The organism is Sphingomonas sp. (assembly GCF_031372575.1).
Taxonomy (GTDB): domain Bacteria; phylum Pseudomonadota; class Alphaproteobacteria; order Sphingomonadales; family Sphingomonadaceae; genus Sphingomicrobium.
Genome location: NZ_JANMLM010000070.1, coordinates 1 through 54,178, shown reverse-complemented (window position 1 = coordinate 54,178; position 54,178 = coordinate 1). Strand labels below are relative to the sequence as shown.

Genomic DNA, 54,178 nt, shown 5'->3' with positions numbered 1-54,178 from the left:
AGCTCGCGCCCGAGGCACCAAGCAACGCCGCAAAGCTCGCGCTCGAATTGGTCGCCAGACTGGTCTCGTCAACCGTGATCGTCGGCTCGCTGCCGCTCGACGAACCAAGGCTCGGTCCATCATCCTTGAACACCAGGTTCTGTCCGATATCCAACGATGCGGACGCCGTGTCGCCATCCCTGTCGGTGATCGTCGCGACCAATCGCACCAGATTATCGGCGCTGAGCGTTGCCGGCTGATCGGGTCCGGTGTCCGGCAAATGCTGGATCGCCCGAATTTGATCAAGTGTCACTGATCCATTGGAATCCACAACAACCGTGAAGACCAGCGCATTCGTCAACGCCGTACGGCCTTCGACCGTCGTCCCGTTCAAGACCAGATTGATCGCCTCGCCCGTCGCCACATCGACCAGCCCTGAGGGACCGGCAGTCACGCTGAGCGCATACGTCGTGCTGCCGAGGCCGTCGGCACCGGCAAGCGCAGTGAACTGGCCAGCAAAACTCGATGATGTGTTAGCCGCTAGGTTCGTTTCATCGACCGTCAGGACAGGCTCGACGCGCTCGCCCGTGGCAAGACCGATCGAGGGACCATCGTCAAACACCCGGATACGATCGCCGATCGGTACCGATCCACTCGCGGAATCGCCATCAAAGTCGGTCAGTGTAACGGTTGCATTTACGAGCCCTGTCAGGGTGATCGGGGTCGAAGTATCGTTGAGCGCGTCGGCGTTTGAGCCGTCGGTCACATGATCGAGCGCGACCGACTGCGTGTAGGTCACGGTGCCATTGGAATTAATGACCAGCACAAATGCAGTCAGGCCAGCGCCATAAGTACCAGTGATCGTGGTGGCGTTGGTTTGTGTGAGGGTAATCGCCTGATGGCCGTCCGAGGTGAACAGGCCGCTAGCGAGGCTGCTGACACCGCCCGTCAGAGTCAGGCCGTAAACGGTCGAGCCCGACGTCGCGGGGCCGTCGGCGCCAAACGCACCGGTCAGCGAGATAATCGCGCCGGCACTAGTTGCGGCGAGCGGAAATCCGGGAATTGCGGCCGTGGTCTCATCGACCGTGATGCCCGACGCGGCAGCGGCGGCGCTGGCGCTAGGCGAATCGTCTTCGAAGGTGACCGTGATGCTTCCGGCCGCGGCCAGATCGCCATCGGAAACACTAACCGGAACGACGATCGAAGTTGTATTCTCGCCCGCGCCCGACGGATGATCGATCGGTCGCAGCAGCGTGACGGTGTAAGCGCCCCCATCGGTGATCGAGATGGTCACCACGGTGTTCGGGCCAGCCGAACCGGTCAGCAAGTGGCCATCGGGGCTTACCACCCAGGTCAGCGCGACGCCGCCCGAGGTAAGGCCCGCCGGCGGTGCCCCGAGACCAACGGTTAGCGGATCGCCATCGGGATCCGAAACGGAAATACTGCCCGAGACAACTGACAGGTTGGTCGTGTCTTGCGGTGGGCCGGGATTGGTGTCCGGAATCCCGTTGGGCAAACCTTCTTCGGAGACCGCAATAGCCGAGCTGACGATCAGCGGGGCATTATTTTCTTCTTCGATAAACTGTCCGACGTCCTCAAACTCGGGCGGTGTGTAGAAAAGCTCGGTCGGGGGCAGCAGGTCGCCTAGCGGAACGCCCGGATCGAGCGGGCCAACCGGAACCGCAAAATTGCCGCCACTGCTTTGCTGGTCCGAGGCGAAATCGCCGGCCGCTGGGCTAGGCTCGGAGCCGATCAGCAGCGCCGCAAGGTTGGACGCAGGGACCTCAACTCCGCCAAGCACGAGCTGCGGGACGAATATCGCGCCATCGACGATGACCATGATCGATCCGTCGGGCAGGGTTACAATCAGGTCGCGCCCGACGATGCGGATGTCACTGAGTTCAACGCCCGCGGGCAGCGTAACAACGCCATCCGCGCCGGGAACGACGCGCGTGCCCTCGGTTGCAAGCTTGGGCAAATCACCAATGTTGATGACGAGCCGAGCGGTATCGGTCGCTCCTGCCTTGTTGGCCAGCGTGTAGTGGAAAGTGTCGGACACACCGGCGGGCGTTCCGGCGTCGCGATCATAACTGTAATTACCGCGAGCATCGATGCTCAGCGTGCCATATTGGCCGGCGACCGAAAGCTTGCCCCCGGAGAAGCTGCTGTCGCTTCCGCCAGCGCCGTCGATGGCGGTAATCCTGCCTGATCCGTTTTCGACCATATCGAGCCCGGTCGAGCCGGTGATTGTGCCGGTTCCGGAAATCACATTGCCGGTGGCGGAGCCATAATCGCGTGCGGCGAGATGATCTGCGTCATTGCGCGCATCGACCTGGCCCGATCCCGTCTGGGAAGAATCTTCGTATCGCATAGCTCACCTTCGCCCCTGCCGCGCATGACCAGAAGGTCGGCACGGCTGATTGTGATTTCCCGAGAATGAAGCGCGGTCGCGTTAAACCATTACGGTTAACGTCGGCACCCTCCACCCGCTGTCAGTGATCTAACAAGCACATGAGACGAGGGGAATTGCAAGTTGCAGCTTATCGATCGAGCGCTGAACCCGAGATCGAACATGACTCTTTATCAAGTCAAAATTGTTAACGCTTGCTGTTACTTGTTACCTTGTACTGAAACTGCTTTGCGGTGAAGATGAGATTGTATTTTGATTAGATAATATAGATCATCAGAAGTCATGATTTTAAGATGCAAAAAATCTTACAATTTGTTGGCAAGTTAATTTCTGTTAACTTTTTGATCGTGCCTATCGAGCCATTAACAACTGGAGTCGCGACGATTCATCGCAGAGTCGTCACGCATTTTCGTTGCCTCCAAATGCATTCAAAAAAGCCCGCGCGCAGTCTCGAATCGGGACGAAATCATGGGTTGCCGCCCGCCCGGATGCACCGAATCACGCAGATTTCGAGAATCCGCGCTGCGAGTCGCAGGGGACTTTTTCGCGTCCAAACCAGACACTTCTGGTTGCCTATTCAAGTAAATATCGAACCGGGGGATTGAGTGGCGGGCCCGCGCGGCGCTACGCCCGCACGATGAAGATTGCTTGCATCGGAGCAGGGCCGGCAGGGCTCTATTTCGCCATCTCGATGAAATTGCGCGACTCGCGCCACGACGTCCGCGTGTTAGAGCGAAATGCGCGCGGCGTGACCTTCGGCTGGGGGGTCGTCTTTTCCGACCAGACGGTCGACAATCTCCAGGCCAACGACCCGGTGTCGGCCGCGAGCATCAGCGATCGCTTTGCACATTGGGACGACATCGACGTGCACATTGGTGGCGAATGCCATCGCTCCAAGGGACATGGCTTTATCGGCATCGGACGCAAGCAATTGCTCGACCTGCTGTCTAGGCGCGCTGAGGAGCTCGGGGTAGAGATCATCTACGATCACGATTGCGATCCCGACCCTTCGGCGTGGGCCGACTATGACCTCGTCATTGCCGCTGATGGTATCAACAGCCGCCTGCGCGATGCTCGTTCAGACGCGTTCGGGGTCGAGATCGATGAGCGTGCCAACAAATTCATCTGGCTCGGAACGCCCAAATGCTTCGATGCCTTCACTTTCGCGTTCGAGCAGACCGAGGCGGGGTGGATCTGGGCTCACGCCTATCGTTTTGCCGACGATTGCTCGACCTTTATCGTTGAATGCTCGCCGGCGACTTGGGCAGGCCTTGGGTTCGATACGATGGACCAGGCCGCAGTCATTGCCCGCTGCGAGGCAATCTTCACGCATTATCTTGATGGCCAGCCCTTGCTTAGCAATGCCGCGCATTTGCAGGGGGCTGCGGCGTGGCTCAACTTCCGCCGGGTCCACTGCAAGCAATGGAGCGACGGCAAAGTCATCCTGATCGGCGATGCCGCGCACACCGCGCATTTTTCAATCGGATCGGGCACCAAGCTGGCCTTAGAGGATGCGATCAAGCTGGCCGAGGTGCTCAACCGACCCGGTCTTCCAATCGGCAAGGCGCTTGAGGAATATCAGGCCGAGCGAAGCCTTGAGGTACTCAAACTGCAGAATAGCGCGCGCAATTCGACCGAATGGTTCGAGACTCTCGATCGCTATCTCGACTTCGAGCCGTGGCAATTCGCGTATTCGCTAATGACCCGCAGCCAGCGGATCAGCCACGAAAATCTGCGGGTTCGCGACTCCGAATGGCTCGGCCAAGTCGAACGCCATTTCTGGGAACGCGCGACGGGTAAAGCCAGGTCCGCGCCACCCATGTTTGCCCCATTCGCCTTACGCGACATGCACATTGAAAACCGCATCGTGGTTTCGCCAATGGCGACTTATTCGGCGGCTGACGGCACCCCCGGTGATTTCCATCTGGTGCATTACGGCGCTCGGGCTATGGGCGGCGCTGGGTTGCTGTTCACCGAGATGACCTGCGTATCGCCCGAGGGACGAATCACCCCGGGATGCACCGGCATGTGGTCGCAAGAGCATGTTGCGGGGTGGCGGCGGATTACCGACTTCGCCCATGCCAACGGCAAGGCCAAGATGTGCCTCCAGCTTGGCCATTCGGGTGCCAAGGGATCGACCCAACTTGGCTGGGAGACGATGGATGCGCCGCTGTCCGAGCGCAACTGGCCACTGGTCGCAGCGAGCGACGTGGCGTGGAGCAAGGGCAATGCTGCCCCCCGCGCCCTGACCCGCGTCGAAATGGACGCGATCCGCGATCAGTTCGTCGTCTCGACGCGGATGGCGATCGAGGCCGGGTTTGACATGATCGAGCTCCACGCCGCGCATGGTTATTTGCTATCGAGCTTCATCACCCCGCTGCAGAACAAACGCACCGACGACTATGGCGGAAGCCTCGCCAACCGTCTGCGCTACCCGCTCGAGATATTCGCCGCGATGCGCGCGGTGTGGCCGTCTGATCGCCCGATGTCGGTACGTATCTCTGCCACGGACTGGGCCGGCGATGATGGCGTGACGCCCGACGAGGCGGTCGACATTGCGCGCGCATTTGCCGAGGCCGGGGCCGATTTGATCGACGTTTCCGCCGGTCAGACCTGGGCCGATGCACAGCCGGTCTATGGCCGCATGTTCCAGACGCCATTTTCCGACAAGATTCGTAATGAGGCCAAACTGGCGACGATGGCGGTTGGCAATATCACCGACCCCGATCAGGCCAATTCCATCTTGGCGTCGGGCCGCGCCGATCTGGTCGCCCTTGCCCGGCCGCATTTGGTCGACCCGTCGTGGACCTTGCGCGCGGCAGCGGCGCAGCAATATCGCGATGTGTTCATCCCCCCGCCCTATCTCAACGGCATGACACAATTGGCGCGCACGTTGCAGCGCGACGCCGAGGTAGCAGCGGCTTCGCTCAAGCGTTAGCAACCCGCCGGGGACGACAAGCGTTGCACAGCGGAGAATGCAAAGCGGCTATCTTCAAATCGATCCGGGCGACCGCGCCAAGGCTGCGGGCGCGGCGCTGGTGGTTCATGTGTTGCTTGGCACCGCCTTGCTGACGGGCCTTGCGCTGCATTTCGACCGGCGGCACGAGACCGGCCTCGTGACATTTGACGTACCGCTTCCGCCTGCACCGCAACCGGCCGAAACGCGCTCGCAACTGCCAGTAAAGGCCAAACCTGCCCCAGCCGGCAAGAAAGCCATGCCGAGCCCAATCGTTGCGCCGCCCGCAAGACTTCCGGCCGAAAGAACAGTCGCCGCTGCGCCCAGCGCTGGGATAGGTGCCGCTTCGAGTGCTGGTGCTGAAACCGGCGGGTCGGGAACAGGCGCTGGTGGGTCGGATAATGGCAATGGCGCAGGTGCGGGCATGGTCGGGGCGCGGCTGCTGAGCGGCGCGCTGAACCGCAGTGACTATCGCCAAATTGCCGCTCTGGGATCGTCGCGAGGCAGTGCGGAGCTGCTGTTGCTGGTCAACACGTTCGGCCGCGTGGAGCGGTGCCGGACGGTCGCCTCAAGCGGCAATCCGCAGGTCGACGGAACGCTATGTCAATTACTCTCCGACCGCGCCCGCTTCGCTCCGGCGCGCTCAGCGGACGGCGGTCTGTTCTATCAAGACGTGCATTATTTCCCGCGCTGGGGGCATTGATCAGCGCGTTGCGACAACCCGAAGCGGCGCAAGCGCGGCCATCGCCGCCTGGTCACGATTGTAAACATCGGGAAGATAAGCCACGCCCCCGTCGCTCGGTACAGCAGTCAGATAGGTCAAATACACCGCAACCGGATCGGGCAAGTCGACGCGTTGCTCGGGCTTGACCGACGTCGTAAATGGCGACGCGCCATTGAACAACCAGCGCGCCAGCCGCGGTGCATCCTCGAGCCGAACGCAGCCGCCGCTGAACATCCGCGTTTCTTCGCCCAGAAGCGCCTTGTCCGGCGTGTCGTGAAGGTAAATGCCCTGTGCGTTGGGAAACATGAACTTCATCTTGCCCATTGCATTGCTCGGCCCGGGCAGTTGGCGGATGCGGACTTCCTTCGTGCCTGCCGCGACTGCTGCCCAATCGACCGTATCCGGGTTGACGACTTTTGCATCCTCGTCCCAGGTCGACAGCGTTTGGTAGCCCTTTAGCTTGAGATAAGCTTTACCGTCCTTGATCACGTTCGGCGCGATCCGCTCCGCCGCGAGATCGGGCGGCACATTCCAATAGGGATTGAGCGAGGCGAAACGAATCTTCGCCGCCATCACCGGCGTCGGATTGATCGGCTTGCCGACCACCACGCGCATCGTGTCGACCGCCCGGCCATCCTCGTACATCGTCAATTGCGCAGCACTTGCGTTGACGATGATGGTCCGGCCGCGGCCTGCCGGAAGCGCCCGGGCGCGTTCGAGATTAAGCGCGAGCAGTTTGCGGTTTTCGCCTCCGGACAGGATCGCATTACGAAGCCCCGCATAAATCGGATTCATCCAGCGCATCTCTGCCAGATAGGCTTCGAGCGAGGGTGCGGAAGCGGCTTCGTCGAGCAATAGGCGCGGAAACTCAGCTGACGGGCGAAGCTCGGGATCGACCCAGACCACGTCTGCATTTTTCAGCCGACGAACGTCACGAACATAGTCCACAAATGCCTGGCTGAGCAGCATGTCTGCGCGCAGTATGTCCCGGTAATTTCCATATTGAAGCTGGCGAAGCGCTTGATCGAGCGAGCGCCAGCGCTGATCGTCGCGTGTCAGGCCGTCAGCTTCGACGCTGTTCAACAAATCCATCAGGATCTGCGCTTCATCGCCGCCACTGGCGAGCCACAATGGTTGCCCGCCGCGAGCCGCATAGAATGAGTCGACCGTCTGGTCTTCCGGCGAGGCGGCAACGCGCGTTTCGGCGGCGGCGACGTGCGGGATGCCGATTAGTGCGAGGCACAAGCAGAGGCGCGCCGGGCGGAAAAACCGTCCGACGCGCCAATTTAGTAGGGCCAATGGCCTGACGATGTTAGCCGCGCTCGCCAGTGCGGCTGGTCGGCTGGCTCATCGGCGGCGGAACATTGTTGCTCGGCGCGCCCTGATAATATTGGCCATTGTACATATAGCCATCGACGCGGCCATCACGATCCTGATCGGCCCAGATCGCGCCGGCCAAGCCACCGACTACCGCACCCGCAATCGCGCCTTCGAGGAGACTAACGCCCGGGATGAGTGCCCCGGCCGCTGCGCCGAGGACGGCACCACCGACAACTCCGGTGCCGACGCGGCCAAGAGTCGAATCCCAACCCGACGGACGACCTTGATAATATTGGCCATTCTGCGAATAGCCATCGGCGTAACCGTCATTATTGCTGTCCGACCAGACCGCGCCGGCAAGACCACCGATTGCGGCCCCGACCACAGCGCCTTCGATCGGCGAAATGCCACCGACAACCGCGCCAACGCCGGCACCGCCGACGGCGCCGATTGCAGCACCAGTGCCAACGTCCGACATGCGAGCGTCATCCACGGTTGAGCAGGCCGAAACAGCCATCGATCCGGCCAACAAAATGGCCATCAAAGAATTACGCATAATCAATCTCCCTTGGTTTTAAGCGGCCTCAGCCCCGGGCCCTCGGCCCCGCCAGCGGCGCATGAAGTCGGTCAGAAAACGACAATCTAACTGGATCGTTCCCCGAGCAATCGGTTCTTCTTTCCAGATAGGGCGGCCAAGCCGTTGGAAAGGCTCAAAGAAGATACTTCATCTTGAGTGGTTCGAGCGGCCGACCGTTGCTCTCGAACGACGCTTCGCTAAATCGCGGCGCACGCATTTTCATCGCCGGGTTGCGCGAGAAGGCAAAACCCTCGGTCGGGATGCCAAATGTCGTGTTGAGCTTGCCATCATTGTTGGCGTCGTGGATCACCGCCACAGCATAGGTCCCGATCGGGACGGCGCGAAAGTCGTAATGCAGCGGTAACGTCGAGGCGCGGACCGTGGCGTGAATTGTCCCCGGCCCCTTGCAGTTCGGAAAACCCTTGGGCTCGCGGGTCAGGCACAAGTGCACCACGCCGCGCGAATCACGCAGCCCGACGATCTCGACTGCGATCGTCGTCGTCGCTGGCGACTGGGCGAGGGCCGACGCGGGCACAACGAGGCTCGAAGCTGCCAAGGCCGCTATCGGTAGAACAGAGGCGATCCCAAAATCGGAAATAGAGGCCATAATTGCATTTGTTCCGCTGATGATGAAGCTGGTGATGACTCGCCGTTATCAGCCACTGGCCTGCCCGGCCATGAACGAGGGATTTGGGAAACATCTCCCACCCCATGTGATTGGTGACGCCCATCACGGTCATGATGGTCAGCACCACTGCCAGCGCGGCGACGTTGATCGGGATGGTCAGGATCAGCACAGGGATGACCACCGCGCCAGTGAGCGATTCCCAAGGATGAAAACTCATCGCCGCCCAGGCGGTCGGGGGATGGCTGGCGTGGTGGACCGCATGAACCCGGCGGTAAATCGCCGGCCGGTGCATCAGGCGGTGGGTCCAGTAGAACCACGTGTCGTGGAGGATGAGGTAGGTGAAGGCCGACAATGGGAGCCACCAAAGCGGATAGAGCAGCGGTTGGGTATAGAGCTTAGTCCAGCCAAATTTATCCCACAGGAACAACAAGATACCGGCAGGCGCCCCGTATAGCGCGGCGCTTAATATCGACCATTTTATTTCCGAGCGGATCTGGGGTTCGAGTCCCCGATACAGCCCCGGCCGGACGCGCCGTGTGAGCCACGCGAAGCCGCCGCTGGTGAGCAAATAGCGCACCGCGACAATCATAGTCATCGCGACAGCCGACCAAAACATGCTGTTTCCAAGTCCCATAGTCATAGCCTTACCAGCGCGATCCCCCTAAGGCGAGCAGCGATGAGTTCGAACAAGCCCCTGATCATCGTTGGTGGAGGCCTGGCGGGATCGCTCGCCGCGCTGGCGATTGCAGCGCGGCGACCCGACGTGCCGCTGCTGCTGGTCGAGGCCGGCGACACGTTCGGCGGCAATCACACCTGGTCCTACTTCGATGGCGACGTCACCGGCGAGGAACTGGAGCTGGTCGAAGCGATGAAGCCGATCCGCTGGCCAAGCCACGCGGTGCGCTTCCCCGGCCGCAATCGGACGCTCGGCTTTGGCTATAATAGTGTCCATTCGAGCGGGCTCGACGCGCTGGTGCGCAAGCGACTGTCGCCCAGCCAGTGGAAGCTTGGCGCCGCAGTATCGGCGATTGGAGCCGACGAGATCACCCTTGCCGACGGCAGCCGGATTGCAGCGTCGGGCGTGATCGACGCGCGCGGTCCCGACGGGCCGATGCCGGGGATCGAAGTGGCGTGGCAGAAATTCGTCGGGGTCGAATATGATGCGCCGGGCCATGGCCTTGCAGCGCCGATCATCATGGATGCGACGGTCGACCAGGCCGAAGGCTATCGCTTCGTCTACAGCTTGCCGTTCAGCGCCGACCGACTGCTGGTCGAAGATACCTATTACACCGACGGCGCCGAGCTGGACGATTCGGCGGTAGTGGCCCGGATTGCGGAGTATTTCACGGCGCAGGGGTGGACCGGAACCCCCGCCCGCCAGGAAACCGGCGTGTTGCCGATCCTGCTTGGCGGCGACCCCAAGATCTTCTGGCCAGCCGCCGACCCGGTCGCGCGGCTCGGACTGAAGGGCGGATTCTTTCACGCTACCACCGGCTATTCATTACCGCAGGCAGCGGCCAACGCCATCGCTTTGTCCCAGCTCGCCAACCTAAGCGGGCCGTCGATTTCAGCTTGGACCAGGGCACGGTTTCTCGACCATTGGCGCGGTGGCAGTTTCTATCGGTTGCTTAACCGCCTGCTGTTCCGTGCCGCGCGGCCCGAGCAACGCGTCAAAGTGTTCACCCATTTCTACCGTCTCAAAGAGGTATTGGTGTCGCGCTTCTATGCTGGCAAACTGACCATGCGCGATAAATTGCGCATCCTGACGGGCAAGCCGCCTGTCCCCCTTTTCAAGGCCATCAAGGCGATGATTTCGTGAGTGAAATGTTGAACAGCGCGCCCAAGACTGCAATCGTGATCGGCGCCGGCTTCGGCGGGCTTGCGCTCGCCATCCGGCTGCAATCGGCGGGGATCAACACCACCGTCGTCGAAGCGCGCGACCGGCCGGGTGGCCGCGCCTATGTGTGGAACAAGGACGGCTACATCTTCGACGCCGGGCCAACGGTGATCACCGACCCGCCATGCCTTGAGGAATTATGGGCGCTGTCGGGCAGCAAGATGGCCGATGACGTGAAGCTGGCGCCGGTATCACCTTTCTATCGCCTGATGTGGAATGACGGGGTGGCGTTTGATTATTCGAACGACGATGTCGCGCTGGAGAAAGCGATCGCCGACCTCAACCCGGATGATGTCGCGGGCTATCACCGCTTCCTGAAATATGCCGAAGGGGTGTATCAGGAAGGCTATGTGAAGCTCGGCGCGGTGCCGTTCCTCGTCTTTGCATCGATGCTCAAGGCCGCGCCGGCGATGATGAAATATCAGGCGTGGCGATCGGTCTATTCGATGGTCTCAAAATTCGTGAAGAGCGACAAATTGCGCCAGGCCTTGTCGTTCCACACCTTGCTGGTCGGCGGCAATCCGATGAACACCAGCGCGCTTTACGCACTGATCCACAAATTGGAGCGCGACGGCGGGGTGTGGTTCGCAATGGGCGGCACCAATGCGCTGATCGACGGCATGGTGCGCCTGTTCGAGCGGCTGGGCGGGACGGTCAAGCTGAGCGAGCCGGTCGAGCAGATCACCACATTGGGCAATCGCGTGACCGGGGTCATCACCACCAAGGGCACGATTCTGGCCGATCTGGTCGCGAGCAATGGCGACGTGGTTCACAGTTACGGCCTGATCAAGGATCATCCGCGCGGCCGTCAGGGCGAGGCCAAACTCAAGAAGCGCACCTTCTCGCCGAGCCTGTTCGTGGTTCACTTCGGATTGAAGGGGACGTTTGACATTCCACATCACTCGATCCTGTTTTCGGATCGCTACGGGCCATTGCTCAAGGACATTTACAAGAATGGCGTGCTGGCAGAGGATCCCTCGCTCTACCTCCATCACCCGACCATCACCGACCCCAGCATGGCACCGCCCGGCTGCTCTGCCTTTTACGCGCTCGCGCCCGTCCCGCATCGCGGCAAGATGGATGTCGATTGGGCGATCGAGGGGCCGCGTTATCAGGAAGTGGTGCTCGACCGGATCGAGAAATTGCTGATCCCCGACATTCGCGACCGGATCGAGACGATCTTCCATTATACCCCGGCCGATTTCACCGACGATCTGGGGGCGCATCTGGGCAGCGCGTTCAGTCTTGAGCCGGTGTTGACGCAATCGGCGTATTTCCGGGTGCACAACCGCGACGATGTGCTGGATAATCTGTATTTCGTCGGTGCGGGGACTCACCCGGGCGCGGGGATTCCGGGCGTTGTCGGAAGCGCCAAGGCGACGGCGGGGCTGATCGTCTGATGACCAAATCGGCTCGGGAACGCACTGAGCTAGTCGAAGCGTCGGGAGCGATCATCGCCGAGGGCTCGAAGAGCTTCCGCAGCGCTAGCCGGTTGTTCGACCCGGTGACCCGCGAGCGATCGTGGCTGCTCTATGCCTGGTGCCGCGCATGCGACGATTTGACCGATGGCCAGACGCTTGGCCACGACGCGCAGGCACCGGCCGATCCCGCCGCCGGGCAACGCCGGATCGAGGCGCTGTCCGGGGCCGCGCTGGCGGGGGAGACGACCGGCGATACGCCATTCGACGCGCTTGGCCTCGTCGCGGGCGAAGTCGCCATCCCCAAGCGGACGATCGACGATCACCTCAAGGGTTTTGCGCTCGACGCCGAGGGGTGGATGCCGGCCGACGAGCCCGAAATGCTGGCTTATTGTTATTATGTCGCGGGTGCAGTCGGATCGATGATGGCGGCGGTGATGGGGGTCGACCCGGCCGATCGCGATACATTGAACCGCGCCAGCGATCTGGGGATCGCTTTTCAGCTGGCCAATATCGCGCGGGACATCGTCCCCGATGCCGAGCAGGGCCGGATCTACTTGCCGCGCGACTGGCTGATCGAGGCGGGGCTCAACCCCGACGATCCGCCAAGCATCGCCGCGCCGGGCGCGCGCAAGCAAGTCGCGGCAATGGCCAAAAGGCTGGTCGATCTGTCATGGGATTATCGCCGCTCGGCGCGCACCGGGGCGGCGCGATTGCCGTTCCGCGCCCGGCTGGCGGTGCTTGCGGCGGCTAATGTCTATGGGGCGATCGGCGCGCGGGTGGTGCGGCGCGGAACGCGGGCATGGGATAGCCGGACGATCGTGTCCAAGGGCGAGAAATTGCTCCATTTCTCGAGCGCGCTGGCGATGGCGGTGCTGCCCGCGCCGAAAACCCCGCGCGACAATTTGTGGACGGCGCCGGCCTAAAGTCTTGTTGAGTAAGACGGCTGACACAGTCTCTAAATCGAACGCCGCGCCGGTCCGCGCAATCTGCCTTTGCTCTGCTCGAGCTGAACCATCAACTTGTCGAGCGGAGGCGCGACCAGGAAGCCGAAGCTGATGCCGTGATGCTTGCTCTCGACCGCATGGTGAAGGCGGTGCGCCTGGACGATGCGCTTCATATAGGCCGACTTGGGGATGTAGCGGTGCGCAAGCCGACGATGGACGATGACATCGTGGAAGCCGAAATAAATCGCCCCATAGGTGGCAATCCCGGCACCGACCGCGGTCGCCCAGCCGCCCCAGCCGGCCTGAACCCCGCCATAAAGCAGGATGATCGACGGCAGAGCGAAGATCACGGCGTAAAAATCATTGAGCTCGAAATTGCCGTGGCGGACGCGATGATGGCTTTCGTGGAGGAACCAGCCGGGGCCATGCATCACCCAGCGGTGCATGACGTAGGCGAAGCCTTCCATCGCCACGACGGTGTCGAGCCAGATGAGGAGGAGCGCGAGCATGACCGCTATATAGGGGCGGAAAGGCTGTCGATCCAGTCGCGTAATTGCGCAATATTACGGGCGATGATCGCGGGGTCGCCGGCGGCGTGGGCGAGCGCGAAACTGCCCTGGAGCGACGCCATGCAGAAGTCGGCGCGGGCCTGGGCGGGGGCAGGATCGACTTGGGCGAACTGATCGGTGAGCCACGCGCGGATGAGTTCGAGCGGGCGGGCGTTGTGACTGGCGATGGCGGCGAGCGGGCAGCCGTGGTCAGTGTAGGAGAACCGGCGGTCGCAGGCACCGGAGAGGTAGGAGCGAACCCGGTCGAGCGGATCGCGCGGTTCCTCGTGGCGGGCGAGCAGGGCAATGACGCGGTCACACCAGCGAGCGATCACCGCCTCGGTCAGCGCTTCCTTCGACTGAAAATAATAATAGACGTTGCCCGGCGCCACATCGGCGTCGCGCGCCACCGTGGCGAGCGACGCGCCAATCACCCCGTCATGGTGAAATCGGACCATCGCGGCATCGATCAGCCGGTCTTTTTTGGCAGTTGCGGGGCGGCCCAATGGCAAAATCCATAATGTGAGTTGACCGACTAACTATCACCGCCTAGCGATAAGGCAACCTCCCCCCAGTCGATCGGAATCGCCGATGGCCAGTGTTGCAGTGGACGAAACCATCGACCCGCCGGTCGTCGTCGACGACGGCCCGGTGGCGGGGGACGTGGTCAAACGGCATCGATTGTCGACCCGGCTGTGGCACTGGACCAATGTCGTCACGCTGGCCGTAATGATGATGAGCGGGCTGATGATCTTCAACGCCCACCCGCGCCTTTACTGGGGCGAATATGGCGCCAACCCCGACTATGCTTGGCTGGAGATCGGGTCGACCGAGAATACCGGCTTCGTCAGCGTTGGCCCGCTGCGGATCGAGACGACCGGAATACTCGGGCGGTACAATGACGAGGCCGGTAATGTGCAGCGCCACGCCTTTCCAGGGTGGATCACGATCCCCTCGCGCTACAGCCTGGCCGATGCGCGGTTGTGGCATCTCGCTTTCGCCTGGGTGCTGGCGCTCAACCTGACGATCTACATGTTCATCAGCCTGCGCAACCGGCACTTTCGCGGCGACCTCGCCATTTCGCGCGACGAAGCGCGGCCGAGCCATGTGTGGCAGGACGTCAAAGAGCATGCCAAGCTCAAATTCCCTACCGGGGCGGCAGCGCTGAAATATAATATCCTCCAGAAATTGGCTTATTCGTCGGTGCTGTTCGTGATGCTGCCGCTGATGATCCTGACCGGGTTGACGCTGTCGCCGGCGATGGGTGCGGGATGGGGCTGGTTGCTCGACATTTTCGGCGGGCGGCAGTCGGCGCGCTCGATCCATTTCATCACCATGATCGCGCTGATCGGTTTTTTCTTCGTCCATATGGCGATGGTCGTGCTGGCCGGACCGATCAACGAACTGCGGTCGATGCTCAGTGGCTATTACAAATTGCCGGGCAAGCGCGCCGAACCCGCTATCGAGGAGATGCCGCAATGAACCGGCGCGAATTGCTTGGCGGGCTGTCGCTCGGGGCGGGCGGATTGCTGCTCAGCGGCTGCGACAAGCTCAATTCGAGCCCGGGCTTTCGCAACATATTGACCAGCGCCGAGCAGTTGCATTTGAACAGTCAGCGGATGGTCGCGGGCGGACTGGCGCGAGAGTTTCGGCCGGACCAGATGTCACCCATCTTTCGCATGAACGGCAATACGCGGCCTGGCTCGGTTGATTATATGGCCCATGCGACTAGCAATTTCGCCAATTGGCGGCTGGTGGTCGATGGGCTGGTGGCGCGGCCGCTCAACCTGTCGCTGCACGATCTTGGTGCTTTCCCCCAGCGCGCGCAAATCACCCGCCACGATTGCGTCGAAGGGTGGAGCGCGATCGGCAAATGGCAGGGCGCAATGCTCGGTGATGTGCTCAAGGCCGCCGGCCTGTCGACCCGCGCAAAATATATCGTGTTTCACTGCGCCGACGACAGCAATGGCAAGCCCTATTACGAATCGATCGACCTGTACGACGCCTTCCACCCGCAGACGATCCTGGCGTTGCTGATGAACGACCGCCGGCTGGTCATCGGCCACGGCGCGCCGATCCGCCTGCGGGTCGAGCGGCACCTGGGGTACAAGCACGCCAAGTTCGTGATGCGGATCGAAGCACGCGACCAGATCGACAATTTGTACGAAGGCAAGGGCGGTTATTGGGAAGATGCCTCCGATTACGCCTGGTATGCGGGGATTTGATGATGCGCAGGATGATCTTCGCAGGATGCGCGGCGCTCGCTGCTTGCTCGTCGGGCGATGCCGCTCCCGCGCCGCCAATCGCCGGTGACGACCTCAACCCGGTGGTGGTCGAATTATATCAGAGCCAGGGCTGCTCGTCCTGCCCGCCGGCCAATGCCAATCTGAATGCCATCGCAGGCAGGAAGGGCGTTCTCGCATTGAGTTTTGCGGTGACGTATTGGGACCAGCTTGGCTGGAAGGACCAGTTCGCGAAGCCGCAATATACCCAGCGGCAATGGGACTTCGCCAATACGAGCGGACGCGGCAATGTCGCGACGCCGCAAGTGATCGTCAACGGCAGCGGCAATATGACTGGCGCTGACAGAGCCCATTTCGCGCGCTTGCTCGCCGTCGGCGGCCCCAAGGGTGGACCCGCAATCGGTGTCGACAGCGGCGGTGTGACGATCGGCGCGCGAAAAGGCGCGAAGCCGGCTACCGTGTGGCTGGTGCGCTATGATCCGCGAACCCGCAATGTCGCGATCCGCGCCGGAGAGAATGGCGGACGCACCCTGCCCCACCGCAACATCGTTACCGAATTGCGCGTGCTCGGGCCGTGGAGCGGCGCAGCGGCGAAGTTCGCCGTGTCTTCGACGACCGACAAGACGTTGCTGAGTGCGATCCTGGTCCAGCAGGGCAAGGGCGGGCCGATCGTGGCGGCGCGCAAGCTCTGATGATTGCACTGGCGGCGGCGTTTTTCGTCACGGCATTGCTGTATGCGATCGCCGGGTTCGGCGGCGGGTCGACCTATACCGCTTTGCTGGTGCTGGCGAAGACCGACTATCGCGCGGTGCCGATCATCTCCTTGGCGTGCAATATCCTGGTGGTCAGCGTCGGCACGTGGCGGTTTGCGCGGGCCGGACATCTTGACTGGCGACGGGCGTGGCCGTTGTTCGTCACCTCGGTCCCGGCGGCATGGATCGGTGGATCGCTGCACATACCGAAGGACACTTTTGTCGACTTGCTCGCCGCGTCATTGCTGGTGGCAGGGCTGACCTTGCTGTGGGAGCCGATGTGGAAGCGCGACATCTCCCCTGAGCGGGGTATGCTCTGGGTCGAGCCGGTGGCCGGCGGTGCACTGGGATTCCTGGCCGGTGTGGTCGGGATTGGTGGCGGAATTTTCCTCGCGCCCTTGCTTTATGTGTTGCGCTGGGACGCGCCGAAGCGGATTGCAGCGACATGTGCGGCATTCATCCTGGTCAATTCGATCTCCGGGCTTGCAGGGCAGGCGAGCAAGGGGCTGGCCGCCACCGGGGCGGTGTTGAGTGACCATGCATTGCTATTCCCCGCGGTGGTCGTCGGCGGGATCATCGGCGCGGGACTCGGCGCCACAAGACTCGCGCCGAGCTGGGTGCGGATCGTGACTGCGATGCTGATCCTGTACGTCGCGGTCCGGCTCGGGCTGGAGGCGGTGCGATGATCGGGCGGCACGCGCAAAGCATCACCTACCTCCGGCTGTCGGTGACTGACCGGTGCGACCTGCGCTGTGCGTATTGCATGCCCGAGCGAATGGAATTTCTCCCGCGTTCCGAAGTGCTTAGCATCGATGAGCTCGATCGGCTGGCGAGCCTGTTCATCAAGATGGGGATCACCAAGCTGCGGCTGACCGGTGGCGAGCCGTTGGTGCGCAAGGGCTTTACCGGGTTGATCGAGCGATTGTCGCGGCACTTTGGCAATGGGCTCGACGAATTGGTCATCACCACCAACGGGACGCGGCTGGCCGAGCATGCCGAGGCACTGGCGCGGCACGGGGTCAAGCGGATCAACGTGTCGATCGATAGCTTGGACCCCGCGACCTACGCACGGATCACGCGCGGCGGCGATATTGCCAAAGTAATCGCCGGAGTCGACGCGGCGATCGCAGCGGGGATCAAGGTCAAGCTGAACACGGTCGCGCTGGCCAACGATAATCTGGAGGAAGTCGTCGCCTTGGCCGACTGGGCCCATCAGCGCGGCGCGGCGATCAGCTTTATCGAGGTGATGCCGCTGGGCGATGTCGAGGCGGAGCGGATCGACCAGCATGTACCGATGACCGAGGTGCGGCGGCGGCTGGCCGAGCGGTGGAGCCTGACCCCGCTGACGCTCAACACCGGCGGCCCGGCGCGCTATGTGCGGACCGAGGCCGGCGGAACGATCGGCTTCATCACCCCACTGAGCGACAATTTCTGCGGCAGTTGCAACCGCGTGCGGGTGACCTGCACCGGGCAGCTGTATTTGTGCCTGGGCCATGACGCCAAGACCGATCTGCGCGGGCTGTTGCGCAGCGGCGACGAGGATGCGCTGCGGGCGCGGATCGCGGGGGCGATGCGCCACAAGCCGCTGGCGCATGACTTTATGATCGCGCCGAAGATGGTCCAGGGGGTCAAGCGGCACATGTCGGTCACCGGGGGGTGAAGCTGACCTTTTTCGGGCGGCTGCGCGAGGCAGTCGGGGCTGGCGAGTTTGATTGTTTGCTTCCAGCAAATGTTGTCGACAGCCAATCGTTGCGGACATGGATTGGGGCAGATCATCCCAATTTGCTCGACCCCAAAGTGCGAATTGCATTCGACGATGTGCTGGTCGGCGATGCGGCACCGATTGCGGGGGTGGTCGAGGTCGCCTTCCTGCCGCCGGTGAGCGGGGGATGATTGCCGCCGCGCCGATCGACCCGGTCGCCTTGCTCGCGGCATTCACCGCCGGGGTCGCTGGGGCCGGGGCGATTGCGAGCTTCACCGGACTGGTGCGGAGCGACGATGGGGATGTGAGCGAACTGTGGCTCGACCATCATCCGGTGATGACCGATCAGGTGATTGCGGAAATTGCTGCAGAAGCCAGGTCGCGGTTTGAGGCCATTGTCCACATCACCCATCGCGTCGGATCGGTTGCAGCCGGCGAGCCGATCGTGTTCGTTGCTGCTGCGGCGCGGCATCGGCGGGCGGCGTTCGATGCAGTCGAGTATATGATGGACCGGCTGAAGACCGACGCGCCGTTGTGGAAACGCGAGGCGCGCGGCGATACAGCGGTCTGGATCGAGGCGCGCGATGTCGATCATCGGGACCGCGCGCGATGGGAGGAACCGCAATGAACAAGCAGGTCGGGATCGCGATCATGACCGTGTCCGATACGCGGACCAAGCTCAACGATACGTCGGGCGGCTATCTGGTTGGGGCGGTCGAGGCGGCGGGGCACCATCTGGTCGACCGAGCGATCGTGCCTGACAATATCGAGGCGATCCGGAGCGCGGCCAAGGCGTGGATCGAGCGCGACGAAATCGATGTGATCATCTCGACCGGGGGCACCGGCCTGACCGGGCGCGACGTCACCCCCGAGGCAATGCAGCCCCTGTTCGACAAGCCGATCGACGGTTTTTCAGCCGTGTTCCACCGCGTCAGTTTCGACAAGATCGGGCTGTCGACGATGCAGTCGCGGGCCTGCGCCGGAGTTGCGGGCGGAACCTTTATTTTCTGCCTGCCGGGATCGGGCGGGGCGGTACGCGACGGATGGAGCGTGATCGCGCCGCAGCTCGATGCCGCTACCAAGCCGTGCAACCTGACCGAAATCATGCCGCGATTGCTGGAGCGATAGGCTTGGCGGGGACTCATTTCGATGCCGACGGGAAGGCGCGGATGGTCGATGTGTCGGCCAAGCCGGAGACGGTGCGCGCGGCGACGGCAAGCGGCCGCGTGCGGATGGAGGCGGCGACGCTGGCGGCGGTGATCGATGGCGGGGCTGCGAAGGGCGATGTGATCGCGATTGCCGAACTGGCGGGGATCATGGCCGCCAAGCAGACCGGGACATTGATCCCCTTGTGCCACCCGATCGGGCTCGATTCGGTGACGGTCAAGATCATTGCGGATGCGGATTTGCCGGGATTGGTCGTGGTGGCCGAGACGCGCTGCACGGGTCGCACGGGCGTCGAGATGGAGGCGATGACCGCAGTGTCGGTCGCCTGCCTCACCATTTACGACATGCTCAAATCGATTGATCGGGGGATGGTCATCGAGAACGTTGAGCTGGATACGAAGTCAGGCGGGAAGTCGGGCGACTGGCGGCGCTAGAAACTTAGTGCGGTTACAAATGTTCCGGCGGCGAGCGGCCCCTGCCCGGCCGGACAGCGGAGCAGCCAGCGGGCTTGGCCCAGCGCGCATTGGGCGCCCGAATCCTGGTTGGCGAGCGGGGTAAGGCCGTCGCTGCTCAGCGTGGCGCGGGTGAAGGTTTCGCGATCATCGGTCGCGGGAAGCGGCGCGGCGAGCGGGAGGCTTAGCCACTCGATCGGCGCGGGGTCCCGCTGCCCGAGGAGGCGCGCGACGAGCGGCGCGAGCAGCAATCGCGCAGTGACCATCGCCGAGCTTGGATTGCCGGGGAGGCCCATCACCGAGGTCTCGCCGACGCGGCCGAGCCAGACGGGCTTGCCGGGTTTGATCGCCACCTTGGAGAACATCAATTCGAGCCCGAGCGGGGCGAACATCGCCTTGGCATGATCGCGCGCGCCGACCGATGCGCCGCCAGTGATGACGACCAGGTCGCAACGTGCGACGGTCGAGGCGGCAGCCGCTTCGAGCGCGGGGAGGTCGTCGCCGACCAGCTGGTGGCCGAGCATGGTCGCGCCCATCGCGGCGATCATTGCGGTCAGGCCGGGGGCGAGGCTGTCGGGGATATGATCGGCATCGAGCGCCGCGCCGACGGAGACGAGTTCGTCGCCGGTGGCGATGGTCAGGACACGCGGACGGCGGGTGACCTGGACGTGGCTTGGCCCCGCCCCGGCAGCAGCGACCAGCGCGCCGGGGGTTAGCAGATTGCCCGCCGCAACCACTTCATCGCCCGCTGCGAAATCGCTGGCGCGGTGGCGGACAAAGGAGGCTGCGGACGTCTGGTTGATGGTGATGCGGTCGCCGTCGACGGTGACATTCTCCTGGATCACCACGCGGCTCGCGCCTTGCGGGAGCGCCGCGCCGGTGAAGATCCGCACCGCCTCGCCCTGCCCGACCGACCGCGTGAAGCGCGCGCCAGCCGCTGAGGTGCCGACCAGGCGAAGCGTCGGGCCGTCGCCATCGCGGATCGCATAACCATCCATCGTCGACACCGCGCCGCGCGGCGAATCGACGGTGGCGATGATGGGGCTAGCGAGCACCCGGCCAGCGGCGTCGGCAAGCGCGACCGTCTCGCTCGCCAGCGGTTCCGCCGCGCCCCCAATGATCGCCCAAGCCTGATCGAGGGTGATCATGTCAGCGACCGGGTGGACACTTTCGTCGAACCGGGGGCAAGCGCGGCCGCAACTCGGGCGCGCTCGCCAATCGCGGCCAGGTCATAATCGCCAGCCTTGACGATCCAGCTGCCGCCGACGCAGCGGACCGAGGGGTGCGCCAGCCACGACGGCGCGCTATCGGGCGTGATCCCGCCGGTCGGGCAGAAGCGAATGTCGCCGAACGGCCCAGCCAGGGCAGCGAGCGCTTTCAGCCCGCCCGACGCTTCCGCCGGGAAGAATTTGAAGCGGTCGAGGCCCATGTCGAGCCCGCGCATGATGTCACCGGCATTGGCAATTCCGGGCAGGAACGGCACGCCGCTGGCAATTGCAGCAAGCCCGAGCGGTTCGGTCAAACCGGGGGAGACGATGAAGCGCGATCCGGCGTCGATCGCCGCCCCGAGCATCGCCTTATTGAGCACTGTTCCAGCGCCGACAATCGCGCCGGGGACGCTCGCCATCGCGCGGATCGAATCGAGCGCCTGGGGCGTCCGCAAGGTCACTTCGAGCACCGGCAGGCCCGCCGCGACCAATATTTCGGCCAGCGCTACTGGGTCGATGCTGCCGTCGAGGACCAGCACCGGAATGACCGGCGCGGCCGACATGACATGATCGATCGTCATGGATGTGCTCCGGCAAAAGCGGCGGCGGCGCCGAACAGGCCGGGCTGGGGATGGACGACGAGTTTCACGGGAATCGCCTCCATCCGCCGCTCGAACCGCCCCTTGGCGACAAACCGGCCGGAAAATCCGGATTCGGCGAAGCGGTCTTTGATTCGGTAGCCAAGGCCCCCGGCGAGCACCACGGCATTGGCACCATGCGCCAAAGCCAGGTCGCCAGCCGCCGCACCAAGGGCGAGGAAAAAGCGATCGAGCGCCGCCGCCGCAAGTGTATCCGAGCCTTCCAGGGCGGCGGTCCACAGTTCCTTGTCATCGACATCGGCGACCGCCTTGCCCTCGATTGCCGCCAGCGCGCGGTAAATGTTGGCCAGCCCAGAGCCGCAGGCGATCCGCTCGATCGACACCCGGCGGAGTGTTCGCCGAAGGAATTCCAGGATCTGATCTTCAAGCGGGTCGAGCGGCGCGAAGTCGATATGCCCGCCTTCGGTTTCGATCACATGATAACCGTGATCGACGCGCAGCAATTGGGCGACCCCCAGACCGGTGCCCGGGCCGACGATACTGGTCAGCCCACGCGGCGGAAGCGGACCAGCCGGACCGCAGACATGATCGAAACTGTCGTCGCCAAGTTGCGCCACCGCATGCGCGATCGCGCCGAAATCATTGACGATCAGGAAGTCGCGCACGCCAAGCTTCTGCTTCATCAGCGCAGGCCTGATGACCCACGGATTGTTGGTCAGCTTGAGCACGTCGCCGCCGACCGGGCCGGCAAAGGCGATGCTGATGGCGTCGGGCTCGTCCCCCGGATGGCGGTCGCAAAATTCCTGCCAGGCGAGCTGGAAACTGATGTGATCGGCGGTTTGCATGGTGATCGGTTCGGCAAGCGAAATCACCTTGCCACCATCGATCTGGGCAATGGCGAAGCGGGCGTTGGTGCCGCCAATGTCGGCCACGGCGATGGTGCGGCTCATAAGGTCCCTTCCATTCCCGCCAGCATGGCCGACCCGCCATGTTCGGCATTGTCCGCCCCATGCCGCATGAACGCAAATAATTCACGCCCGGTCCCGATCGGCGGGGGCGGCGGAGCGGCGGGCTCGCGCGCATCGAGGTCAGCGTCCACCTGCAGGATCCCGTCATGCCCGCACAGCATGATGATGTCGCCGTCACGGACCTTCGACAACGGCCCGCCGCCAAGCGCCTCCGAACAGCAATGGATCGCTGCCGGAACCTTGCCGCTGGCCCCCGACATCCGGCCATCGGTGACCAAAGCGACCTTATACCCCTTATCCTGCAACACCCCCAATGCCGGGGTCAGCTTGTGCAATTCGGGCATGCCATTGGCGCGTGGCCCCTGGAAGCGGACAACGACGATCACGTCGCGATCGAGCTCGCCAGCCTTGAACGCGACCAGCACATCGTCCTGATCCGAAAAAACCCGCGCCGGGGCCTCGATCTTCCACCGTTCCTTATCGACCGAGCTAAGCTTGAAGATCGCCCGGCCAAGGTTGCCCTTGACCAGCGCCATGCCGCCATCGGGCTGGAACGGATCGGCAGCGGGACGAAGCATGGCCAGATCACTGGATTGCGTTACCGCGTCCCACCGCAGCGCGTCCCCGTCGAGCGACGGCCGGGTGGCGAAGGCGGCGAAATCATCCGCGCCCGAGGCAAGGATATCGCCGTGCAGCAAACCCGCTTCCAGCAATGTATGGGTGACGAACTCCATCCCCCCGGCAAAATGGAAATCGTTCACATCGCCCGATCCATTGGGGTAGACCCGCGCGATCAGCGGCACCGCATTGCTCAATTCATCGAGATCCTGCCAATCGATCCTGATCCCGGCGGCGCGGGCGATGGCTGGGATGTGGATCGCATGGTTGGTCGATCCGCCGGTCGCCAGCAGCCCGACGGCGGCGTTGACGATCGACCGTTCATCTATCGCCAGCCCGAGCGGCCGGTCGCGGCGCGCAGCAAGGTCGGCGACGCGATGGACTGCAGCGCGGGTCAACGCCTGGCGCATCGGGGTGCCCGGATTGACGAACGCGCTGCCCGGAACGTGAAGCCCCATCAGCTCCATCATCATCTGGTTCGAATTGGCGGTGCCATAGAAGGTGCATGTTCCCGCACCATGATAACTGGCGGCTTCGGCAGCGAGCAATTCCTCCTTGGTCGCCTGGCCTTGCGCGAACAATTGGCGGATGCGCTGCTTTTCCTTGTTGGCGAGCCCCGACGGCATCGGCCCGGCCGGCACCAGCAAGGCCGGCAAATGGCCGAACCGCAGCGCGCCGATCAGCAGGCCGGGGACGATCTTGTCGCAAATGCCGAGCATTGCGACCCCGTCGAACATCCCGTGGCTGAGCGCGATTGCCGTCGCCATGGCGATCGAGTCGCGGCTGAACAGCGACAGGTCCATTCCATCCTGGCCTTGCGTCACCCCATCGCACATCGCCGGAACCCCGCCCGCGACCTGCGCCGTCGCGCCGACCTCCCGAGCCCAGATCTTCATCTGCTCGGGGTAACGATAATAAGGCTGGTGTGCCGACAGCATGTCGTTGAAGGCGGTGATGATCGCGATGTTCGGCCCGCGCATCCCCCGGATCGCGTCCTTGTCCTCGCCCGCCGCGGCAAAGCCATGCGCGAAATTGCCGCACGACAGGCGCGGTCGGCTGATCCCGCGATCGGCGGCGTCGGCGATCAGCGCCAGATAAGCGGCGCGCCCGGACCTCGACCGATCGATGATGCGGTCGGTGACAGCGGCAATGCGGGGATCAAGCTTGCTCATTCGCCGAGGGTCTTTCGCACGGTCTTTTCAGGCAAGCTAGTAGGCAGGCTTTGCAACGCCACATGTTTTCGACGGGATATGGCGGCGATGCCAAACTGCAGGCGCATTGCGGAATCGACTAACGCGGGTTTCAGGACTTCTCCCGGAAGGCGGCGAAGCGCTCCCCGGCCTCCGCACTGCGCGCCGTCGCGACGATCCCGGCCGCTTCCGCTTCAAGCTGGTCGGCCAGCGAGGAACGGTAGCTGCGATGGAGCAACAGTCGCGCGGTGGCCAGCGCCCCAGTCGCGCCAGCGCCAAGCGATCGGGCTAGCTTGTCGCCTTCGCTGGCAAGAGCATCATCGGCAACCATCCGCGTAGCTAGCCCCATGGCGACCGCTTCCTCGGGCCCGACGCGGCGATTGGTGAGGATCATGTCCTGCGCTCGGCGCAACCCGACCAGCCGGGGCAACAGCCATGAGGTGCCGGCGTCGGGACTGACCCCGATCGCGGTATAGGCCGAGGTGAAGTGCGACGATGACGCGGCGAGGACGATGTCGCCGAGCATCGCCAATCCCAGCCCGGCACCTGCCGCCGGCCCGTTGACGAGGCAGATCAGTGGCTTGGGCATCGTCGCCAGCCGATTGATCGCGGCGTGAAGCGAGACCGTGATGCGCGCGATCACCGCCCCGGGCTCGCCCTTGGCAAACGCAGCAATGTCGCCTCCGGCACAGAATAAGCGTCCGTTGCCGGTCAGGGTGACCACCTTGGCCGACGGATCCTCGGCCAGCCGCACCGCCGCTTCCATCAGTGCATCGGCCAGCGCAACGTCGATCGCATTGCCCTGCTCCGGGCGGTTGAGGGTCAGCCGACCAACCCCGTCTTCGACGTCGCACAGCAAATTTTGTTCGCTCATCGGGTAGATCTTTCGCCGGTCTGGACGGAGTTTATGGTGTCGCCCATGATAACGCCATGAATCAAGCGGACAGCGACCGGCGGATCGACCGCATCGAAGCCGAACTGGCGATCCGCGCGCTTGCCGCGCGTTACTGTTTCGCGATCGACGATCATGACCTCGACGCGGTCGGCGACCTGTTCACCGACGATGCCCGCGTATGGTCGCGTGACGGGGTGATGGACGCGCAAGGACGCGCCGCAATTGTCGAACAATATCGCGGGCGGTTTGCGGTGCTCGGACCATCGAACCATGTTAGCCACGATCACTGGATCCGCTTCGGCGACGACCCCGACTTGGCCACCGGACTGCTGTCGGCCCACGCCGAGCTTTATCGCAACGATACGCCGATGGTGACTGCGCTTCGTTACACCGATGAATATCGACGGGTGGGCGGGCAATGGCGGATTGCGGATCGTCAGCTGACATTCCTTTATTATGTGCCGTTGGCCGACTATCCGGGCATCCTCGGGGCGGAGGACCGGATGCGCGCTTATGCTGTCCCCGCGGCGGCGGACTATCCCGAAGGCCTGCCGGGCTGGCGCGACTATCGGCCATGATCGCCCGCCCGCCCCGCAAATTTGAGGATCTCGTCGTCGGCGAGGAGCGCACGTCCGACTGGCGCACCGTCACCACGGATGAGATCGTCGCCTTTGCCCGCGAACATGATCCGCAATGGTTTCACAGCGATGTCGAGGCCGCGAAACAGTCGGTGTTCGGCGAGGTCATCGCCAGCGGAGTCCAGCTGCTCGCCATCTGGCGTCAGTTGGATCACACCATCAACAGCGACGTGGATTTCGTCTGTGGCATCGGGTTCGACGATTATCGGATGAAGCGCGCGCTTCGTGGCGGCGACCGGGTGCGGGTCAGCTCGCGCATCCTGACGCTCACGCCATCGACCAGCCGCAGCGACCGCGGGACCGCAATCACCGCTTACGAAATGGTCAACGACGACGGCCAGACCATCCTGTCGTTCAAGTCGATCAACCTCGTTCATCGACGCGCCGGTTGATCAGCCCGGCGATCCGGCGAAGCTCGTTCGCCGCATTGTCCATCGCCGCATCGACCGTTTCGGGCAGGCCGAAAGTGGGCGCTGCACGCACCACATGGATGTCGGAAATGCCGATGAAGCGAAGCCAGGTGTCGAGGTAACGCATCTGGAAATCGAGTGCCTGTTCCTGTGCCGCGTCGGCAAAGTCGAGGGCGCCAGCCCCGATCAGCAAAGCGCTTCGCCCGGCAGCAAGACCGGTGACATTGCCCGCGGCATCGTTGGTGAACGTCATGCCCGGATGGGTGATGCAATCGATCCAATGCTTCAGCCGATAGGGCAGCCCGAAATTCCACATCGGGGTCGAGATCAGCCACAAATCATGCGCCATCGCCCGGTCCGCGACTGTGCGAAGCTCGGCCCAGCGCTGCTCCACGTCGGCCGCGACCGGTTCGCCATGGATCAGTTTGTAGCGCCCTTCGACAGTCTCGCCGTCAAGCTCGGGAAGCAATTCGCGCCACAGATCGAGCCGGGTGACCTGCGGCCGGTCGAGCGCGGCAATCGCAATCGCGGCAAGCGCGTCCGACCGCGATCGCTCGCGCGGGCTGGCGACAACATGAAGCACGCGTATCATTGTCCGTCCGGATCTACCCACAATATGCCTTCCTCGACGCCGACGGCATAGGTCGGGATCGGCTTGTCGGTCAGCGATCCGGCCGGACTACCAGTGCGCAGGTCGAACCGGATGCCGTGCAGCGGGCAGAAAATGAAACAGGCCTTCTGCTTGGCGCCCTCGAGCAATTGCTGCTGGTGGCTGCAGATGGCGCCGACCGCGAACAGCCCCATCGGCGTGCGCGCCACCAGGATCGGCTTGCCGGCCGCTTCAAAGGCGCGATTGCCATTGTCGGGTATATCGTCGAGCGGCCCGAGCATCACCCGCGCCATCGTCTAACGACGCTGGTCGAAGCGGCGGCCGAGCATCGCGCCGGCGATATTGACCTTCTGGATATCGATCGCCCCCCCGGCGATGCCCCACCCCCACGAATCGCGGAACCGCCGCTCCATCGGAAACTCTTTCGAATAGCCATAGGCGCCCATCAATTGCAGGGCATCACCGGTCACTTCGCGGGCGATGGTGTTGGCAAAACATTTGCCGAGCGAGCTGTCGAGAATGCTCGGCAGGCCGTCTTCGGCATTGGCCGCCGCGCGCCAGATCAGCAGCCGTGCTGCCTCGACCTTCATCTGCATCTCGGCGAGCTTAAGCTGGACCGCCTGGAATTCGGCCAGCTGTTTACCGAACTGCCGGCGCTCCTCGACATAGATCAGGATATCCTCCAGCGCCCCCGATGCCTGGCCGAGCGCCATCGTCGCATTGCCGCACCGCTCGAGATCGAACGCCTCCATCAACCGTTTGAAGCCGCCCGCAGGAACCACCAGATTGTCGATCGGGACGCGGCATTGATCGAAGTTGAGGTCGGCCGACGGAATGCCGCGAAAGCCCATCAGATGCTCGTTCGGGCCGAAGCTCAGCCCAGGGGCGTCCTTCTCGACCAGAACCGCGCCGATGCCTTTGGCACCGGGATCGTCGGACAATCGGCAATAGACGACATAAGCGTCGCTATGCCCGCCGCCCGAGCACCAGCGCTTGGTGCCATTGATGATGATCTGATCGCCATCGATAGTCGCGCGGGTGGTCAAATCGGTCAGCGCGCTGCCCGCGTCCGGCTCGGACATGGCGACCGCGACGATCATCTTGCCCGAGCAGACCAGCGGTACGATCCGCTGCTTCAGGCTCTCGCTGGCGAACCGCTCGACGGCACGTACCGGGCCGACCATCGATTCAAATATCGGAAAGGCGACCGCCGAACTGACCTTGGCAAATTCCTCGAGCACAATGAGGGCGTCGAGATTGCCCAGCCCCAGCCCGCCTAGCGCCTCGGGAACATTGATCCCGAGAAACCCCATTTGCCCATAACGTCGGATGAGGTCGCGCGGCGGTGGCTGGTTGTCGCGTTCGAGCGCCGCGGCAACCACAGGAAGCTCTGCCCGGGCGAAGTCGCGGGCCGCCCGACGAAGTTCTTGCTGGTCGTCGGAAAGTCGGAAATCCATGGATGCTCCGATGTTGGAAGGTACGTACAGCTTTTCACGTTGACCATAAAAAAGTCAAACATGATTGTTTTTTAGAGGTTGTGCAGCTAGCTTGTCGGCGAGCTGAAGAAGGCAGGGCCAGTGGACAGTGCAACGACCGACCGGATCCGCGATGGGATGGCCTATGAGGCATCGCGCAAGGCACCGCCCGACGGCTTTCCCGAACTCCCTGAAATTGCCGCCGGTCGCTACACCGATCCCGCCTTCCTGGCGCTTGAAAAAGAGCGTTTGTGGAAGCGCAGCTGGCTTTATGCCGGCCATGTCGATCAGCTGGCCGAACCCGGAAGCTGGTTCCTGACCCGCGCCACCGGGGCGCCGATCATCGTGCTCAAGGATTTGGACGGCGCGTTGCGCGCTTTCTATAATACGTGTCGCCATCGCGGCGGCCCTTTGGTCAAGGCCGACCAGGGCAATGATCGCGGCTTCGTCTGCGGCTATCATGGCTGGACCTACACGCTCGACGGACAATTGGTGGCGGTGCGCGACAAGCGCGACTTTGTCGGGCTCGACTTTGCTTGCCATTCCCTCATCCCGGTCGCCTGCCAGGCATTCGGGGGATGGATTTTCATCAATGAAGATGATGACGCGCCCGATCTGGTCACGTCGCTCGGCCCGCTCGCGGGCGAACTGCGGCAATTTGCGCCGGATACCTTGACCCTGGTCGACTCGCGCAGTTACGATGTCGACTGCAACGTCAAAGTGCTGCTCGACGCCTTCCTCGAAGTCTATCATTTGAAGTCGATCCACCAGAATACGGTCGACCGCTTCCTCGATCATCGCGGCACCACGATCAGCCTGTGGCCGGGTGGTCATTCGCGGATGACGACCCCCAACCGCCGCCCCGACTGGGTCGACCCGGGGACGATCGGCATGCCCGATATCCCGACCGTCACCGACATCCCGCGGTTCAATAATGTCAGCTATTATATCTTCCCCAATATCGTCATGCCGCCGTCGGCCACGGGGATGCCGATGCTGGTGTTCTGGCCCAAGACCGATCGCACCATGCGGATCGAGTGCCACTGGTTCAGCCCGCCGTTCGGGCCCGAAGGGCGAAGCGAATTGTGGGACAAGCGAATCGCCAATTTCGAGCGGATTCTCGACGAGGATTTGCAATTCGCGCCGCAAATCCAGGAATCGCTCGACAGCGCCGGCTTCACCGGGATCAAGCTGTGTTACCAGGAGCGGCGGATCTACCATTATCACGAGGAACTTGACCGCAAGATCGGTCTCAATCGGGTGCCTGCGGAATTATTGGTTGAACCCAAGCTGGCGGATTGGGTTGAGGCTTGATGAACCGCCACCCTGACCAGATTTCCCCGGCGACCAAGGCTGATGGCGAATCGCCGTTCGGCCTGACCAACGCGGAACTGGCGGTGATGCCGACGGTCTATCGCGACGACTTGCTGGCCGGACAAGTCGTGCTGATTTCCGGCGGCAGCAGCGGGATTGGCAAGGCAACCGCATTCCTCGCCGCGCGGCTTGGCGCGGAGGTCGTGATTTGCGGCCGCACAGCCGACAAGCTTGACATTGTCCGCGATTCGATCGCGTCCGCTACCGGCCGCCAGATTATGACGGTGCCAATGTCGATCCGCGAGCCCGAAGCGGTCGAGGCAATGTTCGACGCGGTGTGGGGTCGGTTCGGGAAGCTCGATTGCGTGGTCAACAATGCCGGTGGCCAATTCCCGCAGGATGCGATCGACTTCAGTCGCAAGGGCTGGCTGGCGGTGATCGATCTCAACCTCAACGGCAGTTGGTGGATGATGCAGGAGGCAGCCAAGCGCTGGCAGGACAAGGGCCAGCAGGGCGGGATCATCAACATCGTCGCCAATGTCGAGCGTGGCATGCCGCAGGCGGCGCACAGCTGTGCCGCGCGCGCCGGGGTAATCTATCTGTCGAAGACGCTGGCGACCGAATGGGCGCCGCATAATATACGCGTCAATTGCATTGCGCCGGGAACGATCGAAACCGAGGGCTTCGCGATCTACCCGCCCGAAGCGCTGGCGCGCTTCCATGAAGCTAATCCGATGAAGCGGCTTGGCAACGGCTGGGACGTGGCCGAGGGTGTGGTCTATCTGACTGCCGGGAGCGGCAATTTCGTGACCGGCGAAGTGATCACGATCGACGGCGGGATGGCGCAATGGGGCGTTGTCTGGCCCGGCGGCATGCCCGATTATTTCAAGGTGCCCGGCGGCGCCTGACTGACAGGAGCCGAAGCGATGGCGAACACCGTCCTGGAGCGCACGCCGCGCGACCAATTGTCCCCGGAGGCCGGGGCGGCCTGGGATATGCTCAACGGCCTGACCGGCGAGCCGGCGTTCATCGAGGCCATGGCCGCGGCGCCCGAACTGCTCGACCTAGTGATGAACCAATTTTACGGTCGGATCTTCTTCGGTGGCCGGGTCAATGAGCGCTACAAGCAATTGCTGCGCCTTCGACTGAGCCTCGCCCATGGCTGCCGCAGCTGTAACTTGCAGAATGTCGTCGGCACCCGCGCTGCCGGTTTTTCGGACGAAGCGATCGCCTCGATCGAGGGCGACCGGTCCAGTTTCAGCGATGCCGAACGCGATGTGCTCGACTTCGCTGACCAGATGGTGATGACCAATGGGGAGGGCCGGATGAGCGCCGATCTCCATGCCCGCCTGCGCCGCCATTTCGATGCCGCGCAGATTTGCGAGTTGGCGGTGGTCGCCGGGTTCATCGGCGGCATGGCCAAGATGGCATTTGTCCTCGAACTGGTCGAAAAAGAAGCCGTTTGCCCTCTATCGCCAGCCTGATCAGCCCGGCGCGAACACCAGCAATACATTGCCCGGCATATGGTAATATAGCCCATAGCCTGAATTGACGACGACATAGCCGCCCGCGATTGCCGCGCCCGGGCCGCTCATTCCGCCGCCCTTGCCCTCGGCCCCACTGACCGTTTTGACAGGGCGTCGGGTGTCGTACGACCAGACCACTTTACCGTTGCGCGCGTCATAAGCCCGAAATTGCCCGTCGAGATGACCGGCGAACACGACGCCGGGGATGGCGGTCACCGCCGCACTGACCCCCGGGTCGCAATTGGGCAGGCCGTTGCAATTGTTCTTGGCGATTGCGCGCCACAGGATTCGGCCATTAGCAGCGTCGATGGCGTGCAGCCCCGGACCGGCAATCCGGGCGTCATATTTGCGACCGTCATGCGTGTCGGCCATGTCGTTGATCGGGACGAACACCGACCGCCCCTCGGCCGCCATCCCGAAATGGACGCCGCCCTGGGTCCCACCATGACCGAGCCGGGTGCGCCACAGGATCTTGCCCGAATCGAGATCGAGACCATGCGCGACCCCCGACTTCTGGCCCGCGACCAGGAAACTGCGGCCGCCATCGTCGATCAGCAACGGCGACGCCGCCACATCGAGATCGGGGCCATTTTCCTTCGGGCAATTGTCATTACCGACCATGCAGCCAACGTTCCATGCGTCGCCTTTGGTCAGCGAGGTAACCCACAGTCGCTTCCCGCTCTTGGCGTCGACCGCAATCACGGCATCGCTATTCCCGTCGGCCGGCGACGAATAATTCTCGCCCGACCCGAAATAGACGCGATTGCGCTTTGGGTCATAGGTCGGGCTGTTCCACACCGGCGCGCCCGATGGTCCGAGGATGTCGGTGCCGACGGCCGTCTTGCCCTGGCTCGTGGCCGGTTGCGGCACGGTAAATGCCTGCCACCGGCGCGCGCCGGTCGCAGGATCGAGCGCGACCACCGAGCCGCGGAAGGTGCAACAGGCATATTTTGGATCGGCCGCCGCAGTCACTTCGAGCGACGATATCGGGACGAATAATAGTCCCCCGCCAAGCGTCGGTGAGCCGGTGATGGTGGCGTTGGGATGATTGTCGAGCTTGACACTCCACAGCTTGGCGCCGGTCAGCGCATCGACCGCATATGCGCGGCCCAATATATCGCCGAAGTATAGCCGTTTGGTCGCAGGGTCGGCGACGATCGCGGTGCGCACCTCGGCCGACATCCGGCTCGTCCAGCGCGTGCAGCCCGTGGCGAGGTCGAACGCATAAAGCGTGCCGTCATGGCCGCCGACAAAGATCGTACCCCAGCCGATCGATGGCTGCGACCGGGCGCGGACTGCCGCCGGATAAGCGAACGCCCATTTAAGTTTGAGCGCGGGCACCTGGGCGGCGCTCAGCCCCGCCACGGCGGCTGGCACAAACCGGCGATTGTCATGCCCCCAACCAACCTTTGCGGGCGGAGCACCGCCCGCGAGCGTCGGGCTGTCGCAGCGCGGCGGCGGCGCAGGTGGGCGATAATCGGCAAGGCTGACGCGGGCGAGATATTCGGCGATCTGCACGCGCTCGGCGGGCGCAAGCCGCGATGCCTGCTGGCTCATGATCCCGCCGTTCATGGCACCGAGGATGGCATCGGGCGACATCATTTCGAGCCAGATCGTATTTGGCGCTTTCGGCACGCCGCCTTCGTGACATCCGGCGCAATTGGCCGCGAACAGGGCCTTACCCGGATGCTTGTCGGGATCGATTGCCGTGCCGATTCGCGTCTGGAATTCGTCGCGCGACTGGACCCGCCCGTCCGCTTCCTTATTTTCCGATTTGGGGACGCTACACGATACGAGCGAGGCCATGGCGATCAGCGTTAGTCGACGCCACCAGACCGCGCCCATCATCAGCGACCGATCTTGAAACCGGCCTGTACGCCAAAGAAGCGCGGCGGCCCGAACTGGCTGTTAAGCCATAGCCCCGCCACGTTTTGAGAGGCCGTCCGATACCGTTCATCGGTCAAGTTCTGGCCGACCAATCGCACATAATATTGATCATCGGTTTCGGCCAAGGTGATCGACGCATCGACCAGGGTCCGGGCGTTGAGATACGTGTTCCCGAGCGGATCGGTGATCGACTGGGTGAACAGGTTGCGGCTCTGATAGGCGATGCTACCGTCAAGGGTCAGTTTATGTCGGCCAAGCGGCACGAGATAATTTGCCGCCAATGTCCATTGCCACTTCGGCGCGCGATCGAGTGGCGAGGATGCAAGATCATAGCCGGCATCCGGCGCGGAATATTTATCATATTTCGCGTCTTGGTATCCGAGGATCCCGCGAAGCGTCAGATTGTCCACCGGCTTGGCCGTCAGTTCGGCCTCAATGCCCTTGACCGTCGCCGACGCCGCGTTGACGAAAATCGTCACCTGGTTGGGCTGGCCATTAACCACCAGTGGCACGTTGAGCTGCTTCTGAAGGTCCGAATATTTGACATAGAAAGCGGTCAGGTTCGCGCGGAGACGGCGATCGAGAAAATCCGACTTGATCCCCGCTTCAAAGCTGCTCGCCGTTTCTGGCTTGGTGGCCTGGGCCGCCTCGCGAAAGGCGTCGAGATCCGCGCCGAACGGGGCAAACCCGCCGATCTGGTCGTTAAAGCCGCCGCCCTTATAGCCGGTGGCATGGGTCGCATAGAGGAAGATATTGTCGGCCGCCTGATAGCCTAGGCTCAACCGGTAGGTCAGCCGCTTGGTCTTGTTCTTCACTTTGATCACGCCGGCTGGGAAATTGTAGACGCTCGCATCGAGCGGCTCATCGATGTTGATACCAAAATCAAAACCACCGTTGAGCGCCGGAATGAAGGTCTGTTGGCGCCCCCGCCAAACCTTGCTGTCCCACGTCTGACGAAGACCAGCGGTCAGCGTCAGCCGATCCGTAATCTTGTAATTACCCTCGGCAAACAAGGCAGTCGATCGTGCCTTTTGCGCATTGCAGAGAATGTAGGGCGTATCGTTCCAATTCCCGAACGGCAGCGGGCCCGAGACGAGATCGAGGAAGCCGAGCAATTGCGAAACGCAAAAGTCGACCGTGTCATGCTGGTAGAACGCCCCGGCAACGAAATCGAACGGCCCCTTCAAGTTGCTGGCGAATCGAAGTTCCTGCTGGACTGTCTTGCGATCGTCGTCGCGTGAGGCGTCGAACACCGACAGCCGATCGCCGTCGGGCGCAACCGCCGTTACGCCGGCATAGGAGTTGGGCAGTCGCGACGTCTGCTTGCGCCAGCCAGTGACCGACGTCAGTTTGCCGAACTCGAAATTATAATCGATGTTGGCGTAGAGTCCGTCGACATTGATGCGCTGCTTGTCGCGCTGGAACGCGCCGTTGCGCAGCGTGATCCCGGAATTGTTGAGCGGATCGCTGCTCGGGTCGGGGTTCGTCAGCCCGAGCAAATCGGTGAGGAATGGCACCGTGCCCTCGTAAAGATTATTCTCGTTGACCGATGGCACCGTGTCGGACCGGTCGCGAAGGATTTCATACTGGAACAGTGCCCTCAAATTCTCGGTCGGTTCGAGCAATAATTTGGCGCGTGCGTTGAACACTTTTTTGCCGCCGACTCGACCGTCGTCAAGGCACCCTTGAACGCCGTCATATTTCGAGGGGACGAAACCGAAAACCGGCCCGTAGCAGGCGTTATTCTTGTAATAGCCGTCGCTCTTCTCGAAGCCGCCGACCAGCCGCAAGGCGGCAATCGGACCGAGCGGGATATTGACTGCGGCCTTGGCCGTGCGGGTGTTGAAATCGCCAAGGCTTACTTCGCCCGCAGCAAAGAACTTTTCCAGCTCCGGTCGTCTTGTGCGCACCGTGACCGCGCCGCCCGACGAGTTCTTGCCGAACAGCGTACCCTGCGGCCCGCGCAGCACTTCGACCTGTGCCACGTCGAACGTGTCGAGCAGCTGGGTTTGTACCGATGGCACCACGAAGTCATCCACCAGCACGACGACCGGTGGCTCAAAATAGACGATGATGTTGTTCTGGCCGACGCCGCGCATGGCGAAACTGGCGGCGTTGAAACCGGTAATCGTCTCGGCCGAAAAATTGGGCACGTACAGCGCGAGATCGCCGATGTTGTCAGGGCTCGCCTGCAGGATAAGGTTCTGGTCGATCACCGACACCGCGACCGGCGTACGCTGCAGCTTGGTTTCGCGCCGCGTGGCGGTGATGACGATTTCGTCGAGCCCTTGCGATGCTGGAGCAGCCGCCGCGGGCGGTTCCACTGCTGCCGGCGGTGCTTCCACCGAAGGAGCGGGAGCGACGTCCTGCGCTAGCGCGGGCGCCGAGATTGATGTTGCAAGCGCCAAAACCGCGCACGATCCTAACAAACGATGGAATGCCATCGGTATCCTCCCCTTCATCGTCACCGTGTCTTCGCACGATGTCCGCCCGAGCCCCCACGCGGGAACCATCAATCGAAGCTGACACAGGTTTTAATAACAATCAATCATGTTTGTTTTTTTCTGATTCCGATCTAGGCTGGCGACGAGCCGCCGGAACGGGTCAGATGGCCAGTCTGCACTTTGTCTTGCGGCAACGAACGCTGATTCGTGAAAAACAGTCATGCTTGTTTTTGTTAGTGCGCTAGTGTGGCTTTAAGGAGAGTCGAAATGACATTCGGATTCCGTGGCTGGGACATTCACATCGGAACGCCTCACCCATTCAACGATCGCGCACCCGAGATTGATAATGGTACCGCCCGTCCCGACCCGTCGCGCTTTTACGATCCCGCTTTCAAGGCGGCGGAGTGGGAACGGATGTGGACCAAGACCTGGCTTCTTGCTGCGGTCGCCGCCGACCTTCGCGAACCCGGCGATTTCGTCCGCTTCGACATCATGACCGAAAGCTTCATCGTCGTCCGTGACACCGACAATAAGTTCAAGGCGCATTACAATGTCTGCCCGCATCGCGGCAGCCGAATCGCGCTTTCGGAATTCGGCACAGTCGATCAATTCACCTGCCCGTTCCACAGCTGGCAATTCGCGCTCGACGGAACGAATGTGAAGATCACCGACCAAGAAACGTTCGATCCCGACGTGCTGTGTCATGGCACCGACCTGACCAGTGTGCGGTGCGAAAGCGCGGCGGGGCTCGTGTTCATCTCGATGGACCCCGATGCGCCGCCGCTTGCCGAATGGCTCGGCCCCGTCGCGGACCATATCGAATTATATGATCCGGCATCGATGAACGTGATCCATCACAAACGGTCCGAATGGGCCGCCAACTGGAAGGGTGGGGTCGATGCATTTTACGAGCTCTACCACCTCCATTCGGTCCATCCCCAAACCCAGTGCGTGATGGACGATCGAACGCAGATCGACGTCTATCCCAATGGCATGAGCCGACAGTTCGTCCCCTTCGCCCAGCCGTCACCGCGCTTCCCCGATCAGGAAACGGTCAATCCCGGTATCCAGATGATGCTCGCCGATGCCGGGATCGACCCGGCAACATTCGATGGCACCGCCAGGGACAGCCGCGCCGCGATCCAGGCTGCGAAACGCAAGCGTGCCGCCGACTACGGCCTCGACTATGACCGGTTTTCCGACACGCAATTGTCCGACAGCACGATTTACGGCATCTTTCCCAACGTCCAGATCGGCTGCCACCCCGAAGCATTGTTTATCCACCGCTTCCTGCCGCATCCGACCGATCCCGAGCGCTTTACCTATGATAACATCATCCTGTTCCGGCACCTCGATGCCCCGGGCTATCGCGCACCGGCGTGGATGGGGCTGAGCGAGGATGTCGACACCACCGGCATGATCCGGCCGGATGTCGTGCATGTGCCGCTGGGGGTAGCGCCCGAACTTGGCGAAGTCCTCGACCAGGATTCGGAACTGCTCCCGATCGTCCAGCAAGGTGCCCATTCGCGCGGCTTCAAGGGGCCGCTGTGGAGTTATCAGGAAGGGCGCCTGCGCCACTTTCACGCCGAACTCGATCGCCATCTCGGCGATGCCGTTTAGGAGCATAGTTCATGGCTTTTACCTTCCTGTCGCGCTTCCGGGTCAAGCCCGAGCGGGACGCCGAGTTCGTCGCGCTGATCCCCCAAATGGAAGCCAATGCCGCAGCTGAACCGGCGACCCTGGCGTACAAATTCTACCGTCTCGACGATCCGCACATGTTCGGCGTGTTCGAAAGTTTCGTCGACGCCGATGGCGACCAGGCACATCAGGCCAATCCCGCAAGCGCGCCGATCATCGCGCAGATGATCGAATGCATCGACGGCACTTATGTGCGCGAAATGCTGCACGACGTTACCGCATGACCAACCGGCCGCTGACCCTGGGCGCCTTGCTGCGTGACAGCGCAGCCGGGGCTAAGGACGTCGATGCTCTGGTGTTTCCAGACAGCCGCCAGTCTTACAGCGACGTGAACATCGCGGCCCGGTCATGGGCCCGCACGCTGATCGGCCTTGGCGTTCAGCCGGGCGAGCATGTCGGCATTTTGCTGACCACCCGCCCCGAATTCGTCGAACTATTGTTCGGCATCGCCATGGCCGGCGCGGTCGCCGTCCCGGTCAATGCCCGCTACCAGCCGGGCGAACTGGCCTATCTCGTCAAGGATGCCGACCTCGTCGTCCTGGCCACCACCGGCAAGGTCGCCGACAGCCTCGATTTCGCCGACCGCCTGCATCAGGCGCTGCCGTCACTAGCCGGGCAGGCCGATGCATCGGCGCTGGACCTGCCCGAGGCCCCGCGACTGCGCCAGATCATCTGCATCGACGAGCCGTGCGAGGCGGGGCTGCTGGCCAAGGCCAAAGCGTATGACCGCAGCACCGCCATCGACGAGTCGGAAATCGATCGCCGCATCGACGACATCGATCCGCAGTCGATCGGATTGATTCTCTACACCTCGGGAACGACTGCCAATCCGAAGGGCTGCCTGGTTCGCCATCGAGGAATCGTCGGTAACAGTCGCAACCTCGCCGATCGTTACGAAATGCAGCGGGGCGACCGCTTCTGGTCGCCGCTGCCGATCTTCCATATTGCCGGGATCTTGCCGTTGGTAGCGGCGATTGACCGCTGCGGCACGTACCTTACCATCCCGACCTTTGACGCCGGCGTTGCGCTGCAGATGCTCGAGCGAGAGAAAGCGACCCACGCTTATCCGTGCTTCGTGACGATCATGCAGGATTTGATCGAGCATCCGCGCTTTGCCGACACCGATTTGTCGAGCGTCCGACTGATGAACAGCAATTTCGCGGTCCAGCCGGCGTGGATCAAGGATCGCATGAGTGCGGCCATGCCCCACGCGGTCCAGGTCGGGACCTACGGCCTGACCGAAGGATCGGGGACGATCTGCACCAGCCGACCCGACGATCCCTATGAAGCGCGCACCACCCGTCTCGGCGTTCCGCTGGCCGACTGGGAAGTGAAGATCGTCGACCCGGAGACCGGCGCCGACTGCGCCACCGGCACGCAGGGAGAAATCGTTGCGCGCGGGCCGAACATGCTCGCCGGTTATTATAATGCGGCCGAGAAAACCGCTGAAAGCATTCGCGACGGCTGGCTCCATACCGGCGACATCGGTTCGTTCGATGCCGACGGCCAGATCATGTTTCATGGCCGCACCAAGGACATGCTCAAGGTCGGCGGTGAGAATGTCGCGGCGGCCGAAATCGAAGCGGCGATCCAGTCACACCCCGCCGTCAAACTGGCGCAAGTCGTTGGTGTCCCCCACCCGCGCTATGTCGAGATTCCGGCGGCGTTCGTCGAGCTCGCGCCGGGTGCAACGGCGAGTGCGGATGAATTGATTGCGCATTGCGACGGCAGGATCGCACGCTTCAAGATTCCGCATCATGTCCGCTTCGTCAGCGAATGGCCGATGTCGACCAGCAAGATCCAGAAATTCCGCCTTCGCGACCGCCTGGTTGCCGAGCTGGACCAACAGAAAGCCACTGCATGACCATTGCCCGATCGTTCATCGCCAAGCTCGTCACCAAGCCCGAAAAGCGCGACGAATTCATTGCCCTCCAGACCGAATTGAAAGCCCTCGTCGCGGCCCATGAGCCCGACGCTTTGGTCTATGAATTGCTGCAGTCGGACGATGACCCCGATGTGTTTCACTGCGTCGCGACCTTCACCGACCAAGCCGCGTTCGACCATCACATGGGGATTGATTTCCACGACCGGCTGGTGCCGCCGATCCTTGAGTGCCTGGCGTCAGAGATGGAACTCGGTTTCTACAAATCGCACGGTTGATCGATTACATCTCGCGCCAGGCGGTTTGCCCGTCCCATTCTTCGGCGGCGCGTCTGACGGCGCCGAAGAAGCGGTTGATGGTATCGCTGTCGGGCAACACTTCGACCATGAAACCGCCAGCGCCGCGCGTGTCGACATAAGTGAAATCAACATCGCCGAACCGGCCGCTCGATCCAGTGGCGAAGCCGAGGGCGTTGTAGCGCGCCGTTTCTAGCGCAACGTCGGCGACGATCACCGCGACATGGTGGAACGCCATCCCGTCCGGCGGCCCATCGGGAAACGCATCGCGATAGACTGACGGCGTGTCGTCGTGCTGCTGCACCAGCTCGATCTGGACATCGCCGGCCTGCGCCAGGGCAAGCGAGAAATCGGTCCGCTGTGGCCGGCCGCGATGGTGCGGATCGGTCAGCTGGATGTGACGGTTCATCAAAAACGGTCCGCACTGAAGCGCATGGGACAGGCGCTCGGCTGCGGCCTCGAGGTCATCGACCACCCACGCCATTTGCACGATCGAGGCGCCGGGCAGGATCACAGGCGCTCCGGATGTTCGATCAGGGCCGACAAAGCCCCCAGGAACCGCGCGCCATCGGCCCCGTCAATCGCGCGATGATCGCAACTCAGGGAAAGGTGCAGCACCGGCACGATGCGAATGGCGCCATCATCGTCGATCGGTTCGGGCCGAGCCGCACCGACCGCCAAAATGGCCCCCTGCGGCGGGTTGATGATCGCGTCGAATTGCTCGACTCCATAGGGGCCGAGGTTGGACAGGGAAAAACTGCCGCCCTCAATCTCATCCTGTCTCAATTTGCCTGCCCGCGCCCGTGCAGCAAGATCAGCGACGACCTCGCCGATCTCGGTCAACGTCATCTGCTCGGCACCACGCAGAACCGGGGTCAGCAAGCCCTTCCCGGTCGCCACCGCAATGGCGATATCGGCATTTGCAAAACGGTGCACGTCCGTTCCGTGCACCTGGATGTTGACCCCCGGCACCTCGACCAAGGCCAGCGCCACCGCCCGCACCAGATAATCGTTGACGCTAGCCACTTTGCCCGCCGCTTCGCGCAGCACAAGCAGCCGATCGGCGCGGACCCGGCGGCGCAGATAGAAATGCGGGATCTGCTGCTTGGCCTCGGTCAGGCGCCGTGCAATCGCCTTGCGCATCGGAGTCATCGCAATGACCTCGACTCCGCCAGCTTGCGGTTTCGCCCGCGCGAGCACGTCATCCTTGCAAATCCGGCCCCGTGGCCCGGTTCCGGTCAGCCCATCCAGATCGACCGCGTGACGCGCCGCCAGCCGCCGCGCCATCGGTGAGGCGAAGGCCATTCCCGGCGCCGTGACCGGATACGCCCCGACCAACGTCAATACCGCGGCCGGACGAAGCGCCTGATCAATGTCCTGGAGCATGATTCGCCCGCCCCGCCCGGTGCCGCTGACGGCGCTGACGTCAACGCCCTCCTGCTCGGCGCGGGCGCGGGCGGCGGGGCTGATCGCGACACTGTCGGGGATCGGCGCCACGCTCGGTGCGGCTTCGACCACGACCGGCGCGGTCGGTTCATCCTGGTCGGCCGCCATGCTGGCATCGGCGGGCCGGAAGGCGGCGATGAATGCATCGATCGCTGCCGCGTCGTCGCCCGCCTCGCCAAATACGGCCAGCAATGCGCCGACCGGTAGCGTCTCCCCCGCCTGTGCCAAAATCCGCACAAATCGCCCGTCGGCCTCGGCCTCAACCTCATTGGTGATCTTGTCTGTTTCGATCAGGGTCAGCACGGCACCGCGCACGAAGTCCTGCCCTTCGCTGACCATCCACCCGCCAATCATTCCCTCGGACATTTCAATGCCCCATTTAGGCATGGTGAAGGCCTTCAGCGCCACGACTACCGCCGATAGGCGAGCGTCTTGCGCACCGCCTCCTCGATCTTGCCCGGTGACGGCAGCCACGCCCGCTCCAGCTCTCGCGCGAACGGGATCGGCGTGTGCGGGCCGGTGACCATTTCAGGCGGCGCCTTCAGCGCGCCGAATGCCTTGTTCGCGACGAGCGCGGCAATGTCGGTGGCGAGGCTGCAACGCGGCGGACTTTCATCGACCACGACCAGCCGCCCCGTCTCCTCGACGCTGTCGAGAATCGCTTCTTCGTCCATCGGGCTGGTGGTTCGCAAATCAATCACGTCGCAGCCGATCCCGTCGGCGGCCAGCTTGTCGGCCGCTTTTTCGGCGAACCCGACCATGCGCCCACAGGTTACGATCGTCGCATCGCCTCCCTCACGCGTAACTCGCGCTTGCCCGAACGCCACGCGATATTGCCCGTCAGGCACCTCGCCCTTCACCCCGAACATCGCCTTATGTTCAAAGAACAATACCGGATCGTTGCCGTGCAGCGCCTCGGTCAGCAGCCCCTTGGCATCGGCCGGCGTGGCGGGCAGCGCAATCTTGAGCCCGGGCATCGCGGTCATCATCGCATAGACCGACTGGCTGTGCTGCGCCGCCGCGTTCATCCCTGCGCCATAGATCAGCCGGATCACCGCCGGGCAGCGCGTCTTGCCGCCGAACATGTAACGGAACTTGGCCATCTGGTTCCATAATTGGTCGAGGCTGACCCCGACGAAATCGGCGAACATCAGCTCCGCCACCGGGCGCTTGCCAGCCAAGGCCGCCCCCGCCGCCGCGCCAACGATCGCGCTCTCGCTGATCGGCGTGTCGATCACGCGGTCGGGGAATTTTGCCCACAGCCCGCCGGTCGCACCCCAGATGCCGCCAATCGCCTCCGGCCCGCCCGCCGTGCCCATGCCACCGACAATATCTTCGCCGAGCAGGATGATGCTCTCGTCACGCTCCATCTCGGCCATCAGGGTCGCGTTGATCGCGTCGCGGATCGACATCACCGCCATCTCAATAACTCACATAAACGTCTTCGAGGACGTCTTCGGGTTCAGGGGGCGGCGCGGCGCGGGCTTCCTCAACGCACCGGTCGATTAGGGATTGAACCTCGGCGTCGATTCGATCGAGCTCGGCAAGGTCGAACAGGGCGCGCTCGGTCACCGTTGCCCGGAACGCCTTGAGGCAATCGCGTTCTTCGCGGATCCGGTCGAGTTCTCCGACCCCGCGATAGCGCTGCGGATCGCCCTCGAAATGGCCGTAGAAACGCTCGGTGTCCAGTTCGATCGCCGCCGGTCCGCCCCCGCCCCGGACATGATCGAGCAATTCGCGCATCGCGTCGAATGTCGCGAAGAAATCGCAGCCGTCGGCGCGCCACGCCTTCATCCCGAAGGCTTCGGCGCGGCTTGCAATGTCGCGCGCTGTACCGACCGCATAGTCGGGCCCGGTATGCTCAGAATAATGGTTGTTCTCGAACACGAAGATCGCCGGCGCCTTGGTCACCACCGCCATGTTCATCGCCTCGAACGTCGTCCCCTGGTTGCAGGCACCGTCGCCCGAGAATGCAACGGCGACCTTGCCCCGCCCGTCGAGCTTGGCGCTGATTGCCGCCCCGACCGCCAGCGGTGCACCCGCGCCGACGATTCCGTTAGCACCGAGCATCCCGATCGACCCATCGGCGATGTGCATCGATCCGCCCTTGCCCTTGCACAAGCCGTCGCGACGCCCGTAAATTTCCTTCATCATCGCCGGAACGTCGCAGCCCTTGGCGATACAATGGCCGTGGCCGCGATGGGTCGAGACGATATAATCATCGTCGGCAAGATGCGCGCAAACCCCGACCGCCGCCGCTTCCTGGCCGCAATATAAATGCGTGAAACCGGCGATTTCCCCGGTCTTGATCTCGTCGTGCAGGCGTTCCTCGAACCGGCGGATGGTCGCCATCTTGGTATAAGCCTCGAGCAATTGCTCGCGTCCCAATTGGCTCACGCAACGTCCCCTTTCGCGAGATAATCGTCGACCACTTTGTGGAAGTGGCGGATGCGCAATTCCTGCTCCCCCAACCACAGGCCTTCGAACGCGCTTGAGTGCATGCCTTTCTGCACATTGGGCAGGTTGAATGCATCCTGGTCGAGCACGAGCCCGATCGACTTGTCACCATAGGTGAAATGCTGGTGTTTCGGCCGACGATATTCGACCGCCGGATCGTCCTTCTCGGCATCGGCCAGCTCGAACATCCAGATGTCGTAATACATTTTATCGGGGTCGGTCGGGTGCGGCCGCTGGCGAAACAGCATCAAATCGTCGGCGTGGGTGTTGAGCGTCACATTGGGAAAGATCATGTAGTGATAATCGTCGGTCATCTGATCGTCGTTGAGCTCCGAATAATCGCGGCCCTTCTTCTTTGCCGACTTGCGCATCTGTTTCTGGATCGCCTTGCGAATGCCGGTCATTGGCCCGTCCCAGTCGGCCGGGTCCATCCCAGCCTTTTCCATCAGGTGCATGATCGGAGGCGGGATCTGGCTCGGCAGGGGTTTGCGCGGTGAAATGGTGCCGAACGGGATCAGGTAGCGATTGTGCCGCCGGTAGCAGTCGATCTGCAGATTGACGTCGTCGAGGTACCACATCAGCTGCGGGTGAATGCCCTGGACATGATAGCTTTCGTTGAACGCGTCGACACTGGCCTTCCAGTTGCAATTCCATTCGATGGTTAGGTCGCGCACCCACCGCATCCGCTCGAAATGATAGGGGCCGAGGTGGCGCGGCAGCGGGTCGAGATATTGCTCCAGCGGCTCAACCTCGGGATCGAGCGAAAACCACACGAAGCTGCCCCATTCGCCCGCCGGAAGCGGCTGGATCCGCCCCTGCGGCGGGCAGCCCTGGGGAAAGCTCGACCGGTCGGGAATATGCTCGATCGCCCCGTCCAGCGCATAGGTCCAGTGATGATACATGCACTGGAAATTCTCGACGCCCTTGCCAATGCCTTCGGGACGAAGCCGGTTGCCACGGTGAAGGCAGACATTGTGGAACGCCTTGACCGACCCATCGGGCTGGCGAACGATGAGCACACTTTCCTTGCCGATGTCGGTACAGATATAGTCGCCCGGGTCGGGGATGTCGTCGCTGCGCCCGCCGAGCAGCCAGACTTTGGTCCAGACATGCTGCCATTCCAGCGCCATGAAGTCGCGGCTGATATAGCGCTCGACCGGGATCAGGCCATGGCCGAGATCGGGGTCGGGCGCCTTGTCGACCGGCGTGCCATTGCCCGCCGCCTTCGCGCTGACCCGTTCGATCCTGACTTGGCGCTTGACGTCCATGGCGGCCTAGAAATGGGTCCGATTGGTGAAACCGCCATCGACAATCAGGTGCGACCCGTTGACCCAACTCGCGGCGGGTGAGGCGATGAAGGCGACGCAGCGAGCAATCTCGTCAGGCTGGCCAAAACGGCCCATCGGTTGCTGACGCAGCGTCGCGTCGTAGAATTTGGTCATCGTGTCCTTGATCATTTCCCAATTGCCGCCTTCGAACTCGATCGGTCCGGGCGAAACGACGTTGACCCGGATGCCGTCCTTGCCATGCGCCAAAGCAAGCTGCTTGCCCCAAGTGACGAGCGACGCCTTCATCGCATTATAGGCCTGCGGTCCGCCCATAGCCTCACCCGCCGAGGTGGTCGCGATCAGCACAATCGATCCCGATTGCTGCTTGGCCATATGCGGCAGGACGACTTCGACCGCGCGCACCGGGCCCATCACGTCGACCTCGAATGCCTTTTCCCAATATTTCTCGCTACCCAGCCCGCCGCCCGCCGAGGTGATCGGGATAAGGATGTCGCAACCACCAAGCTGGTCGACCGCTTTCTCGATCCATTTGCGATAAGCATCGGGCTTCTTCACATCGACCGGGCCGCCGACCACCTTAGTGTCGTAGCGCTTCAGGCTGGCGACCGCGTCCTTGACCGCATCGCCGCTGCGCGCGCTGATCGCCAGGTCGCAGCCTTCGCGCGCCAGCACTTCGGCGATGGCGAACCCGATCCCGCGCGCGCCGCCGACGATGATTGCCTTTTTGCCCGCCAGTCCAAGGTCCACGCCGCTCTCCTATCGCCTGAGATCATCGTCGCGGGGCAATCGCAGAAGCTGCGCGCCGCTCGAAATCTGCTGTGTTTTGCCGAGCTTCAGCGCGTTGCACGGTTCGATCATGGATCATCCTTGCGACAGCGATTGCGACGCATCAAGAAAAAAAGCAATCCTGCTTGTTTTTCGTCATCCGGCGGGGGTGATGGTCAAGCCGTTGTCGATCACCAACTCGGCCCCGGTCACGAACCGCGATTCGTCCGACGCCAGGTACAGGACAAGATTGGCGACGTCTTTGGGGGCGCCGATCGCGCCGGCCGGAAGCACCCCATCGGGCACGTCCTGTTCTTCCCCCGGTCGGCCCATGGCGCCTTGCACCATCGGCGTTTCGATCGATCCGGGATGCACCGAATTGCAGCGGATTCCGTAGCCTTTCTGCTGGCAATGAACCGCGACCGATTTGGTCAGCGACCGAACCGCGCCTTTGGCCGCCGAATATGCGAAGAACGGCGGATAGCCGAGGTGGCTGGCGGTCGAGCTCATGTTGATGATCGATCCGCCGCCAGAGCGGGCGATTAATGGAATGCTGTGCTTGCAGCCGAGGAACACGCCCTCGCTCATCACCGATTGAACTTTCCGAAACTGCTCAAGGGTGGTCTCCTCGGGATCAGCGACAACCACGATGCCGGCATTGTTGACGAGGATGTTGAGCCCACCGAACCGTTGCTCGACCGTTGCCAGCGCCGCCTGCCAGTCGGACTCGCTCGAAACGTCGAGCTTGATCGCAATTGCTCGCGCACCGATCTGCACGGCCAGCGCTTCGGCACCGGCCATGTCGATATCCGCAATGGCGACGTTCGCGCCCTCCTCGGCGAGCAGTAGACAATCGGCCTTGCCCAATCCCGAAGCCCCTCCGGTTACCATCGCTACTTTGTCCTGAACCCGGCCCATACAGCGCTCCTTCTTGCGTCGCTCAATGAATTGCTTATGCGCCAAAGCCCGCTTGACTTGTCAAAGCAAAAACAATCATGCTTGTTTTTAATTTCAACGGAGAAAAATTGAGTGATGGCATTGTCCGCTGCCCGCAAGACCGTGCCGCGCAAGGTGCCGCCCCGTTCGCAGCAGGCATTGAAAAGCGCCCAGACTCGCGCCCGTCTGGTGGAAGCGACGATCCGCTGCCTGATCAAGTTCGGCTATTCAAGCACGACCACGCTCAAGGTGGCCAGCGAGGCGGGGTTGTCGCGCGGCGCGATGCTCCACCATTTCGACAATGGTGGTGCGCTGATGCAGGCAACCATTGCCGAGCTGATGGAGCGGCGCTTGCGCGGTTTCCGCCGGGCGGTCGAAAATCCCGCGCCCGACGTCCGCACGCTGGTGCGCACCTATTGGAAGCAATTGCTCAGCCCGACCTTCACTGCTTTTGTCGAACTGGCCATCGCGTCGCGCACCGACCAACCGCTGGCGAATATCCTTGAGCCGGCCCAGGCGCAGTTCCGCGACCGCTGGTACGAACTTGCGATCCAGCTGTTCCCCGAATGGCAGCAGGACCGCCAGAGCTTCAATTTGGCGCTGGCGCTGACCCAGAATACGATCGAGGGCATGGCCATCAACCGCATGATTCATGGCTGTGACGAAGCGATGATCGACCCGGTGCTGCAGAATCTGGAGAAGCAGATTCTCGCGCTACGCCCCAAGTTGAAGCCTTAGGCCGGTCGATGCATCGCCCAGCCAATGGCGCGTCGCAATATCTCGTGGAAAATAGGGTAATTCCACGCGCAGCGTTGCGGATGCGGCCAAAATCCGGCGAGTGGTTTGAGGTCGTAATGGCCGCGGCAATGCCCAAGCGTGCAATACAGGATCGCGCCCGCGCCGACCTGCCGCTGGTACAGGATCGGCACTTCTTCCTGATGCTGGTTGGAGTCGGCAAAGTCCGGGCATTCGCCATCGAACTCCGTGGCCATCAGCACGTCGATTTCGGCGGTGCGTTCGGACAGGTACAGTTCGTCCTCGATCGAAAAGTCGCGGAGCCCCTCGGTCAGCATATGATCGCCGCGAACGATCCGCACGGGGAATGGCGCAATCGGCGGGTGGCCGAGGAATCGCGTGCCGAGCAATTCCATGAATTCGGGCGCTTCGTCGGGCGTGGTCGCTTTTCCGTCGGCAGCGAAGCGGATGATCGAATTGGTCCCGTGAAGCGCAAGCCAGCGCCCACCGCGATCGAGGAAACGCCGCACCGCACCAAGCTCGTCCCCGACCGGGACGAGATCGCACGTGTAGGTGATCAGCAGGTCGCACTGGTCGAGCCGCGCCGTCTCGCCATAGCTGCTTGCAACGCTCGTCCGGATGACCGGATGCTCGGCCAGCAATTTGAGCAGTTCGAGCCGCGCAAAGTCGATGTCGTGATATTTCCCGGCCGCCACCAGATGTGCCTGCATGAACTACTTCCTTCGCCGTTCGCCCGCGCGAGACTAGGCACGCGCGCCGCGCTGGCAAGGGCATCGCGATGAGTGGCGGCCGCGGCCAGGGTCCGCTCGCCGGGGTCAAGGTGCTCGACCTGACCAGCGTGCTGATGGGCCCCTACGCAACCCAGATTTTTGCCGATCTGGGTGCCGACGTGATCAAGATCGAGGGGCCGGCCGGGGATACCACCCGTCACTTGCCGCCGGGTCCCGAAGCAGGGCGGGGAGCGATGTTCATCAACCTCAATCGCGGCAAAAAATGCCTTGCGCTCGATTTGAAGCAGCCCGCCGCGCGCGACGTCGTGCTGCGCATGGCGCAGCAGGCCGACGTGTTCGTTCATTCGATGCGCGCCGCCGCGATCAAGCGCCTCGGGCTCGATTATGCCGCGTTGCAAGAGCGCAGTCCGAAGCTGGTTTACGCCAATCTCTACGGGTTCGGCGCCAAGGGTCGCTATGCCGATTATCCGGCTTATGATGACATCGTCCAGGCAGCGTCAGGCCTCGCCGACCTCCAGGCCAGCCTCAACGGCGGAACCCCCGCGTATCTGGCGACCGTGGTTGCGGACAAGGTCGCTGGCCTGACCGGTGCCTATGCGATCATCGCCGCACTCTATGCCCGGGAAAAAAGCGGCACGGGCCAGGAAATCGAAGTGCCGATGTTCGAGACCATGGTCTCGTTCATGTATGCCGAGCATCTCGGCGGCTCGCTCTACGATCCGCCACTCGGCCCGCCCGCTTATCCCCGCGTCGTGGCCAAGGAACGACATCCGTATCGCACCAGCGACGGCTATCTCGCGCTGATGATCTATACCGATCGTCACTGGCGCGCCTTCTTCGACGCGATCGGCAATCCAGTCTGGTCGACCAACCCGATGTTCGCCTCGATCGGCGAGCGGACGCGCAACATCGGCGCGGTGCTCGGCCGACTGACGGACATTCTCAAGGACCGCAGCTCGGCCGAGTGGATGGAGCTGTTTCGCCGCATCGAAGTGCCCGCAATGCCGGTGATGAGCCCGACCGACCTACTGACCGATCCGCACTTGCAGGAGGCGGGATTCTGGGACGAGCGCGAGACCGCCGACGGCCGTTTGCGCTTTCCCGGGATCCCGACCGGTTTTTCGGGCACCCCCGGCGCTATTGGCGATCCGGCGCCAGCGCTTGGCGCGGACAATGATTCGGTGCTTGCCGATTATGGTTTCGCCGAGAGCGAAATCGCGGCGCTGCGCGACAGCAAAGCGTTGGTCTAATGGTCGGCAGGAACGAACAACAGCAACGGTTCGGCACCATCGCGGTCAATCCGCGCCACGACCTTCATCCCGATCGCCACCGCATCGGGCGCAACCCCATCGATCCGGCTCATCAACCGCGGCCCTTCTTCAAGCTCGACCAGCGCCACATTATACGGCGCGTCGGGCGGTCTGGGATGGACGATGCTGGTAGAATAAACCGTGCCGCGCCCGCTTGCCTTGACCCAGTCCCACGCTTCGCCGCTAAGCGGCGACGCAACTCGCGGGGGGAAGAAACAGCGCCCCGTGGAAATCTCGCGCGGCAGCATCAATCGGCCGTCGGCCAGCGCATCGCGCCACATTCGTTCGGGACCAGCCATCGCGCGACGATAGGAAGCCCGGGCCGCAGCGTCAACGATCTATGCCGATGAGCTGGCGGCCCGGCGCAACCGCGATTGTCGGCGCGGCGACCTTCGGAATCGGCACGATGCCCGGCTGGAGCGCGATCGAACTCGCCGCCCGCGCTGGCCTCGCTGCGCTCGACGATGCCGGCATTGCCCTGGCCGAGGTCGACGGCCTGTTCGGCTGCCTGCCCGATGACATGTTCGCCGGGCTCAGCATGGCCGAACATTATGGGCTGCAGCCGCGCTTCACCGATTGCAACCGGACCGGCGGATCGGCCCCAATGAGCCATCTCATTACCGCCGCCGCGCTGCTCGATCAGGGCATGATCGACGTCGCTTTATTGGTGTTCGGGTCGAACCAGTGCAGCGCCCGGGGGTCGCTTTCGACCCCGGCCCGCCCCTCGCCCTACGAAGCGCCTTATCGCCCGATCTTCCCGTTGACCGGTTATGCCTTGGCTGCGGCGCGCCACATGCACGACTATGGGACAACGCGCGAACAGCTTGCAGCGGTAGCCGTGGCCGCGCGGCAATGGGCCAGCACTAATCCCGAGGCGGTAGAGCGCGGGCCGCTATCGATCGCCGATTGCCTGGCGTCACGCATGATCAGCGATCCTTTGACGAAGGCCGACTGCTGCCTGGTGACCGACGGCGCGGCGGCAATCGTCCTGACCAGCGCCGCCCGGGCCCGGGATTGCCGCTCGGGTCCGGTCGGCCTGCTCGGTGCTGCGGCGGCAACCGATCACCATGCGATCAGCAGCATGCCGGACCTTACGACCACCGCAGCCGCCGACAGCGGCCGACGCGCGTTGGCTATGGCCGGGATCCGCCAGGACGCGATCGACGTCGTTCAATTGTATGACGCCTTCACCATCAACACGATCCTGTTCCTCGAAGATCTCGGCTTCTGTGCCAAAGGCGAAGGCGGGCCGTTCGTGGCCTCGGGGGCGATTGCACCGGGCGGCAGCCTGCCGGTCAACACCAACGGTGGCGGCCTGTCCTGCTGCCATCCAGGCATGTACGGATTGTTCGCGATCGTCGAGGCGGTACGGCAGTTGCGCGGGGATGCCGCCAACCCGATTGCGGGAGCGGAACTGGCACTGGCGCACGGCAATGGCGGCACCTTGTCGAGCCAGGCAACTGTCATCCTTGGCGGCGCAGATTCTTTGGTCAAGGTTTAGGAGATGCACTGGGACGTCTTCATCGTCGGTTCGGGCCATGCCGGCGCGCAAGCCGCGATCATGCTTCGCCAACTTGGCTTTGCCGGATCGGTCGCGCTCCTGGGCGAAGAAACCGACCTCCCCTACGAGCGCCCACCGCTGTCGAAGGATTATCTGGCCGGCGAAAAAAGCTGCGAATCGCTGGCGCTACGCCCGGCCGCTTTTTGGCCCGAACGCTCGATCGACCTGATCCCGGGGGAAACCATCGTGGCGATCGATCCCGCAGAGCATATTGTCCGCGCCGCCTCCGGTAAGCGCTTTGCTTATGGCCAGTTGATCTGGGCCGCCGGCGGTCATGCGCGGAAGCTGGGCTGTCCCGGTTCGCACCTCGCCGGGGTGCACGCGATCCGCGCCCGCGCCGACGTTGACGCGCTCCATGCCGATCTTGCCAGCGCCAGCCGGATCGCGATCGTCGGCGGCGGCTACATCGGGCTCGAAGCGGCGGCCGTGCTTCGCAAGCTGGATAAGCAGGTGACCCTGCTCGAAGCATTGCCACGCGTGCTCGCCCGTGTGGCCGGCGAGCCCTTGTCGCAATTCTTCGAAGCCGTGCATCGCGCGCATGGCGTCGACCTTCGCACCGGCGCCTCGCTCACAGCAATCGAAGGCACGTCCCGCGTCGAAGCGCTGCGCCTCGCCGACGGCACGCGGATCGCGGCCGACGTCGTGATCGTCGGGATTGGAATTGTCCCGTCGATCCTGCCCTTGCTCGACGCCGGCGCCGATGGCGGCAACGGCGTCACCGTCGACGAATATTGCCAAACCAGCCTGACCGACATTTTTGCGGTGGGGGATTGTGCGCTTCACCACAGCCGCTTTGCGCCCGGCGCGCCGGTGCGAATCGAATCGATTCAGAATGCCAGCGACATGGTGACCACCGTCGCGCGTTTCATCGTCGGCGACCCCGCCCCGTATCGTGCGACCCCATGGTTTTGGTCGAACCAGTATGACCTCAAATTGCAGACCGTCGGCCTGTCGACCGGCTACGATTCGACCGTCCTTCGCGGCGATCCTGACACCCGCAGCTTTTCGCTCATCTATCTGTCTGGCTGCGCGGTGATCGCGCTCGATTGTGTCAATCGCGTCAGGGACTATGTACAGGGCCGCGCATTAGTCGAGGCGCGCGCGGCAATCGACCCGATGCTGCTCGCCGACCCCGAAATCCCCTTGAAATCCCTCTTCCAGAAGGCCTGACCATGCCGACCATCAATGTCACCAAACGCGACGGCTCGATCCACGTCCTCGATGGACAAGGCGACTTGTCGCTGATGCAAAATCTGCGCGACGGCGGGATCGATGAAATCCTCGCTTTGTGCGGCGGTTGTGCCAGTTGCGCGACATGTCACGTCTATGTCGACGAGGCGTGGCTCGGCCAATTGCCGTCGATGAGCGCCGACGAGGATGACTTGCTCGATTGCTCGGGCGCGCGGCAGGCCAACAGCCGCCTGTCATGCCAAATTCCGTTCACCCCCGACCTCGCCGGCATTGCCGTCACCGTCGCGCCCGAAGACTGATCCGCAAATTTGTTCGAGCGAGTGGCGCATGTCCTAGGCTAAGTCATTGTATTCATTAAATAAATTGGCGGAGACGGAGGGATTCGAACCCTCGATACAGTTTAACCCGTATGACGCTTTAGCAAAGCGTTGGTTTCAGCCACTCACCCACGTCTCCGGCTGCGGCAGTCGGCGGGCTGTAGCGAAGGGAAGGGCGCGGTTCAACCGGGCGATTGGCTCAATTGTTCTGAATGTTGGAACGGGTCTTGGTTATCGTCTTCGCCGCCGCTCCGGCGGTTGTGCATAGCCCGTCGGTATTGGCGAGCGAGATTGACCGCCAGCCATCCTCTCCCATCACGGCGCGTGAGCCCTTGAGCGTCTTGACGTCGTAGGTCGGTTTGATCGCGCTCAATTGCGGCGTGGCGGCGCCCCATTCCTTAACGAAGGTGACCGGCTTGTGCTGGCGTTTGCCGGTCGCCTGACCCGAAGCGGCGTCGCGCGGGCCCTTCACCTGGTACGAGGCCTGGGTCAATTTGCCGTCCGAGCAGGCGAGTTTGAGATAAGCGTCATCGGGAACGCCGTCGCCGTCGAGATCGCCAGTCTGGACGACAATATAGGTCGCCGGGCTGGTCGGGGACGGGCTGCCGACCGAGACGATCGTCGCCACTTCCCAATCGTCGAGCGCCATGGTCTTGGTTGCGGCGGCGGGTGATGCGAGCGCGAACAAGGTGATGAGCAACATGAGCGGTCTCCTCGTGGCTGATGCCCGGAACATTGCGCCTCCGTTTCGAGTCGCGCAATGGCCGATCAGGCGAGGCGCCAGCCGAGCTCCTGCCCGGCATGAAACGGGATCAGGTCGCCAAACGCATCGGGAACCTGGTTTGGCGCGCGCCGCAGCGTCACGGTGCCCGCGTTGAGCGGCAGGCCGTAGAAGCGCGGGCCATGCTCCGAAGCGAAGCCCTCCAGCCGGTCGAGCAAGCCTTCCTCGTCGAACACCGCCGCATAGCTTTCGAGCGCGAACGGGGCGTTGAAGATGCCGGCGCAGCCGCACGCACTTTCCTTGGCGTCGCGAGCGTGGGGCGCGCTGTCGGTGCCGAGGAAGAATTTCGCGCTGCCCGAGGTGGCGGCGGCGCGAACCGCAAGGCGATGCTCCTCACGCTTCAGCACTGGCAGGCAATAGGCATGGGGGCGAAGGCCGCCATCGAACAAGTCGTTGCGGCTGAGGTGGAGATGCTGCGGGGTGATGGTCGCGGCGATGGTGGCGGGGGCATCGGCGACGAACTGGGCGGCTTGCCTGGTGGTGATATGCTCGAACACGATCTTGAGCGCCGGAAAGTCGCGGATCAGCCCGGTGAGGATGCGGTCGATGAACGCCGCCTCGCGATCGAACACGTCGACTTCCGGGTCGGTTACCTCGCCGTGGACCAGCAGCGGCATGCCGATCGCCTCCATCCGCGCGAGCGCGGGGCAAAGGTTGGCGATGTCGGTCACGCCGCTCGCGCTGTTGGTGGTCGCGCCCGCCGGATAGAGCTTGGCCGCGACCCACACGCCTTCCGCATGGCCGCGCGCGAGCTCGTCTGGGTCGGCTTGGTCGGTCAGGTAAGCGGTCATCAGCGGGGTAAAGTCGGGGCCGGCGGCGGCGATGATCCGGTCGCGGTAAGCCGCGGCCAGCGCGACGCTCGTCACCGGCGGCGCGAGGTTGGGCATGATGATCGCGCGGGCGAACTGCCTCGCGGTGTATTGCGCGACCTTCGCCAACATCGCGCCATCGCGCAAATGGACGTGCCAGTCGTCGGGGCGGCGGATGGTGATTGTATCGGTCACGCGAGCCTCTTAGCTAAGGGTGATGGCTCAAACCACCCTCACCGACCGCACTGTCATCCGTCTGTCAGGCGAGGACGTGCGCGGGTTCCTCGACGGGCTGGTGACCAATAGGCTCGAGACGCTCCCCGCTTACGCCGCGCTGCTGACGCCGCAGGGCAAGGTGATCGCCGATTTCATCATCTGGGGTGATGGCGATGATGTGTTACTCGATGTAGCGGATGCGGATGCGGAGGCGCTGGTGAAGCGGCTGTCGATG

General features: G+C 63.0%; 56 protein-coding genes, 1 tRNA gene and 1 pseudogene. 29 read left to right on the top strand and 29 right to left on the bottom strand.

Annotated features, from left to right (window positions below; all coding sequences use genetic code 11):
* Window positions 1-2,350 (bottom strand): DUF5801 repeats-in-toxin domain-containing protein (locus RMN73_RS06760; protein WP_309602557.1); only part of this gene is annotated, 2,350 nt, incomplete at its 3' end.
* Window positions 2,351-3,026: 676 nt separating this feature from the next.
* Here RMN73_RS06760 and RMN73_RS06755 point away from each other — a divergent pair.
* Both RMN73_RS06755 and RMN73_RS06750 read left to right on the top strand, forming a co-directional pair.
* Window positions 3,027-5,327, top strand: coding sequence for a bifunctional salicylyl-CoA 5-hydroxylase/oxidoreductase (locus tag RMN73_RS06755; protein ID WP_309602556.1), 2,301 nt, complete (start codon window positions 3,027-3,029; stop codon window positions 5,325-5,327).
* Window positions 5,328-5,364: 37 nt separating this feature from the next.
* Complete coding sequence (locus tag RMN73_RS06750) at window positions 5,365-6,048, top strand: hypothetical protein (protein ID WP_309602555.1); 684 nt, start codon at window positions 5,365-5,367, stop codon at window positions 6,046-6,048.
* Here RMN73_RS06750 and RMN73_RS06745 read toward each other — a convergent pair whose 3' ends face one another.
* The 4 genes from RMN73_RS06745 to RMN73_RS06730 all read right to left on the bottom strand — a co-directional run bounded on the left by RMN73_RS06745 (window position 6,049) and on the right by RMN73_RS06730 (window position 9,189).
* Complete coding sequence (locus RMN73_RS06745) at window positions 6,049-7,314, bottom strand: L,D-transpeptidase family protein (protein ID WP_309602554.1); 1,266 nt, start codon at window positions 7,312-7,314, stop codon at window positions 6,049-6,051.
* Window positions 7,315-7,381: 67 nt separating this feature from the next.
* Window positions 7,382-7,930, bottom strand: coding sequence for a YMGG-like glycine zipper-containing protein (locus tag RMN73_RS06740; protein ID WP_309602553.1), 549 nt, complete (start codon window positions 7,928-7,930; stop codon window positions 7,382-7,384).
* Window positions 7,931-8,099: 169 nt separating this feature from the next.
* On the bottom strand, window positions 8,100-8,420 hold the full coding sequence (locus tag RMN73_RS06735; RefSeq protein WP_309602552.1) for a DUF2141 domain-containing protein: 321 nt from the start codon (window positions 8,418-8,420) through the stop codon (window positions 8,100-8,102).
* Window positions 8,421-8,430: 10 nt separating this feature from the next.
* Window positions 8,431-9,189 carry a sterol desaturase family protein gene (locus tag RMN73_RS06730; RefSeq protein WP_405051545.1) on the bottom strand — a complete coding sequence of 253 codons (759 nt, stop codon included), beginning with the start codon at window positions 9,187-9,189 and terminating at the stop codon, window positions 8,431-8,433.
* A gap of 81 nt (window positions 9,190-9,270) precedes the next feature.
* On the opposite strand from RMN73_RS06730, the gene crtY reads away from it, so the two are divergent.
* The 3 genes from crtY to RMN73_RS06715 are packed head-to-tail and all read left to right on the top strand — an operon-like array spanning window position 9,271 to window position 12,835.
* On the top strand, window positions 9,271-10,413 hold the full coding sequence (crtY, locus tag RMN73_RS06725) for a lycopene beta-cyclase CrtY (protein WP_309602550.1): 1,143 nt from the start codon (window positions 9,271-9,273) through the stop codon (window positions 10,411-10,413).
* A gap of 5 nt (window positions 10,414-10,418) precedes the next feature.
* Complete coding sequence (locus tag RMN73_RS06720; RefSeq protein ID WP_309602560.1) at window positions 10,419-11,891, top strand: phytoene desaturase; 1,473 nt, start codon at window positions 10,419-10,421, stop codon at window positions 11,889-11,891.
* Window positions 11,891-12,835, top strand: coding sequence for a phytoene/squalene synthase family protein (locus RMN73_RS06715; RefSeq protein ID WP_309602549.1), 945 nt, complete (start codon window positions 11,891-11,893; stop codon window positions 12,833-12,835). The genes RMN73_RS06720 and RMN73_RS06715 overlap by 1 nt, the downstream gene beginning before the upstream one ends.
* A 32-nt stretch (window positions 12,836-12,867) precedes the next feature.
* Here RMN73_RS06715 and RMN73_RS06710 read toward each other — a convergent pair whose 3' ends face one another.
* Window positions 12,868-13,365, bottom strand: coding sequence for a sterol desaturase family protein (locus tag RMN73_RS06710; RefSeq protein WP_309602548.1), 498 nt, complete (start codon window positions 13,363-13,365; stop codon window positions 12,868-12,870).
* Between the two features lie 5 nt (window positions 13,366-13,370).
* Window positions 13,371-13,910, bottom strand: a complete 540-nt coding sequence (locus RMN73_RS06705) for a TetR family transcriptional regulator (RefSeq protein WP_309602547.1) — start codon at window positions 13,908-13,910, stop codon at window positions 13,371-13,373.
* Window positions 13,911-13,995: 85 nt separating this feature from the next.
* Between RMN73_RS06705 and RMN73_RS06700 the strand changes: the two genes are divergently transcribed.
* Genes RMN73_RS06700 through moaC form a run of 9 tightly spaced genes read left to right on the top strand, consistent with a single transcriptional unit; the run spans window position 13,996 to window position 19,702 of the window.
* A complete protein-coding gene (locus RMN73_RS06700; RefSeq protein WP_309602546.1) occupies window positions 13,996-14,886 on the top strand; it encodes a cytochrome b/b6 domain-containing protein in 891 nt (296 codons plus the stop codon).
* Window positions 14,883-15,629, top strand: a complete 747-nt coding sequence (locus RMN73_RS06695) for a molybdopterin-dependent oxidoreductase (protein WP_309602545.1) — start codon at window positions 14,883-14,885, stop codon at window positions 15,627-15,629. The genes RMN73_RS06700 and RMN73_RS06695 overlap by 4 nt, the downstream gene beginning before the upstream one ends.
* Before the next feature lie 2 nt (window positions 15,630-15,631).
* Window positions 15,632-16,339, top strand: coding sequence for a DUF1223 domain-containing protein (locus tag RMN73_RS06690; RefSeq protein WP_309602544.1), 708 nt, complete (start codon window positions 15,632-15,634; stop codon window positions 16,337-16,339).
* Window positions 16,339-17,085 carry a sulfite exporter TauE/SafE family protein gene (locus RMN73_RS06685; protein ID WP_309602543.1) on the top strand — a complete coding sequence of 249 codons (747 nt, stop codon included), beginning with the start codon at window positions 16,339-16,341 and terminating at the stop codon, window positions 17,083-17,085. The genes RMN73_RS06690 and RMN73_RS06685 overlap by 1 nt, the downstream gene beginning before the upstream one ends.
* Window positions 17,082-18,059 (top strand): GTP 3',8-cyclase MoaA, encoded by a 978-nt coding sequence (moaA, locus tag RMN73_RS06680; protein WP_309602542.1) that lies wholly within the window; start codon window positions 17,082-17,084, stop codon window positions 18,057-18,059. Before RMN73_RS06685 ends, moaA begins: the two co-directional genes overlap by 4 nt.
* A complete protein-coding gene (locus tag RMN73_RS06675) occupies window positions 18,056-18,292 on the top strand; it encodes a MoaD/ThiS family protein (RefSeq protein WP_309602541.1) in 237 nt (78 codons plus the stop codon). The genes moaA and RMN73_RS06675 overlap by 4 nt, the downstream gene beginning before the upstream one ends.
* Window positions 18,289-18,729, top strand: a complete 441-nt coding sequence (locus tag RMN73_RS06670; protein WP_309602540.1) for a molybdenum cofactor biosynthesis protein MoaE — start codon at window positions 18,289-18,291, stop codon at window positions 18,727-18,729. The genes RMN73_RS06675 and RMN73_RS06670 overlap by 4 nt, the downstream gene beginning before the upstream one ends.
* Window positions 18,726-19,229 carry a molybdenum cofactor biosynthesis protein B gene (moaB, locus tag RMN73_RS06665; RefSeq protein ID WP_309602539.1) on the top strand — a complete coding sequence of 168 codons (504 nt, stop codon included), beginning with the start codon at window positions 18,726-18,728 and terminating at the stop codon, window positions 19,227-19,229. The genes RMN73_RS06670 and moaB overlap by 4 nt, the downstream gene beginning before the upstream one ends.
* A gap of 2 nt (window positions 19,230-19,231) precedes the next feature.
* Window positions 19,232-19,702 carry a cyclic pyranopterin monophosphate synthase MoaC gene (gene moaC / locus RMN73_RS06660; RefSeq protein ID WP_309602538.1) on the top strand — a complete coding sequence of 157 codons (471 nt, stop codon included), beginning with the start codon at window positions 19,232-19,234 and terminating at the stop codon, window positions 19,700-19,702.
* Here moaC and RMN73_RS06655 read toward each other — a convergent pair.
* The 5 genes from RMN73_RS06655 to RMN73_RS06635 all read right to left on the bottom strand — a co-directional run bounded on the left by RMN73_RS06655 (window position 19,699) and on the right by RMN73_RS06635 (window position 25,177).
* Window positions 19,699-20,868 (bottom strand): molybdopterin molybdotransferase MoeA, encoded by a 1,170-nt coding sequence (locus RMN73_RS06655; RefSeq protein ID WP_309602537.1) that lies wholly within the window; start codon window positions 20,866-20,868, stop codon window positions 19,699-19,701. The two genes, moaC and RMN73_RS06655, sit on opposite strands and share 4 nt — an antisense overlap.
* Entirely contained in the window at window positions 20,865-21,509 is a 645-nt protein-coding gene (eda, locus tag RMN73_RS06650) for a bifunctional 4-hydroxy-2-oxoglutarate aldolase/2-dehydro-3-deoxy-phosphogluconate aldolase (RefSeq protein WP_309602536.1), read from the bottom strand. The genes RMN73_RS06655 and eda overlap by 4 nt, the downstream gene beginning before the upstream one ends.
* Window positions 21,506-22,477, bottom strand: coding sequence for a glucokinase (gene glk, locus RMN73_RS06645; protein WP_309602535.1), 972 nt, complete (start codon window positions 22,475-22,477; stop codon window positions 21,506-21,508). Before glk ends, eda begins: the two co-directional genes overlap by 4 nt.
* Window positions 22,474-24,285 (bottom strand): phosphogluconate dehydratase, encoded by a 1,812-nt coding sequence (edd, locus tag RMN73_RS06640; protein WP_309602534.1) that lies wholly within the window; start codon window positions 24,283-24,285, stop codon window positions 22,474-22,476. The genes glk and edd overlap by 4 nt, the downstream gene beginning before the upstream one ends.
* Window positions 24,286-24,415: 130 nt before the next feature.
* Window positions 24,416-25,177 carry an enoyl-CoA hydratase-related protein gene (locus tag RMN73_RS06635; RefSeq protein WP_309602533.1) on the bottom strand — a complete coding sequence of 254 codons (762 nt, stop codon included), beginning with the start codon at window positions 25,175-25,177 and terminating at the stop codon, window positions 24,416-24,418.
* Window positions 25,178-25,233: 56 nt separating this feature from the next.
* Between RMN73_RS06635 and RMN73_RS06630 the strand changes: the two genes are divergently transcribed.
* Both RMN73_RS06630 and RMN73_RS06625 read left to right on the top strand, forming a co-directional pair.
* Window positions 25,234-25,776 (top strand): nuclear transport factor 2 family protein, encoded by a 543-nt coding sequence (locus RMN73_RS06630; protein ID WP_309602532.1) that lies wholly within the window; start codon window positions 25,234-25,236, stop codon window positions 25,774-25,776.
* The gene (locus tag RMN73_RS06625) at window positions 25,773-26,228 is read left to right on the top strand and encodes a MaoC/PaaZ C-terminal domain-containing protein (protein WP_309602531.1); all 456 of its coding nucleotides are present in this window, start codon (window positions 25,773-25,775) and stop codon (window positions 26,226-26,228) included. Before RMN73_RS06630 ends, RMN73_RS06625 begins: the two co-directional genes overlap by 4 nt.
* On the opposite strand, the gene RMN73_RS06620 is transcribed toward RMN73_RS06625, so the two are convergent.
* Genes RMN73_RS06620 through RMN73_RS06610 form a run of 3 tightly spaced genes read right to left on the bottom strand, consistent with a single transcriptional unit; the run spans window position 26,200 to window position 28,313 of the window.
* On the bottom strand, window positions 26,200-26,838 hold the full coding sequence (locus RMN73_RS06620; RefSeq protein WP_309602530.1) for an NAD(P)H-dependent oxidoreductase: 639 nt from the start codon (window positions 26,836-26,838) through the stop codon (window positions 26,200-26,202). The genes RMN73_RS06625 and RMN73_RS06620 overlap by 29 nt on opposite strands.
* Window positions 26,835-27,137, bottom strand: coding sequence for a Rieske 2Fe-2S domain-containing protein (locus RMN73_RS06615; RefSeq protein WP_309602529.1), 303 nt, complete (start codon window positions 27,135-27,137; stop codon window positions 26,835-26,837). Before RMN73_RS06615 ends, RMN73_RS06620 begins: the two co-directional genes overlap by 4 nt.
* A 15-nt stretch (window positions 27,138-27,152) precedes the next feature.
* Complete coding sequence (locus RMN73_RS06610) at window positions 27,153-28,313, bottom strand: acyl-CoA dehydrogenase family protein (protein WP_309602528.1); 1,161 nt, start codon at window positions 28,311-28,313, stop codon at window positions 27,153-27,155.
* Window positions 28,314-28,433: 120 nt separating this feature from the next.
* On the opposite strand from RMN73_RS06610, the gene RMN73_RS06605 reads away from it, so the two are divergent.
* From RMN73_RS06605 to RMN73_RS06595, 3 genes are read left to right on the top strand one after another with little or no spacing between them, the layout of a single operon-like run.
* Entirely contained in the window at window positions 28,434-29,645 is a 1,212-nt protein-coding gene (locus tag RMN73_RS06605) for an SRPBCC family protein (RefSeq protein ID WP_309602527.1), read from the top strand.
* On the top strand, window positions 29,645-30,553 hold the full coding sequence (locus RMN73_RS06600; protein WP_309602526.1) for an SDR family oxidoreductase: 909 nt from the start codon (window positions 29,645-29,647) through the stop codon (window positions 30,551-30,553). Before RMN73_RS06605 ends, RMN73_RS06600 begins: the two co-directional genes overlap by 1 nt.
* A gap of 18 nt (window positions 30,554-30,571) precedes the next feature.
* Window positions 30,572-31,129: a carboxymuconolactone decarboxylase family protein gene (locus tag RMN73_RS06595; protein ID WP_309602525.1), complete on the top strand. Its 558-nt coding sequence runs from the start codon at window positions 30,572-30,574 to the stop codon at window positions 31,127-31,129.
* Here RMN73_RS06595 and RMN73_RS06590 read toward each other — a convergent pair whose 3' ends face one another.
* Both RMN73_RS06590 and RMN73_RS06585 read right to left on the bottom strand, forming a co-directional pair.
* The gene (locus RMN73_RS06590; protein ID WP_309602524.1) at window positions 31,130-32,977 is read right to left on the bottom strand and encodes a PQQ-binding-like beta-propeller repeat protein; all 1,848 of its coding nucleotides are present in this window, start codon (window positions 32,975-32,977) and stop codon (window positions 31,130-31,132) included.
* Window positions 32,978-33,018: 41 nt separating this feature from the next.
* On the bottom strand, window positions 33,019-35,382 hold the full coding sequence (locus RMN73_RS06585) for a TonB-dependent receptor (protein ID WP_309602523.1): 2,364 nt from the start codon (window positions 35,380-35,382) through the stop codon (window positions 33,019-33,021).
* Between the two features lie 387 nt (window positions 35,383-35,769).
* On the opposite strand from RMN73_RS06585, the gene RMN73_RS06580 reads away from it, so the two are divergent.
* Genes RMN73_RS06580 through RMN73_RS06565 form a run of 4 tightly spaced genes read left to right on the top strand, consistent with a single transcriptional unit; the run spans window position 35,770 to window position 39,360 of the window.
* On the top strand, window positions 35,770-37,122 hold the full coding sequence (locus RMN73_RS06580; RefSeq protein ID WP_309602522.1) for an aromatic ring-hydroxylating dioxygenase subunit alpha: 1,353 nt from the start codon (window positions 35,770-35,772) through the stop codon (window positions 37,120-37,122).
* Between the two features lie 11 nt (window positions 37,123-37,133).
* The gene (locus tag RMN73_RS06575) at window positions 37,134-37,424 is read left to right on the top strand and encodes an antibiotic biosynthesis monooxygenase (protein ID WP_309602521.1); all 291 of its coding nucleotides are present in this window, start codon (window positions 37,134-37,136) and stop codon (window positions 37,422-37,424) included.
* On the top strand, window positions 37,421-39,064 hold the full coding sequence (locus RMN73_RS06570) for an AMP-binding protein (RefSeq protein ID WP_309602520.1): 1,644 nt from the start codon (window positions 37,421-37,423) through the stop codon (window positions 39,062-39,064). The genes RMN73_RS06575 and RMN73_RS06570 overlap by 4 nt, the downstream gene beginning before the upstream one ends.
* The gene (locus tag RMN73_RS06565; RefSeq protein WP_309602519.1) at window positions 39,061-39,360 is read left to right on the top strand and encodes an antibiotic biosynthesis monooxygenase; all 300 of its coding nucleotides are present in this window, start codon (window positions 39,061-39,063) and stop codon (window positions 39,358-39,360) included. Before RMN73_RS06570 ends, RMN73_RS06565 begins: the two co-directional genes overlap by 4 nt.
* A gap of 4 nt (window positions 39,361-39,364) precedes the next feature.
* On the opposite strand, the gene RMN73_RS06560 is transcribed toward RMN73_RS06565, so the two are convergent.
* The 7 genes from RMN73_RS06560 to RMN73_RS06530 all read right to left on the bottom strand — a co-directional run bounded on the left by RMN73_RS06560 (window position 39,365) and on the right by RMN73_RS06530 (window position 46,253).
* The gene (locus tag RMN73_RS06560) at window positions 39,365-39,892 is read right to left on the bottom strand and encodes a VOC family protein (RefSeq protein ID WP_309602518.1); all 528 of its coding nucleotides are present in this window, start codon (window positions 39,890-39,892) and stop codon (window positions 39,365-39,367) included.
* Window positions 39,889-41,211 carry a 2-oxo acid dehydrogenase subunit E2 gene (locus tag RMN73_RS06555; RefSeq protein WP_309602517.1) on the bottom strand — a complete coding sequence of 441 codons (1,323 nt, stop codon included), beginning with the start codon at window positions 41,209-41,211 and terminating at the stop codon, window positions 39,889-39,891. The genes RMN73_RS06560 and RMN73_RS06555 overlap by 4 nt, the downstream gene beginning before the upstream one ends.
* A 23-nt stretch (window positions 41,212-41,234) precedes the next feature.
* Window positions 41,235-42,245: an alpha-ketoacid dehydrogenase subunit beta gene (locus tag RMN73_RS06550; protein WP_309602516.1), complete on the bottom strand. Its 1,011-nt coding sequence runs from the start codon at window positions 42,243-42,245 to the stop codon at window positions 41,235-41,237.
* A 1-nt stretch (window position 42,246) separates the two neighbouring features.
* Window positions 42,247-43,176: a thiamine pyrophosphate-dependent dehydrogenase E1 component subunit alpha gene (locus tag RMN73_RS06545; RefSeq protein ID WP_309602559.1), complete on the bottom strand. Its 930-nt coding sequence runs from the start codon at window positions 43,174-43,176 to the stop codon at window positions 42,247-42,249.
* A gap of 41 nt (window positions 43,177-43,217) precedes the next feature.
* Window positions 43,218-44,549 carry an aromatic ring-hydroxylating dioxygenase subunit alpha gene (locus RMN73_RS06540; RefSeq protein WP_309602515.1) on the bottom strand — a complete coding sequence of 444 codons (1,332 nt, stop codon included), beginning with the start codon at window positions 44,547-44,549 and terminating at the stop codon, window positions 43,218-43,220.
* Between the two features lie 6 nt (window positions 44,550-44,555).
* Complete coding sequence (locus tag RMN73_RS06535; RefSeq protein ID WP_309602514.1) at window positions 44,556-45,317, bottom strand: SDR family oxidoreductase; 762 nt, start codon at window positions 45,315-45,317, stop codon at window positions 44,556-44,558.
* A 174-nt stretch (window positions 45,318-45,491) separates the two neighbouring features.
* On the bottom strand, window positions 45,492-46,253 hold the full coding sequence (locus RMN73_RS06530; protein WP_309602513.1) for an SDR family oxidoreductase: 762 nt from the start codon (window positions 46,251-46,253) through the stop codon (window positions 45,492-45,494).
* A 114-nt stretch (window positions 46,254-46,367) separates the two neighbouring features.
* Here RMN73_RS06530 and RMN73_RS06525 point away from each other — a divergent pair, with 114 nt between their 5' ends.
* Window positions 46,368-47,009: a TetR/AcrR family transcriptional regulator gene (locus RMN73_RS06525; protein WP_309602558.1), complete on the top strand. Its 642-nt coding sequence runs from the start codon at window positions 46,368-46,370 to the stop codon at window positions 47,007-47,009.
* Here the strand turns inward: RMN73_RS06525 and RMN73_RS06520 are convergent.
* On the bottom strand, window positions 47,006-47,737 hold the full coding sequence (locus RMN73_RS06520) for a ThuA domain-containing protein (RefSeq protein WP_309602512.1): 732 nt from the start codon (window positions 47,735-47,737) through the stop codon (window positions 47,006-47,008). The two genes, RMN73_RS06525 and RMN73_RS06520, sit on opposite strands and share 4 nt — an antisense overlap.
* A 68-nt stretch (window positions 47,738-47,805) precedes the next feature.
* On the opposite strand from RMN73_RS06520, the gene RMN73_RS06515 reads away from it, so the two are divergent.
* Window positions 47,806-49,008, top strand: coding sequence for a CoA transferase (locus RMN73_RS06515; protein ID WP_309602511.1), 1,203 nt, complete (start codon window positions 47,806-47,808; stop codon window positions 49,006-49,008).
* Here RMN73_RS06515 and RMN73_RS06510 read toward each other — a convergent pair.
* Window positions 49,005-49,367, bottom strand: coding sequence for an OB-fold domain-containing protein (locus tag RMN73_RS06510; RefSeq protein WP_309602510.1), 363 nt, complete (start codon window positions 49,365-49,367; stop codon window positions 49,005-49,007). The genes RMN73_RS06515 and RMN73_RS06510 overlap by 4 nt on opposite strands.
* 47 nt (window positions 49,368-49,414) lie before the next feature.
* Here RMN73_RS06510 and RMN73_RS06505 point away from each other — a divergent pair, with 47 nt between their 5' ends.
* The 3 genes from RMN73_RS06505 to RMN73_RS06495 are packed head-to-tail and all read left to right on the top strand — an operon-like array spanning window position 49,415 to window position 52,119.
* Window positions 49,415-50,569, top strand: coding sequence for an acetyl-CoA acetyltransferase (locus tag RMN73_RS06505; protein ID WP_309602509.1), 1,155 nt, complete (start codon window positions 49,415-49,417; stop codon window positions 50,567-50,569).
* A gap of 3 nt (window positions 50,570-50,572) precedes the next feature.
* Entirely contained in the window at window positions 50,573-51,799 is a 1,227-nt protein-coding gene (locus RMN73_RS06500) for an FAD-dependent oxidoreductase (protein ID WP_309602508.1), read from the top strand.
* Between the two features lie 2 nt (window positions 51,800-51,801).
* Window positions 51,802-52,119 carry a 2Fe-2S iron-sulfur cluster-binding protein gene (locus RMN73_RS06495; RefSeq protein WP_309602507.1) on the top strand — a complete coding sequence of 106 codons (318 nt, stop codon included), beginning with the start codon at window positions 51,802-51,804 and terminating at the stop codon, window positions 52,117-52,119.
* Between the two features lie 65 nt (window positions 52,120-52,184).
* Here RMN73_RS06495 and RMN73_RS06490 read toward each other — a convergent pair.
* From RMN73_RS06490 to pyrC, 3 genes are all read right to left on the bottom strand, one after another.
* A tRNA-Ser gene (locus RMN73_RS06490) sits at window positions 52,185-52,276 on the bottom strand.
* A gap of 60 nt (window positions 52,277-52,336) precedes the next feature.
* The gene (locus RMN73_RS06485) at window positions 52,337-52,840 is read right to left on the bottom strand and encodes a hypothetical protein (protein ID WP_309602506.1); all 504 of its coding nucleotides are present in this window, start codon (window positions 52,838-52,840) and stop codon (window positions 52,337-52,339) included.
* Window positions 52,841-52,905: 65 nt separating this feature from the next.
* Window positions 52,906-53,922, bottom strand: a complete 1,017-nt coding sequence (gene pyrC, locus RMN73_RS06480; RefSeq protein WP_309602505.1) for a dihydroorotase — start codon at window positions 53,920-53,922, stop codon at window positions 52,906-52,908.
* Between the two features lie 22 nt (window positions 53,923-53,944).
* Between pyrC and RMN73_RS06475 the strand changes: the two are divergent.
* Window positions 53,945-54,178: pseudogene (locus RMN73_RS06475) on the top strand (folate-binding protein); the annotation flags it as partial.

Excerpts from the sequence above, each read along its gene's own strand:
- RMN73_RS06755 (WP_309602556.1), top strand. The coding sequence starts at position 3,027 with ATGAAGATTGCTTGCATCGGAGCAGGGCCGGCAGGGCTCTATTTCGCC.
- RMN73_RS06750 (WP_309602555.1), top strand. The coding sequence starts at position 5,365 with ATGCAAAGCGGCTATCTTCAAATCGATCCGGGCGACCGCGCCAAGGCT.
- RMN73_RS06740 (WP_309602553.1), bottom strand. The coding sequence starts at position 7,930 with ATGGCCATTTTGTTGGCCGGATCGATGGCTGTTTCGGCCTGCTCAACC.
- RMN73_RS06730 (WP_405051545.1), bottom strand. The coding sequence starts at position 9,189 with ATGACTATGATTGTCGCGGTGCGCTATTTGCTCACCAGCGGCGGCTTC.
- crtY (WP_309602550.1), top strand. The coding sequence starts at position 9,271 with ATGAGTTCGAACAAGCCCCTGATCATCGTTGGTGGAGGCCTGGCGGGA.
- RMN73_RS06720 (WP_309602560.1), top strand. The coding sequence starts at position 10,419 with ATGTTGAACAGCGCGCCCAAGACTGCAATCGTGATCGGCGCCGGCTTC.
- RMN73_RS06715 (WP_309602549.1), top strand. The coding sequence starts at position 11,891 with ATGACCAAATCGGCTCGGGAACGCACTGAGCTAGTCGAAGCGTCGGGA.
- RMN73_RS06710 (WP_309602548.1), bottom strand. The coding sequence starts at position 13,365 with ATGCTCGCGCTCCTCCTCATCTGGCTCGACACCGTCGTGGCGATGGAA.
- RMN73_RS06700 (WP_309602546.1), top strand. The coding sequence starts at position 13,996 with ATGGCCAGTGTTGCAGTGGACGAAACCATCGACCCGCCGGTCGTCGTC.
- RMN73_RS06695 (WP_309602545.1), top strand. The coding sequence starts at position 14,883 with ATGAACCGGCGCGAATTGCTTGGCGGGCTGTCGCTCGGGGCGGGCGGA.
- RMN73_RS06690 (WP_309602544.1), top strand. The coding sequence starts at position 15,632 with ATGCGCAGGATGATCTTCGCAGGATGCGCGGCGCTCGCTGCTTGCTCG.
- RMN73_RS06685 (WP_309602543.1), top strand. The coding sequence starts at position 16,339 with ATGATTGCACTGGCGGCGGCGTTTTTCGTCACGGCATTGCTGTATGCG.
- moaA (WP_309602542.1), top strand. The coding sequence starts at position 17,082 with ATGATCGGGCGGCACGCGCAAAGCATCACCTACCTCCGGCTGTCGGTG.
- RMN73_RS06670 (WP_309602540.1), top strand. The coding sequence starts at position 18,289 with ATGATTGCCGCCGCGCCGATCGACCCGGTCGCCTTGCTCGCGGCATTC.
- moaB (WP_309602539.1), top strand. The coding sequence starts at position 18,726 with ATGAACAAGCAGGTCGGGATCGCGATCATGACCGTGTCCGATACGCGG.
- RMN73_RS06655 (WP_309602537.1), bottom strand. The coding sequence starts at position 20,868 with ATGATCACCCTCGATCAGGCTTGGGCGATCATTGGGGGCGCGGCGGAA.
- eda (WP_309602536.1), bottom strand. The coding sequence starts at position 21,509 with ATGACGATCGATCATGTCATGTCGGCCGCGCCGGTCATTCCGGTGCTG.
- glk (WP_309602535.1), bottom strand. The coding sequence starts at position 22,477 with ATGAGCCGCACCATCGCCGTGGCCGACATTGGCGGCACCAACGCCCGC.
- edd (WP_309602534.1), bottom strand. The coding sequence starts at position 24,285 with ATGAGCAAGCTTGATCCCCGCATTGCCGCTGTCACCGACCGCATCATC.
- RMN73_RS06635 (WP_309602533.1), bottom strand. The coding sequence starts at position 25,177 with ATGAGCGAACAAAATTTGCTGTGCGACGTCGAAGACGGGGTTGGTCGG.
- RMN73_RS06630 (WP_309602532.1), top strand. The coding sequence starts at position 25,234 with ATGAATCAAGCGGACAGCGACCGGCGGATCGACCGCATCGAAGCCGAA.
- RMN73_RS06625 (WP_309602531.1), top strand. The coding sequence starts at position 25,773 with ATGATCGCCCGCCCGCCCCGCAAATTTGAGGATCTCGTCGTCGGCGAG.
- RMN73_RS06620 (WP_309602530.1), bottom strand. The coding sequence starts at position 26,838 with ATGATACGCGTGCTTCATGTTGTCGCCAGCCCGCGCGAGCGATCGCGG.
- RMN73_RS06615 (WP_309602529.1), bottom strand. The coding sequence starts at position 27,137 with ATGCTCGGGCCGCTCGACGATATACCCGACAATGGCAATCGCGCCTTT.
- RMN73_RS06610 (WP_309602528.1), bottom strand. The coding sequence starts at position 28,313 with ATGGATTTCCGACTTTCCGACGACCAGCAAGAACTTCGTCGGGCGGCC.
- RMN73_RS06600 (WP_309602526.1), top strand. The coding sequence starts at position 29,645 with ATGAACCGCCACCCTGACCAGATTTCCCCGGCGACCAAGGCTGATGGC.
- RMN73_RS06595 (WP_309602525.1), top strand. The coding sequence starts at position 30,572 with ATGGCGAACACCGTCCTGGAGCGCACGCCGCGCGACCAATTGTCCCCG.
- RMN73_RS06590 (WP_309602524.1), bottom strand. The coding sequence starts at position 32,977 with ATGGCCTCGCTCGTATCGTGTAGCGTCCCCAAATCGGAAAATAAGGAA.
- RMN73_RS06580 (WP_309602522.1), top strand. The coding sequence starts at position 35,770 with ATGACATTCGGATTCCGTGGCTGGGACATTCACATCGGAACGCCTCAC.
- RMN73_RS06575 (WP_309602521.1), top strand. The coding sequence starts at position 37,134 with ATGGCTTTTACCTTCCTGTCGCGCTTCCGGGTCAAGCCCGAGCGGGAC.
- RMN73_RS06570 (WP_309602520.1), top strand. The coding sequence starts at position 37,421 with ATGACCAACCGGCCGCTGACCCTGGGCGCCTTGCTGCGTGACAGCGCA.
- RMN73_RS06565 (WP_309602519.1), top strand. The coding sequence starts at position 39,061 with ATGACCATTGCCCGATCGTTCATCGCCAAGCTCGTCACCAAGCCCGAA.
- RMN73_RS06555 (WP_309602517.1), bottom strand. The coding sequence starts at position 41,211 with ATGCCTAAATGGGGCATTGAAATGTCCGAGGGAATGATTGGCGGGTGG.
- RMN73_RS06550 (WP_309602516.1), bottom strand. The coding sequence starts at position 42,245 with ATGGCGGTGATGTCGATCCGCGACGCGATCAACGCGACCCTGATGGCC.
- RMN73_RS06545 (WP_309602559.1), bottom strand. The coding sequence starts at position 43,176 with ATGGCGACCATCCGCCGGTTCGAGGAACGCCTGCACGACGAGATCAAG.
- RMN73_RS06540 (WP_309602515.1), bottom strand. The coding sequence starts at position 44,549 with ATGGACGTCAAGCGCCAAGTCAGGATCGAACGGGTCAGCGCGAAGGCG.
- RMN73_RS06530 (WP_309602513.1), bottom strand. The coding sequence starts at position 46,253 with ATGGGCCGGGTTCAGGACAAAGTAGCGATGGTAACCGGAGGGGCTTCG.
- RMN73_RS06525 (WP_309602558.1), top strand. The coding sequence starts at position 46,368 with ATGGCATTGTCCGCTGCCCGCAAGACCGTGCCGCGCAAGGTGCCGCCC.
- RMN73_RS06520 (WP_309602512.1), bottom strand. The coding sequence starts at position 47,737 with ATGCAGGCACATCTGGTGGCGGCCGGGAAATATCACGACATCGACTTT.
- RMN73_RS06515 (WP_309602511.1), top strand. The coding sequence starts at position 47,806 with ATGAGTGGCGGCCGCGGCCAGGGTCCGCTCGCCGGGGTCAAGGTGCTC.
- RMN73_RS06510 (WP_309602510.1), bottom strand. The coding sequence starts at position 49,367 with ATGGCTGGTCCCGAACGAATGTGGCGCGATGCGCTGGCCGACGGCCGA.
- RMN73_RS06505 (WP_309602509.1), top strand. The coding sequence starts at position 49,415 with ATGAGCTGGCGGCCCGGCGCAACCGCGATTGTCGGCGCGGCGACCTTC.
- RMN73_RS06500 (WP_309602508.1), top strand. The coding sequence starts at position 50,573 with ATGCACTGGGACGTCTTCATCGTCGGTTCGGGCCATGCCGGCGCGCAA.
- RMN73_RS06495 (WP_309602507.1), top strand. The coding sequence starts at position 51,802 with ATGCCGACCATCAATGTCACCAAACGCGACGGCTCGATCCACGTCCTC.
- RMN73_RS06485 (WP_309602506.1), bottom strand. The coding sequence starts at position 52,840 with ATGTTGCTCATCACCTTGTTCGCGCTCGCATCACCCGCCGCCGCAACC.